The sequence below is a fragment of the Streptomyces sp. NPDC093071 genome, assembly GCF_044754545.1.
In the GTDB taxonomy this organism is placed as follows: domain Bacteria; phylum Actinomycetota; class Actinomycetes; order Streptomycetales; family Streptomycetaceae; genus Streptomyces.
Window position 1 is genome coordinate 114030 of record NZ_JBIVPH010000005.1, and the last position, 56111, is coordinate 170140.

The following is a 56111-nucleotide window of genomic DNA, read 5'->3' on the forward strand; positions in this document are numbered from 1 at the left end:
CTCCGCCGAGGGTCCCGAGCCGCTCGACGGTCCCGGCGGCGCGGTCGAGGTCGCCAACCGGCCCGCCCCGCGCCCCGTCGACGACGAGCTGCCCCCGGAGCCCCTGGACAACCCGCGTCGGCTGCTCGTCTGGCCCGCGCCCGACGTCTCCACGCAGCAGGCGCTGAGCGACCGCGGCTACCGGCCGGTGATCGTGCACTCCCGCGAGGAGGTCGACGCGCAGATCGCCGCCTTCCCGGCCGCGCTCTTCGTCGACCCGCTGACCGGCCCCATCACCCGGACCGCGCTCCAGTCGCTGCGCCAGGCGGCCGTCGCCGCCGAGGTGCCGGTACTGCTCGCGGCCGGGCTGGGGCAGGCGACCCGCGAGGCGGCGTACGGCGCCGATCCGGCCGTACTCCTCAAGGCGCTCGCGCCGCGCGACAGCGAGCAGCACCCGTCCCGGGTCCTGCTGATCGAGGAGAACGAGGACATCGCGGAGGCGCTCGCGGCCACCCTGGAGCGGCGCGGGATGCAGGTGGCGCGGGCGGCCACGGACTCCGAGGCGGTCACGCTCGCCACGCAGACGCAGCCGAACCTGGTGGTGATGGACCTGATGCAGGTGCGCCGCCGCCGGGCCGGGATCATCGACTGGCTGCGGGCGAACGGGCAGCTCAACCGCACCCCGCTCGTCGTCTACACCTCGGCCGACCTGGTCGAGGAGGAGCTGCCGAAGCTGTCCTCCGGCGAGACGGTCCTCTTCCTGGCCGAGCGCGCGAACAGCGCCGAGGTCCAGGCCCGGATCGTCGACCTGCTCGCGAAGATCGGCACCAACTAGTCGGCACCGACTAGGACAAGGGGGAGGGCCGTCGGCCCTCCCCCTCCTCCCCTCCCGGTGACTACAGCCGGGTCACGTCCAGCTCGCCCTCCGCGTACTGCTTGCGGATGACCTTCTTGTCGAACTTGCCGACGCTCGTCTTCGGCACCGTCGGCACGACCGCCCAGCGCTCCGGCAGCTGCCACTTGGCGATGCCGCCCTCCGTGGCGAGGAAGGCCTTCAGCGTCTCGTAGTCCGCCGTCGAACCCTCCTTGAGGACGACGGTCGCGAGCGGGCGCTCGCCCCACTTCTCGTCGGGCACGGCGACGACGGCGGCCTCGGCGACCTCCGGGTGCGCCATGAGGGCGTTCTCCAGCTCGACGCTGGAGATCCACTCGCCGCCGGACTTGATGACGTCCTTGGCGCGGTCGGTGAGGGTGAGGAAGCCGTCGGCGCTGATCACGCCCACGTCGCCGGTCTTGAGCCAGCCGTCCTCGCTGAACTTGTCCTCGGGGCGGAGCGGTTCGCCGTCGACGCCGTTGTAGTACGCGCCCGCGATCCAGGTGCCGCGCACCTCCAGCTCGCCGGCCGACTCGCCGTCCCAGGGCAGGTGCTCGCCGCCGGGGCCGACGAGCCGCGCCTCGACGCCGGCGGGGAAACGTCCCTGCGTGACGCGGTAGGGCCACTCCTCGTCGGCGGTGAGGCCGGCCGGCGGGTGGGCCATCGTGCCGAGCGGGGAGGTCTCGGTCATGCCCCAGGCGTGGCAGAGGCGGACGCCGAGCTTGTCGTACGCCTCCATGAGGGAGGGCGGACAGGCCGCGCCGCCGATGGTGACCTGGGCCATGGAGGAGAGGTCGCGCGGGTTGGCGGTGACCTCGGCGAGCAGGCCCTGCCAGATGGTGGGGACGGCGGCCGCGTGGGTCGGCTTCTCGCGCTCGATCATGTCGGCGAGCGGGGCCGGCTGGAGGAAACGGTCCGGCATGAGCATGTTGATGCCGGTCATGAAGGTGGCGTGCGGCAGCCCCCAGGCGTTCACGTGGAACTGCGGGACCACGACCAGGGTCGTGTCCTTGGCGGTGAGGCCCATCGACTCGGCCATGTTCACCTGCATCGAGTGCAGGTAGATCGACCGGTGGGAGTAGACGACGCCCTTCGGGTCGCCGGTGGTGCCGGAGGTGTAGCACATGGCCGCGGCCGAGCGCTCGTCCAGCTCCGGCCAGTCGTACGTGGTCGGGCGGCCGGCGATCAGCTCCTCGTAGTCGTGCACGCGCGGGGCCGCGCCGGCCAGGACCGAGCGGTCGCCGGGGCCCGAGACGACGACGTGCTCGATCGTCGGCAGGTGCGGGAGCAGCGGGGCGAGGAGGGGGAGCAGCGAGCCGTTGACGATCACGACCCGGTCGGCGGCGTGGTTGACGATCCACGCCAGCTGCTCGGGGGGAAGGCGGAGGTTGAGGGTGTGGAGGACGGCGCCCATGGAGGGGATCGCGAAGTACGCCTCGACGTGCTCCGCGTTGTTCCACATCAGGGTGGCGACCCGCTGGTCGCCGGTGACGCCGAGTTCGTCGCGCAGGGCGCCGGCCAGCTGGTGCGCGCGGGCCCCGGTCTCGGCGAACGTGCGGCGCTGCGGCTCGGGCTCACCCGTCCAGGTGGTGATGGTGGACTTCCCGTGGATCCTCATCCCGTGTTCGAGGATGCGGCTCACGGTCAGCTGTACGTCCTGCATGGTGCTGTACACGGGGCGTCCTCCCGGTGGGCGCTACGTGGCAGTAAGGGTGTGGAGATTCTGCGCACGTACCGCGCGGTATGTCACTACCTGGGAGTACGGAAATTGCCAGTGATTACTGGCGACGGGGAGACGGCGGGCGAGAGGCCGGGAGAAACGGGAGGGTCGAGGGCCAGGTCCGGGAGGGTCGAGGGCCAGGTCCAGGAGGGTCGAGGGGCCCGGTCCGGGAGGTTTCGCGGGCGGGGGCCCTCACCGCGCGAGGGTCAGCTCCGGGTCCTCGCGGAGCTTGCCGAGCGCCCGGGACACCGCGCTCTTGACCGTGCCGATCGACACCCCGAGCACCTCGGCGGTCTGGGCCTCGCTGAGGTCCTCGTAGTACCGCAGGACCACCATCTGGCGCTGCCGCTCGGGCAGCTTGAGCACCGCGCGCCACATGGCGTCGTGCAGCGCCTGCCGCTCGGCCGGGTCGGGCGACGGGAGGCCGACCGGCTCGGGCAGCTCCTCGCACACGAACTCGTCGACCTTGCGCTTGCGCCACTGCGACGTGCGGGTGTTCAGCAGCGCCCGCCGGACGTAGCCGTCCAGGGCGCGGTGGTCCTCGATGCGCTCCCAGGCCACGAAGGTCTTGGCGAGCGCGGTCTGGAGGAGGTCCTCCGCGTCCGAGGGGTTGGCGGTCAGGGAGCGGGCGGTGCGCAGGAGGACGGGCCCACGCGCCCGTACGTACGAGGAGAAGGTCGTGTACGACGCGTACTGCGAGGCACCGGCGCAGACGGGGCCAGAGGGTGGCGGAGTCATGACTCCACGCTAGGAGCGGCGGCGGTCCGGCGGATCGGCCCCAGGTCCCGAACCGCCGTCCGCCTCAGGTTGTAGGGGTGGGGACGGCCGGACCTCCTCTGGGTGGAGGCCCCCGATGCCCGGCTCAGGGTCGGGCCGGGTCCCGCGCCACCACGGGAGAGGAGGAGGGGACGGAGGCGTGGGAGGCGGTGCGGGAGGCGGAGGCGAAGCCCGTGCGTGCCGTGGTGAGGCGGGCGACCGGGGCGTCCACGGCGTTGCGGTCGATGACGAGGCGGTGGCCGCCGTACGACTCGGCGACGTTGCCCGCGTACTGGTGGATCCGGGCGTGCGGCGTCCAGGCCGCCGGGGCCAGCGCGGCCTCGGTGGCCAGTGCGGGCTTCCCCAGCCAGCGCGCGAACCACATCACGGCCGGCAGGTCCGCCGTGCCCGCCTTCCGCTGCGCCTCGATGTCCCGTACCCCCGTGTCCGCACTGCTGTAGAAGCCGGGGAGGTAGCCGAGGCGGCGCACCTCGCGGTTCCAGGCGCGGACGAAGGAGAGGGTGGTCGCGGCGCACGGCGCGTCCCCCCGCCGGTAGGACTCGATGTCGAGGTACAGCGGACTGCTCGTGTCCAGGCCCAGGGCCCGCGCCGCCCGCACCGCGTCGCCCGCCTCCCGGGTGCCCTGCCCCCAGGGGTCGGAGCCGATGGCGAAGGGCTTCTTGGCGGGGGCCTCGACGCACGGCGCCTGGGAGCCGACGAAGACGGGGAGCAGCCGCCAGCCCATGGCCTGCACCGAGGCGACCCAGCCGGGACCGAGCTCCCGCTGGCCGGGGCAGCCCCGGCCCCGCCCGGCGAAGTAGATCCCGACGGCCCCGTACGGCGAACCGCGCCAGGCCCTCATCGTCTCGACGGAGGGCGCCTCGCAGGTGTCGAAGGCCTTGCCGGTGAAGTGGACGGGGGTGGAGGCGGTCGAGACGGCGGAGGCGGGAGCCCCGGGGGCGGCGGGGGCCCCCGGAGCGGCGGCGGTCCTCACGGCTTCCGCTGCCGCCGCCGCTCTCGTGGTGGCCGGGGGCGGGGGCGGGACGGCGGTCGGTGCCGGGGCGTCGAGGAGGGCCGTCCCGGCCACCGCGGCCATCAGGGCGGCGGCCACGGCCCGCACCCCGGCGAAGGGGGACGCGGTCCGCGAACGTGCCGGGGCGGAAGTCGTGGTGGTCCGGGGCCGGGGCGGAGTGCTTGTGCTCATGACGCGAGTGAAGGGCCGCCCGCCGTGCCCGGCCACCGCTGGGGCCGCCTCCTCGGCCGTACGCACCGGGGAACGACCCGTACGTGGGAACCGCACCCCCGTGCCCGACCCCGCGTCCGCCCCCGCACCCGGACCCGATGACATGTCCGGCGATGCCTCCGGTGACGCCTCCGATGGTGCTCCCGATGTCGGGACGGCCCGCACGCCGGCATCGAAGTACCGCCGTGCGGGCCGTCGTTCGCACTGCCGTTTCGCCCCCCCCTTCGGGCCGGTCTCCGCTGTCCCCCGGTCACCCCCATGGCGGGAAGGTGAGCATCGGTCCGGACCGGGCGATGCGGGTGGAGCCGGTACCGCTCGCACCGACCGCGCCGTTCGGTCGGGGGACGGCGGTGGTGCGGGCGAGGCGGGCGGGGGGACTGCTTGTCATGGCTGTTTCCTCCGGGAACCGAGAACCAGGAGCTCCGGTGGGATCCGGTGAGCTCCGCCGAATACGTGAAGCGCGGGGCGGGACTGAAATGTGTGTGTTTCCGGGGCAGTTGGCCTTCCGTCCCGGTCGTTGTGCTCGACGTCGCGAATGCAGAGTTGCCCACGGAATCCCCGGCGAACCGTCTCGGAGCGGACGTTCCCCCTCAAGCGTGAGGACAGCCGGATAAACCCGGTCAGCGCGAGAAAAGAGGCGGCTCGCGGGGGACGGCGGAATTCGCCTTTCGCCCCGGGCGCACGGTTCCGGTGCCCCCGGGAACTAGGAAACGTCCCCCACGGCCTCCGCGAAGGCCTGGTACGCCGTCTCGCCGAAGAGCACGAAGCGCACCTCCTCGACCTCGGTGCGGGCCGCCCGCACCGTCGCGACGGCGATCCGGGCGCCGTCCGCCATCGGCCAGCCGTAGATCCCGGTGGAGACGGCCGGGAAGGCGACCGTGCGGGCCCCCAACTCGTCGGCCACCCGCAGGGATTCCCGGTAGCAGGAGGCCAGCAGCTCCGAGCGGTCCTCGTCCCGCGACCAGACCGGCCCCACCGTGTGGATCACATGCCGGGCGGGCAGCCGCCCCGCCGTGGTGGCCACGGCCCGCCCGGTCGCCAGTCCCTTGCCGTAGTGCGAGCGGCGCAGCTCCCGGCAGGCGGCGAGGATCTCCGGCCCGCCCTTCCGGTGGATCGCCCCGTCGACGCCGCCGCCCCCGAGCAGCGAGGAGTTCGCGGCGTTGACCACCGCGTCCACCGCCTCGGCGGTGATGTCGCCCCGGACGAGCACGATCCGCATCCCACGCTCCTGTCTCCCGGAGGACTCCGAAGGAGTCCCGAAGGCTTCCGGACCCTACGCCGCCCCGCACGGAACGGCACCGCCATTACCACCCCTCCGCGCCCGGCCCGCCTCCGAAAGGCGGCGAACGGCCCGATATGCGGAGCGATGCATACGTACGGGATGACACGGGCCGAAGCGACGTCACACGTACGGGTGGGCGTCGGAAGCCCCCGGAGCGGGTACGGGGCGGCCGTGACGACGAAGGCCACGAATCCGGGCGAGGTCGGTCACGGCGGGTGAAATAGCCGGTGGGAAAGGTGTTTCCGGCTCTCACGTATCCACGGCGTGCGCGTGTCTAACCCCAAGCAGACGCCTAAATTGTTCAGAATGTCACTTACTGCCCCAGTTGAAACTACGAAGTTTCGTTGCCGAGGAGCGTGTCATGCAGGTTCGCAGGTGGCTCCCTGACCAGCCCACCAGCATCGGCCGCCATGACTGGCCGGACGAGGGCGGCGAGGGAACTCATCTGCGACTGCGGGCCGGCTCCATCGTCGTACTCGACCGGCAGGCCTGGCGCGTCCTGGAGATCACCGGGTACCCCGGCGACCACTGGCCGGAGGCGTACGAGAAGGCCTGGCGCGACCACGTGGAGCTGTGGTGGCACGCCAACGAGCTGCGGCGGGCCAACAACCAGGCGGTCAAACCGGCCCCGGAGCGCGCGGAGTTCTACAAGCGTCCGGTGGTCCTCGTGCTGCGCAACGACAACCTGCCCCGGTCCGCGCCGAAGCACTGGTGCGCCCCCGCCAGCCAGGACTGGCAGGTGCTCCCCGAGCACTACGCGGTCTGCCGCGCCTGCGGCGAACTGCCGCCCTGCCACCACGGGGAGTACCCGCGCGAGGAGGGCCCGCGCAGGCCGGAGCAGAGCGGCGGCATCCCGTTCCTGGTGCCGAAGGGCTGCTGCATGGGGTGCGCCGAGCAGATCAAGCCCCGCATGAGGACGGTCCGTTTCCCCGGACCCAACCTCTGGTACCCGGACCTGGGCGAGGACACGGCGGTCTTCCACGCGCGTTCCTCCTGCGAGGACCAGGTGGAGTGCTACCGCGCGCAGTGGCAGCAGGAGTACGAGCCGCCGGCCGTACGCCCGGGCACGTCGGCGTTCCCGGGCTTCGACCACTTCGTCCTTCCCCGGGCCCGCCAGTCCCCGCCGCAGCCCCCGGAGGCGCCGCAGCCTCCGCAGTCCGTACAGGCGACACAGGCCGTACAGGCCGCACAGGCTCAAGTCCCGCACGCGCAGGCCCTTCAGGCGCCCCAGGGCCAGGTCCCGCAGGCCCCCCAGGCCCCGCTGCCGGCCTCGCACGCCCTCCTGCTGGCCACGGCCCCCCGCACCGGGGAGGAGGCGCACGGCGCCCTCACGGCGGGGACGACGGGCTCCGGCACCTTCTCGCCCTCCTTCGAGGGCTACCGCCCGGACCCGGAGCCCTACTCCGACCCGTACCCGGCGCCCGATCCGTACCCGACGCCCGACCAGTACGCGGCACCCGACCCGTACCCGGTGTCCGACCCCTACCCGGCCCCCGCCGCGGACCCCGGTCCCGCCGGGCACGCGGTCCGGGCCGCGGAGGAGCTGAGCCGGACCCTGACCGACCGCCCGGCCTTCCACAACGCGGAGCAGGCGGCCCGCGTCATCGAGGAACTCACGGCGGCCGTACGCAACATCGCGCTCTGCCTCAACAATCCCCCGGCCCGCAACCACTCCTGACGACGAAGGGGCGCCCCCGGCCGGGAGCGCCCCTTCTGATCAGCGCGTCGTCTGACCTGCTGCGGTGGGTGTGGGATTTGAACCCACGGTGACATCGCTGCCACGACGGTTTTCAAGACCTTTCGGCGATCACGGCCGCCGCACGCTCTGCCGCAGGTCAGGCGGGTGCGAGGACGCCAGCGGAGCCGTCGTCATCGTCATCGTGCCCCCTACGTGCCCCATCGGCATCTGCATGTCCTCCGAGCCAGGCATCAGACGCGGCAGCAACCTCAGCGTCTCGGCCGGCCACAGGCCGAGCGTAGTGCCGAGTGGTGACGCTCGCGTTGGAGTGCCCGAGCCGATGGGCGGCCGTCATCACCCCGTACCGATCAGCAACCCAGGTACCGTGCGACGCCCGAAGGTCGTGCGGGGTGACGTCCGAGAGACCAGCCGCAGCGACCGCCGGGTCGAAGTACGCCTTACGCCACTGGTTGTAACGCAGGGGGCGACCGAAGCTGTTCGTGAAGAGCAGCGCGTCGTCACCACCGGGCAGCGTGTCCAGGTAGGCACCGAGCCTCTTCACCAGCGACGGCGCCAGAGTCAGGACGCGCTTCTGATGGGACTTCGGAGTGTCGAAGACCAGGGCCCCGTTCGCCTCAGCGAGGTTCTCGTCCACCACAAGCAGACAGCCCGGGACGTCCACGTCCATACGCCTGAGGGCAAACGCCTCTCCGATTCGGAGGCCAGCGAAGGCAAGCAGTGCGATCAGCAGATCATGCGGCGTGCTAGCGCTCCGGACGATCCGGGACGCCTCCACCTGCGTCAGGATGTGCGGCTCGGTCTGCGGCATTCGAGGAAGGCGCACACCGCGACACGGGGTCTGGGCGATCAGCTCATTGTCGACGGCGGAGGCCATCACCTGGGACAGCACCCGGTAGGCCTGCCGGATACGCGAGGCGCTAAGTCCAGCCCCCTTCATGTCTCCGATCCACTCAGTCACGGTGATCGGCCGAAGGCTGGAGAGCTCTCGGTCGCCGAGCACGGGATTTATCCGCGACTCGATGAGCGACCGGTACGACGCCTGGGTCTTGTGCTTGAGCTGGGGAGCCACCGCAGCCAGCCAGCGGGCAGACCAGTCCCGGACTGTGGCTGCACCCTCAGCCGGATCAATCCACCTCCCGTCTTCGATCTCCACACGCTTCTTCGCCAACCACATGTCCGCGTCGGTCGACGTGGCAAAGGTCCGATCAGCGGGGCGAAGAACACCGTCCGGCCCCGGGTAGCGGGCCTGGAACCGACCCGAAGGCAGCTTGCGCACCCGGCCGAAGCTCCGGCGAGACTTCCGCTTGCGAGCCATCAGGCAGCCCTCCGTAGCATCGCCACCGAGCGGACGATGACCGGCTTCACGGTGTTGGCCGTGACAAAGGCGTTGACCGCGCTCTCAGGGATGCGGACGTGCCGGCCAACCTTCACGAAGGTGATCCGGCGCTCCTCGATGAGGCGCCGGGGGAAGCGAACAGTGGTCCCGAGGAGTTCGGCCACTTCGTTCACGCTCAGCAGTCGGTCCATGGTCACCACTCCCCCAGTTCGGTGGCTTCGAGTTCGGTACGGATCTCGCGGACGAGTTCGCGGTTGGTGCGGATGTCGCGGGCGATGCTGGCGGCGAGCCAGGACTCGCCGGGTGTGTGGCCGTGTCCGGCGTAGGTCCAGTGGGCAATCACGAGGGTGGAGCCCTCCGAGTCGTCCGGATCCGGCAGACCCCGTTCCCGACGTTCCTGGGCGGCGCGGTAGTCGGCGCGGGTCTGGCGCAGGGCGCCGAGGGTGGTGGAGTAGGCGCGGGATTTGGTGGAGAAGTGGCCGCGGAAGCCGAGCATGTGCGACCAGCGCGCCAGCATCCGGCCCGGATAGTCGCCGTCGAGGGTCCAGCAGGCTTCGATCAGGCGCCGGGTGTGCTCCGGGACATCGAGCTTGGCCAGCTCCGCCGATTCGCCGATGCGGCGGTCAACGGTGCCCGTGGTCTCGGCCGCCTTGGTGGCGTACTTGGCGACGTAGGAGGCCACGGCCTGTTCGGTCAGCTCCTCCTGGCCGAGCGCACCGATCGGCTGCACATCCACCTGCGTACCCCACCGCAGAGTCCGTTCGGGGTGGGTGCCGGCGGCCGGGACGGTGACCGCGACCCGGGCAGCAGCCGCGCGGATCGCATCGTCCAGCAGACCGACCGAGGCCCAGGCGGGCGGGGTGGTCTCGGGTCCGTCGGGGCCGTCGAGGCGAACCACGGCATGGAAGTGGATCGCGCCGCGTTTCTGGAACTCGGCGACCTTCCCGAAGGACACCCGGCACGACTCCTTCAACGCGGCCTGGGTGATCCCGGCGCGGGCGGCGATCTCACGGCGCAGGTAGATCGTGAAGCGCTGCCACAAGTGCCCGGCGTAGTTGTTCCACAGCACCGCACCCGCATAGTCGTACGAGGCGGGGTCGAGGGCGGTGCCCAGGAGAGGCGAGCCCTCCGGATGCTGGACGCCGCAGCGGCAGCGGCCGGAGCCGGGACGATTGTGGACCGGCCCGAAGGACGGAGCGGTCAGGGTGGCGAAGACCCTCGGGTGGTCCCGGACGGTGGCGGGGACGTTCTTCCGGTCGTCGCCGGTGATCCCGGCCCGGATCAGGTGATAGGTGTCCCCCGCATAGGTCCAGGCGCAGGAGGGGCAGCGCGAGGCCCGGCGGTTGCCGCAGGCGACCCGTAACCGGCCCCCCGGCTCATCGGCCGTCGAGTACGAGTACAGGACATCGCCGGTGGCCCGGTCGCGGGTGACGGTGGTGCCGGACAGGTGGATCGGGTCCGAGCAGCCCCCGGTACGCCGGACCTGCTCACGCCAGCGCTCGAAGCCCGGAGTGTTGGCGACCCGCAGGAGGTCGGCCAGGGCCAGGGGGTCGGTACCCAGGGAGGCCGCGACATGGGCCACGGCCTCCGGGGCGACGGGGAAGACCGTCACGCCGCCACCGTCCGCAAGGACTGCGAGGCGGCGCGGGCGGTGGTGTGGTGGTGCGGGCAGGGCCGGTAGACCGGGGCGTCGTGCGGGGCGTTGCGCAGTTCGGCGCGGGTCAGCTCGATCCAGCCGGTGAAGCCGTCGTTCAGCGGCCAGCCGGTCACCTCGCACGAGCAGCGCAGCCCGTCGAAGACGACGCAGCCGCAGGGAACCAGCTCCCCGGCGGTGCCGGTCATCGAGCCGTCGTCGGAGCCCAGAAGCGTCCCGTCGCAGTCCTTGCACACGTCCGGCACGGCCGAGATCACCGAGGCGGTACCGGAGCTGACCGGCTGGTAGCCGAGCGTCGGGTCCTTCGGGCAGATCACGTTCCCGTCGTGCGTCAGCACGCTCAGACCGTCCACGTAGGACCGCTGCCAGGCAGGCACCGTGACCCGGCACCCCGGGCACTGATTACGACGCGGTGCGTCCATCTCGGACCAGGACAGAAGCGCGGAGGAGGACAGAGCAGGCATGATGGAAGCTCCCTTCGAGGGACGGGAGCGGCGTATCTGCTTGGCGGTAGAGGGCGCCGCTCCCGATCAACCTTGTCTAACTTCTCTTGTGTTACCTAGATTAGTGAAGGTGTCGAAGAACGCAATCCCTCAGGGCAGACTTCTTTAGGTCACTTAGGTAACTTGAATCCGTGACCGTGAGCCCAGATGACCCTCGCAGCGCCTACGCGCAGGTAGCCGACGACCTCCGCAACCAGATCGCGCACGGCAGGTTGAAGGCCGGCCAGCGACTGGAGGGGAATGCCAAGCTGGCCGAGCGGTACGGCGTGGCAGCCATGACCGTTCGGCACGCGCTGGACATCCTCCGAGACGAGGGCTTGATCGTGAGCCAGCAGGGGCGCGGAACATTCGTCGCCAGTGATCCGCCGTCCGTCGAGGTCGACCAGGGTTCGACCATGGCCAGTGAACTCGCAGAGATCAAAGCTGCCCTGGAGCTCATCAACTCGCGGCTCGACCGGCTTGAAGGTCGTGTTGGCGACTTGCCGTAACGGTGGCAGACAGGCGATCAACCCGTTGAGCAGCCTCCGCCAGCTTCCTCCGGATCTCGTGCAGCTCCGCTAATAACCGCGCTCTCTCGGCAACCTTCACGGCAGTACTCCCCCGATAGACGTCGTGATCAACCCAGCTTCATGTGTCCCGCCAGACGTCGGACCTCTTCGGTACGTTCGTGCTTTCCCGTAGACCGCAGGTCGTCGACGAGGTTGCGAGCGATCGGCCGGTTACGAACGTGCTGCGGGGCAACGGAATCCGCTCGAAGGATCGCGTCGGCCGCCGGCGCAGCCTTTCCGTTCATCATGTGCCCCGCCGCTGTGCACACCCAGAAGTGGGACTGCCGCTCGCCGGACGCGATGCCCATCACATCCACAAGCTCCGCTCGCGAGGACACGTCTCGCGGATGCCCCAGTTCGAGGCTCACCTCGACGGCGTGGATCTCGGTATTCACTGCGTTGAACTGCGTCTGGAACACGTTGCCACCCATGGGAAGCTCGCCTGCCACGTTGCGAGCTGCGGCAAGGTGCGACTCTGCTTCTGCGCGGTCCCAGAGGCGCGACCACGCCACGGCAGCACGTAGGTGCATGGCTCCCCAGAGGGAGCGCACCGAAGCATCCCCCTCCGCCATATGCGGTTCGAGGTCATCCAGGGCACGGCGCGCCATGTCCTTAGCCGCAGCGAGTTCCCCCTCATGAAGCCAGACCCCGCACAAGTCCCAACGAGCCGCCGCTTGAAGGACCGGCGATTCGGCACGCTCGGCAGCTACGAGTTCCCGCTGAACGGCACTCCACCCGAGATCATGGTGGCCGAGCAGGTTGGAAGACACCCGAGCCATGTGGCTTGACCTGAGCATCAAGGCTTCCGCCTTCAGCACGTCCTCGCCCTGCGCAATGTCGCAGAGGACGACCAGCTCACGGAGGATCTGCGGCAGGACATCACCAAGCGCAGTGAACCGGGCATCCTGCCTGAGCTGTTCGGCTGCTTCGACCCTCGCAGTCAGGTCCGCCAGGGTGGGTATGTCGGTCATGGTGATGAGTGCGGCACCACCAGGCATCGTCGCCTGCTGGAGAGCGAGACGAAGCCCAGGGATGGCGGCATGCCCCGAGTCGAGATCCGACGTCTCGTGCCGGTAGGGCTGCCCCGTCAGCTCGATGACCTCGACGCCCAAGACTTCCGCGAGCTGCCCAAGCACACTCATCCGGTCGAGCGGAAGCCGTCCAGTTTCGATCTTCGAGACCCAACTCACGGAGCGATTGACCGCAGCAGCCAACCGGGCTTGATCCCATCCGGCCCGACGCCTTGCCCTCGCTACTCGCTGCCCCGTACTCAGCTCCGCCCCCATGATGGGCCTCCCTTCGATACTCCGAAGGTACCCACCACCGGGAAGCACGACTGTCAGGAAAAGTGACAGAGCCCGATCGAACCGCCATGAGGGCGGGACGAGTTACAGATTTCTCTACCTCATCAAGGCACCCGCCGCGCACGGCGCGGCGCGAGCGGCCCGGCGCCCGGGCCGCCGCTCTGTCTTCGCCAGCGGCGGCCCGGGCGCCGGGCCGCTCGCCTGACAGCTCGGGTTGATGGGTGACGAACCATGATGCGGCTGAGGTACTGCGCAAGTGCGGCTCAAGACGATGCCTCCGGCGGGGGCGCAACAAGCACCAGGATGGGCGGGGGCTCCGTGAGCGGGTGCCGGCCGGTGGGGTGTGGCGGTGGAGACTCCCATCCCGTCTGCCGTCGACCCAGGCAGAGCCGAGCAGACACGGCGCCGGGCGTCCAGGTCGTTCGTACAGTGGCGCGCTCCACCTGGACGCCCGGCACCGCGCCTGCTCCACGGTGTGTGGGTCGACGGCAGACGGGATGGGAGTTGAGGTGGCTGCTATGGCGAAGGTGCACGCTAAGGTGCCGCTGGGAGGTGGGATGGCAGACAAGAACGATTGGCGGAACCACCCGCATTGGCACCTCTTGATCCTGGTGCCGCTGCTGGTCTTTCTGGTCATCGAGGATGACGTAATCACCCGCAGTCTCCTGGCCGGGGGGCTCTTCTCGGGTGCGGTGCGCTACGGGCGCGACTGGGTAAAGCGTGGGGCCCGGAAGGCCATGGCTGACTGATCCGGCTAGAGCTACGGATCAGAAGACGCCGTGCCCCTCCCGTGCCCGATCGTGCGGGAAGCACCGGGGAACGAAGGGCAGCCACGGACAACGCACAGCGCGAAGGCCTCTGACCGATTTATCTGGTCAGAGGCCTTCGGCATGCTGCGGTGGGTGTGGGATTTGAACCCACGGTGACTCGCGCCACGACGGTTTTCAAGACCGTTCCCTTAGGCCGCTCGGGCAACCCACCTCCGCCCCGGACCCGCTTGGCCGGAGCGGCTACAGCGTACCGGCTGGAGGGGGTGGGCGGCGGCGGGTGGGTTGGCGTCGGAGGAGGCGTGGGCGTCGGGACCGGGCACGACGACCGCCACCCGTACGGGCGGCGGTAGAGCGGGGACGTACGGGTGCGGCCCGGGGCCACGAAGCCCCGGGCCGCACCCGTCGCACATCTCCCGTCACGCATCACCCGTCCACGCGCGCGTGCGCGTCAGCTGTCGCCGGTGCGCTCGCCCAGGACGACGGTGGTCGTGGCGGACTTGCCGTCGCGCTCGTAGGTGATCTCCACCGAGTCGCCCGGCTTGTGGGTCCAGATCTCGCTGATCAGGGTGGGGCCGCTGTCGATCTGGTGGCCGCCGAAGCCGGTGATCACGTCGCCCGGCTTCAGGCCCGCCTTCGCCGCGGGGCCGTTCGGGGTGACCGAGGGGGTGCCGCCGGTGCCCCGCGCGGCGATCTCGGCGCCCTCGCCCTTGTCGTTCATGTTCACGGTCGCGCCGATCACCGGGTAGACCGGCTTGCCCGACTTGATCAGCTGCTGGGCGACGTTCTTCGCCTGGTTGACCGGGATCGCGAAGCCGAGGCCGATCGAGCCCGCCTGGGACTGGCCGAAGCCGCCGCTGGTGGACTGGATGGCCGAGTTGATGCCGATCACCGCGCCGCTCGCGTCGAGCAGCGGGCCGCCGGAGTTGCCCGGGTTGATCGAGGCGTCCGTCTGCAGGGCGCTCATGTACGAGTTGCTGCCGCCGGAGCCGTCGCCCGAGGCGACCGGGCGGTTCTTGGCGCTGATGATGCCCGTCGTCACCGTGTTCGACAGGCCGAAGGGGGCTCCGATCGCGATCGTCGAGTCCCCGACCGCCACCTTGTCGGAGTCGCCCAGCGGAAGCGGCTTGAGGCCCTTCGGGGCGTTCGTGAGCTTCAGTACCGCCACGTCGTAGCCCTCGGCCCGGCCGACGACCTCCGCGTCGTACGACTTGCCGTCGGAGAAGGTCACGGAGAGCGTGCCGCCGTCCGCCGCCGACGCCACCACGTGGTTGTTGGTGACGATGTGGCCCTCCTGGTCGTACACGAAGCCCGTGCCCGTGCCGCCCTCGCCCTGGGAGCCGCCCGACTTCGCCTGGATGGTGCCCACGCTCGGCAGCGCCTTCGCCGCGACCGCCGCGACCGTCCCCGGGTCGCGCTTGAAGGAGGCCGGGGAGTCGCCCGAGGAGACGGTGGTCGAGCCGATGCCGTCGTCGCCCCGCTCGGCCGCCCAGTAGCCGATGCCGCCGCCGATGCCGCCCGCGACGAGCGCCGCCACCAGGACGGCCGCCACGAGGCCGCCGGTCCGCCGGCGCGGCGCGGCGGGAGCCGGGGGCACGGGCGCGTGCTGGGCGCCCCAGGAGGGGACGGTCGGCGGGGGCGGGGGCCAGCCGCCGGCCGCGTGGGCGGCCTGGGCCTCGGGAGCCGCATGGGCCGCGTGGGTCTCGGGGGCGGCCGGAGCCGCGTGGGTCGGCTGGACCGTCGGGATTTCCCGGGTCTCCGGGGCTTCCCGCCCGCTCGCGTCCGCCGGGTGCGCCGGATCCGCCGGGTGCGCCGCGGTCGGCTCGGGGGCCCGGGCCGGGGCCGGAGGGGCCGACGGGGGTACGGGAGGCGTCGGAGGGGCGGACGGAGCAGCCGGATCCCCCGGAACCGCCTTGCCCTCGTTCTCGGTGCTCACAGCTCGCTCTCCTCGTTCACTGCGTTGACTGGCGTTGACTTCTATGGACTGGTCGGACGTGTGGACCGGTCGGGCCGTACGGACGGCGTGACCGTACGGACGGCGTCGACCGTGCGGACGGCGTGGGCCGCTCCGGTCGTCTGCCCGCGTTCGGTCGCGCGTACCTGCGGGTACCCGACATTCGAACCACACGCGCGTGCGTGTGACTGTTCTCGACCGCGTGAGGTTGTGTTCGCTCCGGCTCCAGGGTGCTGCGACCAGCTTTTCCCACCGGACGTCAGGCCGCTGTAAGGCGGAGCTGTGCGTTCGCACTCCATCCTTTATAAAGGACAGAACGGACAGTCCCGGTGTGCTCGCCGCGCCCCGCCAATGGCACCATGACGCGGTGACTCACGCACGGCAGCAACCGAACCGCGCCCCCGTCCAGGTCGTCGCCCACCGCGGAGCGTCCGAGGACGTACCGGAACACACCCTGGCCGCCTATGTGAAGGCCATCGAGGACGGCGCCGACGCCCTGGAGTGCGACGTCCGGCTCACCGCCGACGGGCACCTGGTCTGCGTGCACGACCGGCGCGTCGACCGCACCTCCAACGGCCGCGGGGCCGTCTCCACCCTCGAACTCGCCGCCCTCGCCGAGCTCGACTTCGGCACCTGGAAGGGCCGGGGCGAGTCGGCGGAGAGCCCCGACCGGCGGGCCCCCGGCTCCACCTCCGTCCTCACCCTGGAACGCCTCCTGGAGCTGGTCTCCGACACCGGGCGCCGGGTCGAGCTGGCGATCGAGACCAAGCACCCCACGCGCTGGGCGGGCCAGGTCGAGGAGCGGCTGCTCCAGCTCCTGAAGAGGTTCGACCTCCACGCGCCCGCGTCCCCCGAGGACTCCCCCGTACGCGTCATGAGCTTCTCGGCCCGCTCCCTGCACCGGATCGCCGCCGCCGCGCCGACGCTGCCCACCGTCTCGCTCGCCCAGTTCGTCTCGCCCCGGCTGCGCGACGGACGGCTCCCCGCGGGCGCGCGCATCGCGGGCCCCTCCATCCGGATCGTCCGGCACCACCCCGCGGTGATCCTGCGGCTCCAGAAGGCCGGGCACCAGGTCCACGTCTGGACGGTGGACGAGCCGGAGGACGTCGAGCTCTGCGAGCGCCTTGGCGTGGACGCGATCATCACCAACCGCCCGAAGCAGGTGCTGGCCCAGCTGGGCCGGGACTGATCCCCTCCGTTTTCCCTCACTTCCGCCCCATCCGTCACAGGGGACAAAGGGAGCAACACGGGTTACAGGGAGTGCACCGGCGCGTTCCGTCCGTACGCGATCGTCACGAGTGCCTCATCCCACGCCGATTGGCCGGTTTCCGGTCCAGGTCATCGGGGCATTCACACCGTGGCGTGGGGCAAAGGAGGTCTCGGGGGTGGCGTTGGTGGTGGCACAGGAGGTGCCCACGTCGTCGAGCATGGCCGTACCCCATGGCCCTGCGGGCGTGGGTGAGGCGCGGCACCGGATGCGGGACGAGCTGTACCGCAGCGGGGTCGCGGAATCGGTCGTCGACGACGCGGTACTGATCCTTTCCGAGCTGCTCAGCAATGCCTGCCGGTACGGCAGGCCGCTGGGGCGGGCGGATCGTGGCGACGGGGACGTGCGGGCGGCCTGGCGGGTCGACCCGGCGGGCGGCCTGCGGGTCGAGGTCACCGACGGCGGAGGCCCGACGCGGCCCGTCCCGTCGACGCCCTCGGTCACCGCACGGGGCGGCCGCGGGCTGAACATCATCAGCGCGCTGGCCCAGGACTGGGGCGTGCGCGACAGCGCGACCGGCGAGGTCACCGTCTGGGTGGTCGTCACCGAGGGCCACCGCCGCGAGGACTTCGCGACACACGTCGGCGGCGGGGCGGGCTTCGACTTCCTGGACGCGTACGAGGACTTGGACTGATCCCGGGGCCGGCCCCCGGGCGCGCACCGGGACCCGCTCCCGCGCTCCGGGTCGGTCCCGTGGCGCGGCCCGCCTGAGGGGTGGTGGCGGTCGGGGCGGCTAGGCTCGCGCCCGAAACAGCACCGCAGACAAGCACCGCCGCGATCGGGAGAAAGCCACACCATGGCCAAGAAGCGCCCCCAGACGAAGGCCGGCAAGGCCGGCCAGGCACAGGTCACGAGCGGGGAGATCCCGGTCGTCGGCGCGCGCGAGCCGTGCCCGTGCGGTTCGGGCCGCCGCTACAAGGCGTGTCACGGCCGGGCCGCCGCGCACGCCGTGACCGAGCTCGTCCAGCGCCCCTTCGAGGGTCTGCCCGGCGAGTGCGACTGGGTCGCGCTGCGCGAGCTGGTGCCCGCCGCCACCGTGCCGCTCACCCTGAAGGGCGGGCTGCCCGAGGGCGTGCCGTCCGTGACCCTCGCGACCGTGCTGCCGATGGCGTGGCCGGCGCTCCGCCGCGACGACGGCTCCGTCCTGCTCGCCCTGCAGAACGACTCCACCTCCGGCGACCTGGCCCGCGACCTCGCCGACACCCTCCAGCGCGCCCTGGACTCCGAGCCGGGCACCCCCGTCCCCGCGCGCCGCGTGCCGGCCGAGGGCCCGCGCCTCCAGGACCTGCTGGACGCCGACGCCGCGTTCGCGCCCGAGGTCCACACGGGCTTCGAGTTCTGGATCCCGCAGTCCGCGGACGGCGCCGACCCGGAGGTCGCCGCCTCCCTGGAGCGGGCCAACGCGGCCGCGATCCCGACCGTCCGGCTGACGGGCGTCGACTCCGCCTACTGGTGCGAGACCCCCGACAAGAACCACCTGCGCTGGGTCATGCCGTACCCGGAGGAGAAGCTCCTCGACGCGCTCGCCCGGCTCCAGGCCGCCGGTACGACCTCCCTCGGCCCGGACACCCGGCTCGTCGGCTCCTTCCGCGCCCACGGCCTCGTGGTGCCGGTGTGGGACCTGCCGACGTCCATGACCGCCGAGGAGTGCGAGAAGCCGGCCGCCGAGTTCTTCGAGCGGCTGACCGGGGCGCTCGCCTCGGACGCTCCGCTCACGGCGGAGGAGCGGCGTGCGCGCGGCGGCCTCACGAACCGTCAGGTCACTCTCAGCTGATACCCCAGGTGGTATCGGTGACTGACAGACCGACCAGTCGGTGACTTCCACCACAACCCGGTCTTCGGACAGGTAAATCCCTGTCCGAATAACCGAGATCGAATTTGCGAACAGCAGATCTCTTGTTACCGTTCTGGAAGCCCGGTCGCTGGTGCATCCCCCGTCGCCAGCGACCGGGCCTTTCCATGTCCGCTTCCGGCCCGGCCGGGGCGTCCGACGTCAACTTCCTTCGCGGTCCGCCGTGTTGCTGCCCGCCCGCAGCAGCAGCGGAGTGCTGCCGCCCTCGCCCGCGCCGGCGAATTCCGCCACCGCCGTATACGCCGTGACCGGGCCCGCGCCGCGCTCCCGGGGCGTTTCGCAGGTGCCCGGTTCATCCTGCGCGGGAACTCCGCAGCGCACTTGTACGGTCCGGCCGCCGGGGGCCATGAGGGTCAGAAACGCGTCGAGTTCCCGCCTCGTGGCGTTGCGGTAGTACGTACGTGCCCAGACGTCGGCCCCCTCGTTCAAGACACACGTCTGCGCCTCCGCGCCTCCGGGAGAGGCGAGTTCCGGCCCACAGCGCGTGACCCGCTCGGGAGCCGTGGGGGCCGGCGGGGCGGAAGGAGGGGGAGGAGCGGGAGGGTCGGCGGGGGTCGCGGGGGCGGTCGATTCCGACGGCGTACGGGGTGCGGGGCCGAGGCCCTTCCACGGGCCCTCGGCCTCTCCGTAGCTCCCGGTCTCCCCGTCGTCTCCGGCCTTCCCGTCGCCCCCGCCGTGGACTTCGGCGGACCGTACGAGACCTCCCGCCCGGCCCGGCGGGTCCGCCGGGCCCGCCGTCGCGGCGAGCGGCAGCAGGACGGCGGCCGTGACGGCGGCGCCGAGTACGACCACGCGGAGGTTCACCGGAGTCATCGGGCCCACCTGCTCCTGCTCGGCTGGAGATCACGAACGGTGGGGCGAACATAGCGGCGGGCGGCGGGGCCTCGGACGGCCGCGCACCCGTTTCCCGTACACGTCGGCCCGGGACACACCCGTTCGGGTGAACGCCCGCCGCCTACCGCCCGTCGCCCACCGGTCGCCGCACGCCGTCCGCCGGTCGCCGCCTACCGCACGCCGTCCGCCGTCAGTACGCCAGCCGGCTGCCGCCGCCCGGCATGTTCGTGCTCGCCTCCACCAGGGCGTCCACCACCGCCTCGACGTCCGGCAGCCACGGCCGGGCCGAGCCGGCGAGGGGCGCCCGCTCCCAGCGGACCTGTCCGGAGCCCGCGATCGAGGGCGGCAGCAGTAGATAGCCACCCTCACTGTGGAACCGCAGCGAACTGGGCACGCTGTCCTTCGCGTACAGCAGATCGCCGAGCCGTTCCAGGTCGTACGGGGCGACGAGGATCGACCACCGGGTGGGGGTGGCGACCACCGGGCCGAGGCGCATCCCCGTGGCGTCGAGCGCGGCGAGGGCCCGGGCGCCCGCCACGGCGGGGAGGCTGACCGCGCAGGGCGCGCCGCCGCCCGTGGCGAGGACCACCGGGGCGTCCGGGCGCCGGGTCCACCACCAGCGGACCATGCGCTCGTCCGTGGTGGCCGCCAGCAGCCCAGGGTCGTAGGGGTGCGCGCCGGGCACCACGCAGTCGGGGTCGGGACAGGAGCAGGCGGGGCCCGCGTCCGTGCGGGCCGACTCCCCCGGGCCCGCGTCCGTACGGGCCGGTCCCGCCGGTCCCGTGACCGTGCGGGGCAGCATCCTCAGGCCTGCGGCCGTGCGGGACAGCACCCTGAGGCCCGTGGCCGTGCGGGTGGTCGTTCTCAGGCCCGCTCCCGGCACGACGGGCCAGTTCCATTCGACGGCGAAGGTGACCGCCGCGTCGAGCCGTGCGGTCCTCGCCTTGCGCCGGAACCGGAGCTTGCGTCGCCTTCCGAGGATCTCGCGCATGAGCGCTCGTTCCTTTCCGTTGAACGCCGAATTCCCATCACACCACGTGCAGATTCATTCACCGTGCGTATCAGAGCGCGTACCGGACCGGCAGGGGGCCGGTACCGCGTGGGGGCGGGGCCGGCCGGGCCGGAAGAACCGTGTACAACCCGGTGGAGCCAGGTGGAGCCAGGTCGGAGCCAGAGCGGTTCAGAACACGTTCCCCGCCAGTCGGTGGCGGGCCGCGGCCTGCGGCGTGAAAGACGCCGGGGTCCCGCATCACGTTCCGGGGCAGCTTCAACTGCCCCCGCCTGTCACCGTTTACGTACCCCGCACGCTCGGAATGACGCGCTTTCAAACGACGCCAGTCGACCGCAAAAGGTGCACACCGGGGGTAATTTTCGGCCAACTTCCCGGTTACTTCAACCCTCTCGCGCGACCTCACGGACACCACTTTTCCCGTGGGGACAATGCTGGACATCGCTCCTCTTGTGCGTGTACATGTGGGTACATCGAGCGGCGCAGGATGACATGGGGGTTTGCGATGCTATGGCGTCAAACGCACCGGTCGGAAAGCCGACCGACATGAGTGCCCCACGTCTGCCGAAAGTGGCTGGAATCGATTCAACGGTTCCCGCGCCACCGCACACTACGGCGCCCCTCCCCGGGGTCCCCCCGGCCGCGTCCCCCTCCGACGCGGCCCTCCCTCCCGGAGTCCTGATCCAGGACCGGCTCGCCTCCTGGGTCTCCGACCTCACCACCCTCCACGAACTCACCGAGCGCCTGATCAAGACCTCGTCCCTCGACGGGGCGCTCCGCGAGGTGCTCGGCGCCGGAGCCGCCCTCGTCGGCGCCCGCCGGGGCATGGCGGTCCTCGAACCCGCCGACGGCCTCGGCCCCACCAGCACCATCGGCCTCGGCCTCGCCCACGCTGACCTCGGCACCATCGAGACCGTCCCGCGCGGCTCGGGGAGTTGCGGCCGCCTCCTCGACGGACTGCCGGAGACCGACCCGACCGGAGCCGACCCGACCGGAGCCCGCCGCCCCGCGCGCGTGCCCGATCCGATCGCCATCCGGGACGTACGGACCGAGGAGGGCCTCGACCCGCGCCACCGCGAGGTCGCCGCCCGTCTCGGCTACGCCGCCAGCTACGCCCTGCCCCTCGCCACCGAGGAGGCCGGCCGGCTCGGCGCGGCCGTCTGGCTCTACGACGAGCCCGCCGAACCCGACGAGCGACGGCGCCACCTCATCGGGCTCTACGGCCGCTTCGCCACCGAACACCTCGCCCGCCTCCTCCAGGTCGAGCGCGCCCGCGTCCGGGTCGCCACCGTCGCCGAGGAGCTGCTCCCGAGCCGGCTCCCCCGCGTCCCCGGCGTCCGGCTCGCCGTCCGCCACCGGACCGGCCCGCAGGGCGGCGGCGACTGGTACGACGCGCTGCCGCTGCCCGAGGGCGCCCTCGGGCTCGCCGTCGGCTCCGTCTCCGGGACCGGCCCCAGCGCGCTCGCCGCCATGGGCCGGCTGCGCGCCTCCCTCCGGGCGTACGCGGTGATGGAGGGCGAGGACCCGGTCGCCGTCCTCTCCGACCTCGAACTGCTGCTGCGGCTCACCGAGCCCGCCCGCTCCGCGACCGCGCTCTTCGCGTACGCCGAGCCCGCGCAGCGCCGGATCGTCCTCGCCGGGGCCGGACATGCCCCGCCGCTGATCGTCGGCGACCACCGCACCGAGTTCGTCGAGACCTCGCTGTCGGCCCCGCTCGGCATGTTGACGTGCTGGGAGGCGCCGAGCGTGGAGCTGTCCCCCGCGCCGGGAGAAACGGTGCTGCTCTACACGGACGGGTTGCTGCGCCGTACCGGCGACACCACCGACCGGGCCTTCGCCCGGCTCCACGCGGCCGCCGCGAGCGTGCCGGGGGCGGACCGGTCCGACCCGGGCGCCGTCGCCGACCACGTCCTGCGGGCCCTGCTGCCCGAGGGCCTCGACCCGGCCGTGGAGGGCGAGGACGTGGTGCTGTTCGCGGCCCGCTTCGAGTGAGGATCCCGAGGGGGACGCGCCCGCGTGCCGGGGCCGCCGGGTAAGCGGACCGTGACGTTCCGGTCATGGGCCTTCCGGCCCTGGGCCCCTTTCCGTACGACCGTACGATGGTGGGGGTTCAGTGTCGTACCAGAGGAGGCAGACCCGTGGCCGAGGAGCTCACCCCGGAGACCCCGGAAGAGACCGAAGACCAGCCGATCAAGCAGCGCAAGAACGGCCTTTACCCGGGCGTGTCCGACGAGCTGGCCGAGAACATGAAGTCCGGCTGGGCCGACACCGAGCTGCACGGTCTGGAGCCGATCGCCCAGGCCGACCGCACCGCCGAGCGCCGCGCCGCGCTCTCCGCCCGCTTCCCGGGCGAGCGCCTGGTGATCCCCGCCGGGAACCTGAAGACCCGGTCGAACGACACCGAGTACGCCTTCCGCGCCTCCACCGAGTACGCGTACCTCACCGGCGACCAGACACAGGACGGCGTCCTCGTCCTGGAGCCGACCGAGGACGGCCACGAGGCCACGGTCTACCTGCTGCCGCGCTCCGACCGCGAGAACGGCGAGTTCTGGCTCGACGGCCAGGGCGAGCTGTGGGTCGGCCGCCGCCACTCCCTCACCGAGGCCGAGCAGCTCCTCGGCGTCCCGGCGAAGGACGTGCGCGAGCTCGCCGCCGCGCTCAAGGAGGCCACCGGCCCGGTCCGCGCCGTCCGCGGCCACGACGCCGGCATCGAGGCCGCGCTGACCGACAAGGTCACCGCCGAGCGCGACGAAGAGCTGCGCGTGTACCTCTCCGAGGCCCGCCTCATCAAGGACTCCTTCGAGGTCTCCGAGCTGGAGAAGGCCTGCGCCGCCACCGCCCGCGGCTTCGAGGACGTCGTCAAGGTCCTCGACAAGGCCGAGGCCACCAGCGAGCGCTACATCGAGGGCACGTTCTTCCTGCGCGCCCGCGTCGAGGGCAACGACATCGGCTACGGCTCCATCTGCGCCGCCGGCCCGCACGCGACCACCCTGCACTGGGTTCGCAACGACGGCGACGTGCGCTCCGGCGACCTGCTGCTGCTCGACGCCGGCGTGGAGACGAACGAGCTCTACACCGCCGACATCACCCGGACCCTGCCGATCAACGGCCGGTACACCGACCTCCAGCGCAAGATCTACGACGCCGTGTACGAGGCGCAGGAGGCCGGCATCGCCGCGGTGAAGCCCGGCGCCGCCTACCGCGACTTCCACGACGCCGCCCAGCGCGTCCTCGCCGAGAAGCTCGTCGAGTGGGGCCTGGTCGAGGGCCCGGTCGAGCGCGTCCTGGAGCTCGGCCTCCAGCGCCGCTGGACCCTGCACGGCACCGGTCACATGCTCGGCATGGACGTCCACGACTGCGCCGCCGCCCGCACCGAGGCCTACGTCGACACGACCCTCGCGCCGGGCATGTGCCTGACCGTCGAGCCGGGTCTGTACTTCCAGGCCGACGACCTGACCGTGCCGGAGGAGTACCGGGGCATCGGCGTCCGGATCGAGGACGACATCCTCGTCACCGAGGACGGCAACCGGAACCTGTCGGACGCGCTGCCGCGCCGCTCCGACGAGGTCGAGGCGTGGATGGCCTCGCTGAAGGGCTGACCTCCGCGTACGTTGGAACACGAAGGGCCTCCGCCGACCGACCGGCGGGGGCCCTTCTCCGTGTCCCGGGGGCTATGCCATGAGGAGGGACGGGGTGTCCTTCCACTTCAGGATCTTGTCGAAGCTGACCACCGCGCCGCCCCGGCCCGAGCGGTTGCCGAACTGCACGTGGTCGGCGAGCTCCTCGATCAGCCGCATCCCGCGCCCGTGCTCGGCGTCCGAGGGGGCCGCGGGAAGCTCCGCGTACGGGAAGCCCGGGCCCGAGTCGGCCACCTCGATGCGACAGGTCTCGCCGTCCAGGTACGCCGTCACCCGGTAGGCCCCCGAGAGCGCCCCGGGCGGTCCGCCCGGCCCCGCGTCGGGGTCCGCGCCCGCGCCGCCGTGCTCGACCGCGTTCGCACACGCCTCGGTCAGCGCCACCGACAGCTCGTACGACACGTCGGGATCGACCCCCGCCGTCTCCATCGTGCCCAGCAGTAGCCGGCGCGCGAGCGGCACGCTCGCGGCTTCGCGCCGCAGATGGAGTGACCACCAGATGCTCATGCTCCAGCCTCCCGGCATCGGCTCGGCGGACCAGTGGTCCAGCAGCACGACGTACCGATACCTATTGCCGTACGGGAGGCTCCGTAAGCGCCCCGGGGCGTCAAGAGCGCCCGTTCGGCGGATGCCGGGGGCCTGCGGGCCGGTGTATGTCGGTCCGTAGGGCAGGTGTATGTCGGCTCGCGGGCAGGTGCATGTCGGTCCGCGGGCAGGTGCATGTCGGTCCGCAGGCAGGTGTATGTCGGTCCGAAGAGGCCCAAGAACGACCTTCCGGACCTGCCGTATGGCGGTGGGGGGCGTGGTGCGATGATGGGGCCGCCATGTCTGCCCCCGCGCTCGCTCCACGGCTGCTGAGGGCCGCGGTGTTCACCGCGGTCTGCGTCGTGCTGTCCGCGCTCGGCCACGCCCTCGCGGCGTGCGCGGGCGTCGCCCCGTGGTCCCTGGTCGCCGGTTTCCTCGGCGTCTTCGGCTTCGCCGTCCTCTTCGGCGGGCGCGAGCGTTCCCTCGGCTCCGTCGTCGGCGCCCTCGCGGCCGGGCAGCTCGGCCTGCACGTCCTCTTCGGCCTCGGGCAGCACCGGCTCGCCCTGGGCGCCCAGGCCGACGACGCCCTCGTCCGGATGGCGGCGCGGCTGGTCTGCGGGGCCGGGGCCGCGGCCCTCACCCCCGCCGACGCCACCAGGATCCTCACCGACGCCGGGGTCGACCCGGCCGCCGCGCACGCCCACGCGGGGCACGGCGCGGCCGCCGCAGAGGCCGTCTCCGCCGACGGGCTGCTGCCCGGTCTGCCCATGCTCCTGGGGCACCTGCTCGCCGCCCTGGCCACGGGCTGGCTGCTGCGGCGCGGCGACCTCGCCCTCGGCCGGCTCGTCGCCCTCTCCGGGCAGGGCGCGACCGAGCTCGCGGAGCACGCCCGGGTCCACTCGCTGCGGGCCGCGCTCCGTCTCGTACGGGTCCTGCTCGCCGGGCTGCCCTCGGTGGCGCGCACCGCGCCCCGGCGGACCCTCCGCACGGCCTTCGACTCCTCGCCGCCGCCGGTGGCCGAGGCGCTCAGGGACACGGTGATCAGGCGCGGTCCGCCGGCCGCCGACTGCGTACTCGCAGCCTGACGCGGTCCGCTCGACAAGGAGCGGGGCCGCGTTCGTCCGCACGCCCGCCCGGATTCCGTTCCGGATCCGTCCCGGATCCGCTCTGGATTCCCGTTCCGGATCCGTCCTGGATTCCCGTTCCGGATCCGTTCTGGATTCCCGGCCCGGCGTGCCGGACCCTCTCGTCCTTCGCCGTCTCCTCTCCGAGCTGGAGTGTTCCGTCATGAGCGTTTCCCGCATCTCCACCCGCGCCGCCCTCGCCGGGGGCATCGCCCTCTCCTCCGTCGTGCTGCTCTCCGGCACCGCCTTCGCGCACGTCAGCGTGCAGCCGCAGGGCGAGGCCGCCAAGGGCGGCTACGCGACCGTCAACATCAAGGTGCCGAACGAGCGCGACAACGCCTCCACCGTGAAGCTGGAGGTCAGCTTCCCGCTCGACCACCCGCTCGCCTCCGTCATGCCGCAGCCCGTCCCCGGCTGGAAGGCCGAGGTGACGAAGAGCAAGCTCGACAAGCCGCTGGAGCTGCACGGCAGGAAGATCAACGAGGCCGTCTCCAAGGTCACCTGGACCGCCGACGGTTCGAAGATCGGCCCCGGCCAGTTCCAGCAGTTCCCGCTCTCCCTCGGGCAGCTGCCCGAGGACGTCGACCAGCTGGTCCTCAAGGCGGTGCAGACGTACGACAACAAGGAGGTCGTGCGCTGGATCGAGGAGCAGAAGGAGGGCGCGGAGGAGCCGCAGAACCCGGCTCCCGTCCTGAAGCTCTCCGCCGCGTCCGACGACCACCACGGCGGCGGCGCGGCGCCGTCCGCCACCGCGTCCGCCTCCGCTTCCACGGGCGAGAAGGACGGTCACGACGACAAGGCGGGCGACCACGAGGAGAAGGCCGCCGCGGAGTCTTCCGCCTCCTCTTCCTCCTCCGACACCACCGCCCGGGTCCTCGGCGTCGTCGGCATCCTGATCGGCGTGGCCGGTGTCGCCTTCGGCGTCCTCGCCGGCCGCCGCCGCTCGGCCTGACGGCCCCGCTTCCTCTCCGAGGACACGGAAAGAACTCCCGAAGGACACGGAAAGAAACAGCATGTCCGCACAGAAGACGAACACCCCCGAGTCCGAGGGCGGTCCGGCTCGTCCGGGCCGCCCGGGCCGGCGCACCCCGCTGTTCATCGCCGCGGCCGCGATCGTCGCGGCGATCGGCATCACCGCGGCCGTCGGCCTCGGCGACGACGGCAAGACCTCCGGCGCGGGCAAGGGCTCCGTCGCCGAGGTCTCCGGCGGCACCGACACCACCAAGGCCGCGACCGTCCTGGACCGGCCGTACGACAAGCCCGCCCTCGTCCTCACCGACACCAAGGGCCAGAAGTACGACCTGCGCGAGCGCACCAAGGGCAAGCCGACCCTGATCTACTTCGGCTACACGCACTGCCCCGACGTCTGCCCCATGACGATGAGCAACATCGCCATCGCCAAGAAGCAGCTCCCCCAGGCCGACCAGGACAAGCTCCAGGTCGTCTTCGTCACCACCGACCCCGAGCGGGACACCTCCGCCGAGCTCGCCAAGTGGCTGCCCGCCGCCGGCGACCCCTCCTTCACCGGTCTCACCGGCGAGTTCTCCGCCATCCAGGCGGGGGCCCGGCAGATCGGCATCGGCATCGACCCGCCGAAGAAGGAGAAGGACGGCAAGGTCGTCTCCATGCACGGGGCCCAGGTGATCGCCTTCTCGCCCACCACCGACCAGGGCTACGTCCTGTACGGCGAGGACACGACCGTCGAGGACTACGCCAAGGACCTGCCGAAGCTCGTCAAGGGGGAGAACCCGTGAACCGCCGCATCACCGCCCTGTCCGCCGCCATGGCACTCGCCGCCTCGCTCGCGCTGACCGGGTGCTCGTCCTCGTCCGACGCCGCGGGCGGGGACGGGAAGCCGGAACTGAAGGTCAGCGGCGCGTTCATGCCGCAGCCGGTGATGGACATGGCCGGCGGCTTCCTGACCATCACCAACGACGGCGACACGGCGGACAAGCTGACCTCCGTCACCAGCCCGATCTCGGACGACGTCACGATCCACGAGACGAAGAACCAGAAGATGCAGGAGGTGGAGTTCTTCGAGATCCCCGCGAACGGGAAGCTCGCCCTGGCACGCGGGGGCAACCACATCATGTTCATGTCGCTGAAGAAGAAGCCCCGGCAGGGCGACAAGGTCAGCGTCGAGCTCCACTTCGAGAAGTCCGACCCCATCAAGGTCGACCTTCCCGTCGAGGCCGCCAACCACAACCCGCAGCAGCACTGAACGCGTTGACGGAGTTCGCACAGGGCCGGTTCGCGCAGGACCGGCGCGTACAGGGCCGACACGCACAGGACCGGTTCGCACAGGACCGGCGCGTACAGGACCGGTTCGCACAGGACCGGCGCGTACAGGACCGGTTCGCACAGAACTGACCGACGGAGTGACCCAGAGATGACAACCACCGCCCCGCGCCTCGGTACCGCCCTGGCCCGGCTGCTGATCCTCGCGGCCGCGCTCCTCGGCACGCTGCTCGCCGGCGCCGCACCCGCCTCCGCGCACGCGGCGCTCACCGGCAGCGATCCGAAGGACGGGGCGGTGGTCGCCACCGCTCCCAAGGAGGTCAACCTCACCTTCTCCGAGCAGGTCGCCATGAGCGCCGACTCCATCCGGGTCCTCGACCCGGCGGGAAGGCGGGCCGACACCGGCGAGATACGCGACCTGTGCAGCGGCTCCATCGTCCGGTACGGGGTGGAGCTCCGCGCCGGACTTCCCGACGGCACGTACACCGTGGCCTGGCAGACCGTCTCGGCCGACAGCCACCCCATCGCCGGCGCCTTCACCTTCTCCATCGGCGCCCCCTCCGCCACCTCCGTCGCCCTGCCCGACCGGGAGCCCGGCGGCGGGCTCGTCGGCGCCCTCTACGGCATCGCGCGCTACCTCTCGTACGCCGGTTTCGCCGTCCTCGTCGGCGGCGGCGCCTTCGTCCTGGTCTGCTGGCCGCGCGGCGCGAGCGTCCGCCCGGTGCAGCGGACGGTGGTGCGGGCCTGGCTGACCCTCACCGGCGCCACCCTGGTGATGCTGCTCCTGCGCAACCCGTACACCGGCTCCGGGGAGCTCTCCGACGCCTTCGACCTGGCGGGCCTGAAGAGCGTCCTGGAGACGAAGACCGGGGCCGCGCTCACCTCCCGGCTGCTGCTGCTCGGCGCGGCCGCGCTCTTCGTGGCCGTCCTCTTCGGCTCCTACACCCGGCGCACCGACCCGAAGGAGAAGAAGGACCTCGTCTTCGGCCTCGGCATCGGCGGCGCCGTGGTGGCCACCGGGATCGCCGGGACCTGGGCCCTGGCCGAGCACGCCTCGACCGGGATCCAGCCGGGCATCGCGATGCCCGTGGACATCCTGCACCTCCTCGCCGTGGCCGCCTGGCTCGGCGGCCTCACCGTGCTGCTCGTCGCCCTCCACCGGGCGCCCTCCGTCGAACGCGCCGCGGTCGAGCGCTTCTCCAAGGTCGCCTTCGCCTCCGTGGCCGTCCTCGCGGCCACCGGGCTCTACCAGTCCTGGCGCCAGGTCGGCTCCTGGTCCGCCCTGACCGGTACCCGCTACGGCCAGCTCCTCCTCGTCAAGATCGGCCTGATGGCCGTCCTCGTCGGGATCGCCTGGATCTCCCGCCGGTGGACACGGCGACTCGCCGACCCGTCCCCGGTGGAGGGGGAAGAGCGGGGAGCGAAGGACGGCGAGGGTGCCGAGGATGCTGGGGGCGGCGAGGACGGCGAGGACAGCGAGGTCTCCGGGACCGACGAGGCTCCTGGGGCTTCCGGTACCGACGGGGTTTCCGGGGCTTCCAGGACCGACAAGGCCCCCGGGACCGGCGAGGCTCCTGAAGCCGACGAGGCTTCCGGTGCGGCCCCCGTCGTCGACCCCGAGCGGGCCGCTCAGCTCGCCCGGCAGCGGGCCGCCGTCGCCACCGCCCGGCGCAAGCGGGAGCGGGACGCCGACCCCGAGCGGTCCGGGCTGCGCCGCTCGGTGCTGACCGAGGCCGCCGTCGCCGTCGTCCTCCTCGTCGTGACCACCGTCCTCACCGCGACCGAGCCCGGCCGCACCGAGGAGGAGGCCGGACGGTCCACCGCCGCCTCCGGTCCGGCCGCCGTGCCCGACCGGCCCGTCGACATCCGGCTGCCCTTCGACACCGGCGGCGTCGACGGCAAGGGCGTCGTCCGGCTCAGCCTCGACCCCGGCCGCACCGGCGCCAACGGACTCCACCTCTATGTCGAGCGCCCCGACGGCAAGCCGCTGGACGTCCCCGAGATCAAGGTCGCCCTCACCCTGGAGGCGAAGGACGTGGGCCCGCTGCCCGTCGCCCCCGACCGCATCCAGGCCGGACACTGGAGCGCGAGCGGCGTCCAGATCCCGATGTCCGGCGAGTGGCGGATCCAGGTGACCGTCCGCACCTCCGACATCGACCAGACCACCATCGACAAGAACGTGAAGATCGGCTGACCTCCCGTGAGCGAGAGCGACAACATCGAGCGCGACAACCTTGAGATCTCCCGGCGGCGGCTGCTCGGCACCGTCGGAGCGGCGGGCGCGGCCGGCCTGGTCGCCGGTGCGGCCGGCGGCGCCGCGATCTCGGCGGCCGTGTCCGGCGACGGCGCCGCCTCCGCGAACGGCGCCGGCGGCCCGGCGGCCCTGACCAGCGTCGGCTCGACCCAGGTGATGTTTCACGGGAAACATCAGGCGGGCATCACCACGCCCCTCCAGTCGCGCGGCCATCTGATCGCCTTCGACCTCGCCCCGGGGGCCGGGCGCAAGGAGGCCGTCGCCCTGATGCGCCGCTGGTCGGCCACGGCGAAGGTCCTGATGGCGGGCAAGGCTCCGGCCGAGGACACCGGGGTCGCGCTCGACGCGGGCCCCTCCTCCCTCACGGTCACCTTCGGCTTCGGCCGTACCTTCTTCGACCGCACCGGCCTGACCGCCCGGCGCCCGGCCGAGCTGGATCCGCTGCCGGCCTTCTCCTCGGACGCCCTGGACCCCCGGCGTTCGGAGGGCGACCTGTGGGTGCAGATCGGTGCCGACGACGCCCTCGTCGCCTTCCACGCGCTGCGGGCCGTGCAGAAGGACGCGGGGGACGCGGCCCGGGTGCGCTGGCAGATGAACGGCTTCAACCGCTCGGCCGGTGCCACCGCGCGGCCGATGACCGCCCGCAACCTCATGGGCCAGGTCGACGGCACCCGCAACCCGAAGCCCACCGACGCCGACTTCGACCGGCGGATCTTCGTGCCGGCCGGGGTCACCGGAGCCGGGGAGTGGATGGCCGGCGGTTCGTACGCGGTGGTGCGCCGGATCCGGATGCTTCTGGACGACTGGGAGAAGCTGCCCCGGGACAAGCAGGAGAAGGTGATCGGGCGCCGGAAGTCCGACGGGGCCCCGCTCACCGGCGGCACCGAGACCACCGCACTCGACCTGGACAAGCGCGGGCCCGACGGCGGGACCGTGATCCCCGACAACGCCCACTCCCGGATCTCCGCCCCCGAACAGAACGGCGGGGCGGCGATGCTGCGCAGGCCGTTCTCCTTCCACGACGGCATCGCCGCGGACGGGACGCCCGACGCCGGGCTCCTCTTCATCTGCTGGCAGGCGAATCCGCTCCGGGGCTTCGTCCCGGTGCAGCGCAAGCTCGACCGGGGCGACGCGCTGTCCCCGTTCATCCGCCACGAGACGAGCGGTCTCTTCGCGGTGCCGGGCGGCCCCGCCGAGGGCGAGTACGTGGGCCAGCGCCTCCTGGAGGCGTGAGGCCGCCCGGGCGGCGATCGACACGAGACGCCCGGCCCGTGACGGGACGGACCGCCGACGCCCGGCCCCTGCCGGACGGAGGCGCCCGGAGGACGGCAGCGGGCGGCCCGCGAACGGCAGCCGGCCTCCGGCGGACGGCCGTCGGCGGCCTCCGGGGACCATTAGGGTGACGGTATGTCCGCCACCCGGTACACCTATCTCGGCCCCGAAGGCACCTTCACCGAAGCGGCGCTGCGCACGCTGCCCGAGGCCGCGACACGGGAACTCGTCCCCATGGTCTCGGTCCCGGCCGCCCTCGACGCCGTACGGAACGGGGAGGCCGCCGCCGCGCTCGTCCCGATCGAGAACTCGGTCGAGGGCGGGGTGACCGCGACCCTGGACGAACTGGCCTCCGGCGAGCCGCTGGTGATCTACCGCGAGGTGCTCCTCCCGATCGCCTTCGCGCTCCTCGTCCGGCCCGGGACCGAGCTCTCGGAGATCAAGACGGTCACGGGCCACCCGGTGGCGCAGCCGCAGGTCCGAAACTGGCTGCGGAAGCACCTGCCCGACGCGGTGTGGGAGTCGGCCGCGTCGAACGCGGACGGCGCCCGGCTGGTGCGGGAGGGCCGCTTCGACGCCGCCTTCGCGGGGGAGTTCGCGGCGGCGACGTACGGGCTCGAAGCACTCGTCACCGAGATCCACGACGCGGAGAACGCCGAGACCCGGTTCGTGCTGGTGGGACGGCCGGCCCGGCCCGCGGCCCCGACGGGCGCGGACAAGACCTCGGTGGTGCTGTGGCTGGGTGACGATCATCCGGGTGCCCTCCTCGAACTGCTCCAGGAATTCGCGGTGCGCGGGGTGAACCTGATGCTGATTCAGTCCCGCCCCACGGGAGCGGGGATCGGGAACTACTGCTTCGCCGTGGACGCCGAGGGCCATATCGCGGACCGGCGGGTGGGCGAGGCGCTGATGGGGCTCAAGCGGATCTGCCCCAAAGTGCGGTTCCTCGGCTCGTATCCGCGGGCGGGCGTCGCGGTCGAGGACGTGCGGGCGCTGCGGCGCGGCACTTCGGACGGGGAGTTCATGGCGGCCTCCGACTGGCTGGCGAGGGCCCAAGACGGTCGGGCCTGACCCGAGAATGGCGGATCGCTCCCCGGAGCGTGCGCGGTCGTCCACAGGTACGAACCACTAGTCCTACCTGCATATTTTTCAGTTACCCACAGAGGTTATCCACAGGTATTCCGTCCAGCCTGGGGACAAGTCGACACCACACTCCGGCAAGGTCGACAAATCGCCCTAGCCACTCCCGCCCACCGGGGTTGTCATCCACAGCGCTGCACCCGCCCCTCCGTCAGCATCCCCCGGCAGACCCACTCTTCGGAGTGAGGGATTCCCACCCGAATGAGCGTCTCGATGCTGTTTGATCACGGATTTCCCAGGCGCGGGACGGGAAAAGTCTGCGACCCTTTCCGTAGTCCACAGTTTTTCCGCACAGGCTGTGGATAACTAATCGCGTCCACCCCGTCCGCCACACCGCCCACCCGTCCGCGACATTTCCGAGCGCGGCAATTCGGGCGAAACCGCACACGCCCTCTTATCCGGTGGGGTCGTGCGAACGCACACCGGTAGCCTGGTGGGGTGATTGACCTTCGCCTGCTCCGTGAGGACCCCGACCGTGTTCGCGCCTCCCAGCGCGCCCGTGGAGAGGACGTCTCCCTCGTCGACGCCCTGCTCTCCGCCGATGAGCGGCGCAGGTCGTCCGGCGTCCGCTTCGACGAGCTCCGATCCGAGCAGAAGGCGCTCGGCAAGCTGATCCCCAGGGCCACCCCGGAGGAGCGCGCCGAGCTCCTGAAGAGGGCCGAGCAGCTCAAGACCGACGTCAAGGCCGCCGAGGCCGAGCAGAACGAGGCCGACGAGACGGCCAAGCGCCTGCTGCTCCAGCTCGGGAACATCGTCCACACGGACGTCCCGGTCGGCGGCGAGGAGGACTTCGTCGTCCTGGAGACGCACGGCACCATCCGCGACTTCGCGGCCGAGGGCTTCGAGCCCAAGGACCACCTGGAGCTGGGCGAGGCGCTCGGCGCCATCGACGTGGAGCGGGGCGCCAAGGTCTCCGGTTCGCGCTTCTACTACCTGACCGGCGTCGGCGCCCTCCTGGAGCTGGCCCTGGTCAACGCGGCGATCGCCCAGGCCACCGAGGCCGGCTTCATCCCCATGCTGACGCCCGCGCTCGTCCGCCCGCGCGCCATGGAGGGCACCGGCTTCCTCGGCCAGGCCGCGGAGAACGTGTACCACCTGGAGAAGGACGACTACTACCTCGTCGGCACCTCCGAGGTCCCCCTCGCCGCGTACCACATGGACGAGATCATCGACGCCGACAAGCTGCCGCTGCGGTACGCGGGCTTCTCGCCCTGCTTCCGCCGCGAGGCCGGCACGTACGGCAAGGACACCCGGGGCATCTTCCGCGTCCACCAGTTCGACAAGGTCGAGATGTTCTCGTACGTCGCGCCCGAGGACGCGGAGAACGAGCACAAGCGCCTCCTGGACTGGGAGAAGCAGTGGCTGACCGGTCTGGAGCTGCCGTTCCAGGTCATCGACGTCGCCACCGGTGACCTCGGCGCCTCCGCCTCCCGCAAGTTCGACTGCGAGGCGTGGATCCCGACGCAGGGCAAGTACCGCGAGCTGACCTCGGCGTCGAACTGCGACAGCTTCCAGGCCCGCCGCCTCTCCGTCCGGATGCGCGACGAGCAGGGCGGCAAGAAGACGGTCCAGCCGCTGGCCACCCTGAACGGCACGCTGTGCGCCGTACCGCGCACGATCGTGGCGATCCTGGAGAACCACCAGCTGGCCGACGGTTCGGTGCGGGTGCCCGAGGTGCTCCGGCCGTACCTCGGCGGCCGTGAGGTCCTGGAGCCGATCGCCAAGTGAGCCCCTTCCCCTACCGCCTGGTCGCGACGGACCTCGACGGGACGCTGCTGCGGTCCGACGAGTCCGTCTCGGACCGTACGCGGGACGCGCTCGCCGCCGCGACGGCGGCGGGCGCCGCCCACATCGTGGTCACCGGCCGGGCGGTGCCCTGGACCCGGCACATCCTCGACGACCTCGGCTACGAGGGGATCGCGGTGTGCGGGCAGGGCGCGCAGGTCTACCACGCCGGTGAGCACCGGCTGCTGACCTCGCTGACCCTGGACCGGCAGCTCGCCGGGCTCGCCCTGTCCAAGATCGAGGCCGAGGTGGGCCCGCTGGCCCTCGCCGCGAGCCGCGACGGCCTGGAGGGCGAGGTCCTGATGGGCCCCGGCTACCGGGTCCACGAGGGTCCGCTGCCGTACGTGCCGTACGAGGACCCCTCCGAGCTGTGGTCGGCGCCGCTGACCAAGCTGTACATCCAGCACCCGACGCTGACCGACGACGAGCTGACCCGGGCCGCCCGCGCCACCGTCGGCGGGCTCGTGGACATCGTCATGGCGGGGCCCGGCATCGTGGAGATCCTGCCGCTCGGCCTCAGCAAGGCGACGGGCCTCTCGCTCGCCGCGCGCCGGCTGGGCGTGAAGGCGGCGGAGACGATCGCCTTCGGCGACATGCCCAACGACATCCCGATGTTCGGCTGGGCGGCCCGCGGCGTGGCCATGGGCAACGCCCACGCGGAACTGCGGTCGGTGGCCGACGAGGTGACCGCCTCGAACGAGGAGGACGGCATCGCCGTCGTCCTGGAGCGCCTGCTGGCCGGCTGAACCCGAAAGCCTGCTGGCCGGCGCCGGCTGGACTCGGAAGCGTGCTGGCCGGCTGGACTCGAAAAGGAGGGGCGGCCCGCGCGGACCGCGGTCCGCGCGCTCGAAGCGGCCGCCCCTCTCCTCGGGAGATCCCCCGTGTCCCCCGTACGTCTAGTGTGCGCCGGGTCGCCGTTCGTGTGCGACCGGTTTTCCGCGCGTCAGCGGGTAGCAGGCGAGGCCGACCGTCAGGGCGATCGTGTGCCCCAGATCGGTGTACGTGCGGTCGGTGACGAGCGGGACGGCGAAGAACGCGACCAGGCCCGCCAGATAGAGCCAGCGCCAGGGGCGGGGGAGCCGGTAGGTGAGGACGCCCGCCGAGGCCGCGAGCCCGTAGCTGACCCCGATGTCGACGACGTGCGCCATGCTGCGCGGCACGTCGTGGAGGCGGATGGCCGCCAGGACCACCTGCTGGCTGACGAGCGTCGCCGTGATGTGCGCGGTGGCGACGACGACGAGCCACTTCGCGGTGCCGAGCCAGCGCTCCACAGGCGCGTGCAGGAGCTCGAAGAGCGCCGCGTACAGAACGATGCCGGCCGGGTCCTCGATCCAGAACGCGCTGCCGAGCAGGGCCCGCACCGGATGGTGGGCGAGCTGGTGGAGGTTGCTGCTGTTGCGGTGGAGGAAGTAGTCCTCCACGCCGGGCGGGGCGAGCGCGATGACGAGGCTGGTGAGTGCGATGACCGCCAGCCACGCGTGCGTACCGGGTGACGAACGCACCCACGACCTGATCGGCCGGGACGGTTCGCCACCCGGAGAGGTTCTGCTCGGCACCTTTCAGTGCCTATCACCCGGACCTGCGGGGTCGCGCCCGGACCTGCCGGGTCGCGGGAGGAACCTCAGAAATTGATCATGTGTCCGGCGATCCCGTGGATCGCCTCCTTCACGGCCTCGCCCAGGGTCGGGTGGGCGTGGACGTTCCGGGCGACCTCGTGGACCGTGAGGTCCCACTGCTGGGCCAGGGTCAGCTCGGGCAGCAGCTCGGTGACGTCGGGGCCGATCAGATGGGCGCCGATGATCTCGCCGTACTTCGCGTCCGCGACGATCTTGACGAAGCCGGTGGCGTCGCCGAGGCCGTGGGCCTTGCCGTTCGCGGTGAAGGGGAACTTCGCGACCTTGACGTCGAAGCCCTTCTCGCGCGCCTGCTTCTCGGTCCAGCCGAAGCTGGCGATCTGCGGCTGGCAGTAGGTGGCGCGCGGGATCATCGGGTAGTCGAGCTCCATCGTCTCGGCGTCTGCGATGGTCTCGGAGGCGATGACGCCCATGGCCTCGGCGGTGTGCGCGAGCATCAGCTTCGCGGTGACGTCGCCGATGGCGTAGATGTGCGGCACGGAGGTGCGGCAGCGGCCGTCGACGTCGATCGCGCCGCGCTCGGTCAGGGCGACGCCGGTGTTCTCCAGACCGTAGCCGGTGACGTTCGGGGCGAAGCCGATCGCCTGGAGGACCTTGTCGGCCTCCAGGACCTTCTGGGCGCCATCCTTGCCGGTGACGGTGACGCGGACCTGCGGGCCGGACTCGTCGATGGTCTCGACGCGGGTCGAGGTCAGGACGTCGATGCCGAGCTTGCGGTACTGCTTCGCCAGCTCCTTGGAGACGTCCTCGTCCTCCAGCGGGGCGATGCGGTCGAGGAACTCGACGATCGTGACCTTGGTGCCGTAGTTGTTCAGGACGTACGCGAACTCGATGCCGATCGCGCCGGCGCCGGCGATGACGATCGACTTCGGGGCGTCCTCGGCGAGGATCTGCTCCTCGTACGTCACCACGCGGTCGGTGCGGGAGGTGCCCGGCAGCAGGCGCGGGGTGGCGCCGGTGGCGATGACGCAGTTGTCGAAGGCGATCGTCTGCGTGGTGCCGTCGGACTTCGCCACCTGGAGGGTGTTCGCGTCGAGGAAGGTGCCCCGGCCGTCGAACTCGGTGATCCCGTTCTTCTTCATCAGGTAGTGGACGCCCTTGACGCGGCCGTCCGCGACCGTACGGCTGCGGCGGAACGCCTCCGTGTAGTCGAAGGAGACGGTGCCGTCGACCTTGATGCCGAAGGTCTTCGCCTCGTGGTTGAAGATGTGGGCGAGTTCGGCGTTGCGCAGCAGCGCCTTGGTGGGGATGCAGCCGACGTTCAGGCAGACACCGCCCCAGTACTTCTCCTCGACGACCGCGACCCGCTTGCCCAGCTGGGCGGCGCGGATGGCGGCGACGTAGCCGCCGGGGCCAGCTCCGAGTACGACGACGTCGAAGCGGTCTGACATGACTGACTCCCGAGGGTGATGAGGGTGTTCCGTCCGCGTACGGCCCCACAGTAGTCCCGTGTCCCCGGGGCGGTGAGTTGTAGGATGACTGGGCAACCGGGCGAATCGAGAGGTCGGGACGGCATGGCACTCAGGGCGGCGGGGCGGACCTCGCTGGTGGACTCCGCGGTGGAGCAGCTCCGCGGTCAGCTCGCGGACGGGGAGTGGGCGGTCGGCGACCGCATCCCCACCGAGCACGAGCTCGCGCAGCAGCTCGGGGTGGGCCGCAACACCGTCCGCGAGGCCGTCCGGGTCCTCGTCCACGCCGGGCTCCTGGAGTCCCGCCAGGGCAACGGCACCTTCGTCAGGTCCACCGCCGACCCGGCGGCCGTCCTGCGCGGGGTCCGGCACGCGGGCGCGGCCGACGTGCTCGAACTGCGGGTCGCCCTGGAGGCCGAGGCGGCCCGGCTCGCCGCCGCCCGGCGCGACACCCACGACCTGCTGCGGCTGCGGGCAGCCCTGGCCACCCTGCGGGAGGAGGGCGACCGGAACGCCGACGCGGACCTCGCCTTCCACCTGGCGGTCGTCGGCGCGACCCACAACGCGGCCTTCGTGGAGGTGTACCGCTTCTTCTCCGCCCAAGTCCACGAGGTCCTGGTGGAGGCCCTGGGCGACCGGGAGATGCCGCCGGTCGACATCGACGCCCACGAGGCCCTGGTGGCCGCGGTCGAGGCGGGCGATCCGGAGGCGGCGGAGCGACAGGCCCGCGAGCTGCTGCGGGTGCCGATGGAGACGGTGGCGGCGCTGACGGAGCGGTCCCGATGAGCGCCGGAGCGGGTACGTCCGGTGCGCGTACGTCCGGAGCACGTACGTCCGGTACGGAGGCGGGGGCGACCACGACGGCGGCCGTGCCCGGCTCCGGGGCGGCTTCCGCTTCCGAGCCCGCTGTTGGGCCCGCGCCCGTGCTCGTCGACGCCGAGGCCGGGGTCCGGGCCTCGGCGGCCGGGGCGGCGGCCCGGCGCGCCCTGCTCGCGCATCCGGCGCTGCTCCTCGTCGGGATCGTGCTGGCCTCGCTGAACATGCGGGCGGCCCTGGCGAGCGTGGCTCCCCTGGTCGGCGAGATATCCGCCGCCTTCGGGCTCTCCGCGACGGCGAGTTCGCTGGTCACCTCGGTGCCGGTGCTCTTCCTGGGCGCGGGCGCGGCGGTGGCGCCGTGGCTGGGGCGCCGGTTCGGCGCCGAGCGCGTGCTGTTCGCGGCGCTCCTGCTGCTCGGCGCCGGCGTCCTCGCGCGCGTGCTGCCGTCCGTGTACGCGCTGTACGGCGGCGGGATCCTCGTCGGAACGGCGATCGCCCTGCTCAACGTGCTGATGCCGGGTCTGATCAAGCGTGACTTCCCGGACCGGGCCGCGGCGATGACCTCGGTGTACACGGGCGCGATGATCGCGGGCGCCACGGTGGCCGCGGCGGCGGCCGTCCCCCTGGAGAAGGCCCTGGGCGGCGGCTGGGAGGCCTCCCTCGGCTTCTGGTCGCTGCTCGCCGCGGTGGCGGCGGTCGCCTGGCTGCCCCAGGTGCTGATCGCCCGCGGCCGTACGGGCCACGCGGTACGGGCCGTCCCGGCCGGGGGCGCCCGCCCGGTGAACGTCTGGCGCTCGGCGCTCGCCTGGCAGGTCACGCTCTTCATGGGCCTGCAGTCGCTCTGGACGTACGTGCTGATCGCCTGGATGCCGACGATCTTCATCGACCACGGGATGGACCGCTCCACCGCCGGCGTGGTCTTCGCCTTCAACAACCTGGTGCAGGTGGCGGGCGCCTTCGTGGTGCCGCTGCTCGCCGGCCGGATGCGGAGCCAGCGCCCGCTGATCGTGCTCGTCACCACGCTGGTCGCGGCCGGTTACGCCGGTCTGCTGGTGGCGCCGGTGGAGGGCGCCTGGCTCTGGTCGGCGCTCCTCGGTGTCGGCCAGGGCGGTGCGGTCGGGCTCGCCCTGACCCTGATCGTGCTGCGCTCCGGGGACGCGGTGACCGCGGCCGGGCTCTCGGGGATGGCCCAGACGGTCGGCTATCTGCTCGCCGCCGCGGGCCCGCTGGCGGCCGGCTCCCTGCACCAGGCCACCGGCTCCTGGACCCCGCCGATCTGCGTGGTCCTCGGCGTCTGCGCCACGGCCCTGGCCGTGGGGCTCCTCGCGGCCCGGAACCGTACGGTCTGAGGTCACGGGCCGGGGTGGCGGGACGGCTCCGGGAGGGCCTCCTGGAGCCGGGGGCGACGCCCCTCGGAGCCGTACCGCTTGCTTTTCCGTCTTCCGGGAGGCCGCCTTCCGGGTCCGGTTTCCGGGATGCTTTTTCGGGTCTACTCCTCGCCCGCCAGGGTCAGGCGGCGGAGCTTCTGGCCGGCGAACCAGGTCGCCGCGACCGTGACCACCACCAGGAGGACCACCGCCGTGGGGAGTCCGACCTCGGAGGTGACCAGGCCGTCGCCGGTGACCTTCTCCGCGAGGGCGAGCGCCCACTGCTGGACGCTCAGGGTGCGGGCGCCCGCGATCAGGGAGCCGAAGAGGGCCTCCCACACCAGGGCGTAGACCAGGCCGATCACCACGGCGTGCCGGCTGACCGTGCCGAGCAGCAGGAACAGGGCGCTGTACGCGATGGAGGCCACGAGCGCCGCCACCGTGTACGCCACGGCCACCTGCTGGCCGTTGCCGTTGAGGATGAATCCGGCGATCAGCGTCGGCACCGCCGAGAAGACCATCGTCACCGCGATCGCGACGATCAGCTTCGTGAAGATGATCGTGGGCCGCTTCACCGGCTTGGACAGCAGGTAGACGATCGAGCCGTCGTCGATCTCGGGGCCGATCGCGCCCGTGCCGGCGATGACACCGATCAGCGGCACCATCGTGGCCAGGGCGAAGCCGCCGAGGACATCGGCCGCGACCTGGTCGTCCGCGCCGTTGAACATCCGGACCGCCGCCGAGATGACCAGCAGCATGGCGGGCAGCAGGAAGAGGATCAGGGCCCTGCGGCGGCCGAGGAGGGCCCGGTAGGTGAGCCGGGCGACTGTGGGGTTGTACATCGGTCAGGCTCCTTTCAGGCCGCTACGAGGTACGAGAAGACCGATTCGAGGGACTCGTCCGAGGGCGAGACCGTCAGGAGACGGATCCCCCGCTCGCGCGCGACCTTCGGCAGCAGTTCCGTGAACCGCCCGAAGTCGACCGCCTGGATGCGCAGTCCGCCGTCCGCGTGGTCGACCTCGATGCCGGCCGTGGACGGGTCGGCGATCAGCGCGGCCGCGAGGGCCCGGTCGTCGCTGGAGCGGACCAGATAGCGGTGCGGCCGGTCCGTCATCAGGCGGCGGATCTTGCGGAAGTCGCCGGAGGCCGCGTGCCGTCCGGCCACGATCACCTCGATGTGGGAGGCGAGCTGCTCGACCTCCTCCAGGATGTGCGAGGAGAAGAGCACCGTGCGGCCGTCCGCGCCCATCCGCCGCAGCAGGTCCATCAGCTGCATCCGCTGGCGCGGGTCCATGCCGTTGAACGGCTCGTCGAGCAGGAGCACGGACGGGTCGTGGACGAGGGCCGAGGCCATCTTCACGCGCTGCCTCATGCCCTTGCTGTACGTGGAGACCTTGCGGTCCTGCGCGTACTCCATCTCGACCGTGGACAGGGCCCGCTGGGCCTCCTTGGCGCCGAGGCCCTGGAGCTCGGCGTTGGCCAGGACGAACTCGCGGCCGGTGAGGAAGTCGTACATCGCCTCCCGCTCGGGCACGACGCCGATGTCGCGGTAGACCGACTCGTTCCCCCAGATCGTCCGCCCGTCGAGGGTGACGGTGCCGGTGGAAGGGTCGAGGAAGCCGCCCATCATGTTGATCAGGGTGGACTTCCCGGCGCCGTTGGGGCCGAGGAGACCGGTGACGCCGGGACCCACCGCCATCGTGACGTCGTTCACGGCCACGACGTTTCCGAACCAGCGGGAGACGTGGTCGATGTGGAGCGTGGTCACAGTCCGACCTTTCGGTAGCGGCGCATGAGGATGCCGTACGAGCCGGCGATCAGCGCGAGGACGACCAGCAGGTAGACCACGCCGATCCCGGCGCCCGGGCCTCCGAGCTCGGGGAACATGGGCGGTGCGCCCAGGAAGGCGGTCTGCACGCCGTCGATGAGGGTGATCGGCGAGAACAGGCCGAGCCAGTCGATGGCGCCCGGGTTCTCCGTGGCGTAGGCGATGCCCATGAGCGTCGAGACCGCGCCGTACGAGATGGTCAGGACGCCGATGACGGCGGCGACGCCGAAGCCCCGGCGCGGGGTGAGGGCCGCCATGACGAGGCCGATGCCGCCGAAGAGCAGCGAGAGCAGCGCCACCGAGACGATCCCCTGGCCGAACATCTTGGCCTGCTCGGCGAAGTCCATCTTGGCGAGCATCGAACCGATCCACATGATCAGCAGCGGGACGGCCGTGAGGATGAAGAGCGCCGACGCCATCGCGCCGAACTTGGCGAGCACGTAGTCCGCGCGCTCGATCGGGCGGGAGAAGTACAGCGGCACGGTCCTGAACCGAAGGTCCCGGGAGACCGACTGGGGCGCCTGGGAGGCCAGGTAGATGCCGATGACGACCTGAAGGAAGATCGCGTACTGCGTGTACTCGATCGAGAGCTTGGTCTGCTTGGTGGCGACCGCGACGGCGACGATGATCAGCGCCGGAACGCACATCACGCCGGCCAGCAGCATCGGCAGCACCTTGGACTTGGCGCTGCGGCCCAGTCCGTACGCGCCGCGCAGGGACTGCGAGAACAGCGACCGGCGCGCGTACGCCCGGCCGAGGCGCGGGCCGTCGTAGGACCGGTACCCGATGTTGTGGATGCGGGTCGTGTCGGGAGCGGCCTGGGAGGGCTGGGGGATCTGGGTGCTCATCGGGCCGGCACCTCCTCGTGCGGCGTGGACGCCTCGGCGGCCTCCGGGCGGAAGACCTCGGCGATGTGGTGACGGCGCTGCTCCATGCGGACGAGCCCGAGGCCGAGCCCGGCGACGGTGTCGCGCACCAGGTCGTACGTCTCCTCGCCCGCCGCCTCCAGGAGCAGGATGTGGCCGGCGCCGGGCAGGCCCTCCTCCACGCCCGGGTGGAGGGTGACCCCGGCGGTCGCGAGGGCCGTGCGGAGGGCCGCCGTGCCGTCGGGGTGCTCGTCGGAGTCGGTGACCTCGACCGCGAGGGTCGTGGTGATCCGGGTGAAGTCGCTGGTGGAGCTGGAGCGCAGGAGGCGTCCGCCGTCGATGACGACGACGTGGTCGCAGGTGCGCTCCAGCTCGCCGAGGAGGTGGGAGGTGACGAGGACGGAGATGCCGAAGTCGGTCCAGACCCGGCGGATCAGTCCGAGCATCTCGTCCCGGCCGACCGGGTCGAGGCCGTTGGTCGGCTCGTCGAGGAGGACCAGCTTCGGGTCGTGGACCAGCGCCTGGGCGAGCTTCACCCGCTGCTTCATGCCGGTCGAGTACCCGCCGATGGGGCGGTAGCGCTCCTCGTACAGGCCGACGTGGCGCAGGGTGTCGGCCGTCCGCTCGCGGGCGGCGGTCGGGGGCAGCCCGGACATCCGCGCCATGTGGACGACGAACTCGGTGGCCGAGACGTCCGGAGGGAGGCAGTCGTGCTCGGGCATGTATCCCACGCGCTCACGGATCTGGGGGCCGGAGGTCCGGACGTCGAGGCCCAGGACCTCCGCGTGGCCCTCCGTGGCGGGGGAGAGTCCGAGCAGGATCTTGATCATCGTGGACTTGCCGGCTCCGTTGGCACCCACCAGTCCGGTCACACCGGGCCCGATGTCCAGGGAGAGCCGGTCGAGAGCGGTCACCCGGGGGAACCGCTTGCTGAGGCTTTCGGTCGCGATCACAGTCACGCTTCGAAGGTAGTGGTGTGCGCCACACGCGTCGTCAGACCAACGGCTCGATCTCTGTCCGACTACAGGAGTACAAGCCCGCGGGGACGGAACGACGAAAGTTGTCTCCTCCGGGCCGGCGGCCCGTCGTCCCCGGGGCTCCCTCCCCTTGATTCCACGGGGTCGTCCGCCGCGCTCTCGGGAAATCTCCGGGTGTCCTTCCGGCGGAGTTTTCCACAGGCCGTCGTCCGACCCCTTGACTCAGCCGCCGGGCATTGTCACATTCATCGATGTCAAGTTACGAACGCGTAGCGCAGCCGGGCGCTCACAGGGGACGGCGGGTGGCATGGCAACGGCAGTGGCAGGTGAACTCTCCGCGGAGCTGCGGGGATTCAGGGAGGTGCAGCGGCTCGCCTATGCGTGCGCGGAAGCCGTCGCGGCGCAGCTGAGGCCGGGCGTGACCGAGCGCGAGGCCGCCCGGATGCAGCGGGAGTGGCTGTACGAGCGGGGCGTCCGGGACTGGTTCCACCGGCCGTTCGCCTGGTTCGGGGACCGCACGGCCTTCGTGGACTTCAAGATCCCGCTCCAGTTCTTCCCGACGAACCGGCGCCTGGAGCCGGGGATGCCGTTCATCCTCGACATGGCCCCGGTCCACCGGGGATACACGGCCGACATCGGCTACAGCGGCTGCCTCGGCCTCGACCCCCTGCACGACAGGCTGCTCGCCGACCTCGCGGCCCACCGCGAGCTGATCCTGCGCGAGGTGCGCGAGCGCCGCACGCTGCGCGAGATATACGAGGACGTGGACCGGCTCATGGTCCGCCAGGGGTACGCGAACCGGCATCGGGCCTATCCCTTCGGCGTCATCGCCCACAAGATCGACCGGGTGAAGGAGCGCCGCCCGGCGCCGACGCTCTTCGGCTTCGGCACCCAGGCGCTCAAGGGCCTGGCGAGCGACGCCCTGCACGGGCACCGGGACGGCTGGTCGCCGCTCTGGTCGCCGTACAAGTTCTCCGACCACCCGCCCACACCCGGGCTGTGGGCGGTCGAACCGCACCTCGGATTCCGGGGTACGGGCGCGAAGTTCGAGGAGATCCTGGTCGTCACCGACTCCAGGGACCCCGAGCAGAGCGCGTTCTGGCTGGACGACGATCTGCCGCACGTGCGGCGCTGGAACGAGGGAGCGGTCTGATGACGGAGCTCAAGGGAGCCCGGGAGCGCCGGGTCCGTACGGGCGGGATCGAGCTGTGCGTCGCCGAGCTCGGCGAGGCGGGCCGGCCCACCGTCCTGCTCGTGCACGGCTATCCGGACTCCAAGGAGGTGTGGTCGGAGGTCGCGGTCCGGCTGGCCGAGGAGTTCCACGTGGTGCTGTACGACGTCCGGGGCCACGGCCGGTCGACGGCACCGGCCCCGCTGCGCGGCGGCTTCACCCTGGAGAAGCTGACGGACGACTTCCTCGCGGTCGCCGACGCCGTCAGCCCGGACCGGCCGGTCCACCTCGTCGGCCACGACTGGGGCTCGGTGCAGGGGTGGGAGTTCGCCACCGTGCCGCGCACCGCGGGGCGGATCGCCTCCTTCACCTCGATGTCCGGGCCCTCCCTCGACCACTTCGGGCACTGGATCAAGCGGCGGATGGCCCGGCCCACCCCGCGCCGGATCGGGCAGCTCCTCGGCCAGGGCGCCAAGTCCTGGTACGTGTACATGTTGCACACCCCCGTGCTGCCGGAGCTGGCCTGGCGCGGGCCGCTCGGGAAGCGCTGGCCGGGAATCCTGGAGCGGGTGGAGAAGGTCCCGGCCGGCGACTACCCGACGTCCTCGCTGCCGAACGACGCGGCGCACGGGGCCTGGCTCTACCGGGACAACGTCCGGGCCCGGCTCTCCCGGCCTCGCCCCGACGCGTACGCGCACGTGCCCGTGCAGCTGATCGTGCCGACCGGTGACGCCTTCCTCTCCGACCGGCTCTACGACGACCTGGGCACCTGGGTGCCGGAGCTGACCCGGCGCACCCTGCCCGCCAAGCACTGGGTGCCGCGGACCCGGCCGGACCAGCTGTCCTCCTGGATCGCCGAGTTCGTCAGGACCCACGAGGAGTCGGCGGCCGGGGCGTCGACGCCGGTCGCGGCGAAGCCGGTGAAGAGCGGGGTGCGGCCGGAGTACACGGAGCGGTTCGGCGGCCAGCTCGTCCTGGTGACCGGGGCGGCCAGCGGCATCGGACGGGCCACCGCCTTCGCGTTCGCGGAGGCCGGCGCCCGGGTCGTGGCCGTGGACCGGGACGCCGACGGGGCGGCCCGCACGGCGGAGATGGCGCGGCTGATCGGGGCCCCGGAGGCATGGGGCGAGGCCGTCGACGTCTCCGACGAGCAGGCGATGGAGAAGCTGGCCGCCAAGGTGGAGGACGAGTACGGGGTCGTCGACGTCCTGGTCAACAACGCGGGCATCGGGCTCGCCGGTTCCTTCTTCGAGACGTCGAGCGAGGAGTGGGGGCGGGTCCTGGACGTCAACCTGTGGGGCGTGATCCACGGGTGCCGGCACTTCGGGGCGCGGATGGTCGCGCGGGGCCAGGGCGGCCACATCGTGAACACCGCGTCCGCCGCGGCCTTCCAGCCCTCGCGGGCCCTGCCCGCGTACAGCACGTCGAAGGCGGCGGTGCTGATGCTCAGCGAGTGCCTGCGGGCCGAGCTGGCCGACCAGGGCATCGGGGTGTCCGCGATATGCCCCGGCATCGTCAACACCAACATCACGGCGACCACGCGGTTCGCCGGGGTGTCGGACGAGGCGGAGGAGAAGCGGCGGCAGAAGAAGGCGTCCCGGCTGTACGGGCTGCGGAACTACCCGCCGGAGAAGGTCGCGGACGCGATCCTGGGGGCCGTCTTGCACGACCGGGCCGTCGTGCCGGTGACTCCGGAGGCCCGGGGCGCCCGCTTCCTGTCCCGGCTGAGCCCGGGCGCGCTGCGCACCCTCGCGCGCTGGCAGCCGCCGGCGTAGGGGGCGGGGCCACCTGACGGAGGGGATGCCTGACGGGGGGGATGCCTGACGGGGGGGGGGATGCCTGACGGGGGGATGAAAGAGAACAGGAGCGGGGACGGAGGCGGGCAGGAGGCGAGGGTGGCGGTCGTACGATCCCTCGCAGGACGGCCCCGCGGCGGCGGGGTGGTGGAAGCGGTCGGTGGGAGCGGGTTTGTCCGAGCAGTCAGCACAGCCGGAGTACCGGATCGAGGATCTCGCCCGTCTCAGCGGGGCCACGGTCCGGACGATCCGCGCCTACCAGGACCGCGGTCTGCTGCCCCGTCCGGAGCGGCGGGGCAGGGCGAACGTCTACGGGGACGCGCACCTCGCGCGGCTCCGGAGGATCGCCGACCTCCTCGACCGGGGCTACACCCTGGCCTCGATCAAGGAGCTCATGGAGGCGTGGGACACCGGCCGGGGGCTCGGCGGGGTGCTCGGCCTGGTCGCGGAGGTCCACGGACCGTGGACGGACGAGGAGGCGGCCCGGATATCGCGCGCGGAGCTGGACGCGCGCTTCGGCGGCACGCCGGACGAGGAGGCCATCCGGGAGGCCGTGGAGCTGGGCGTGCTGGAGCGGATCCCGGACCGGGAGACGGAGGAGTACCTCGTACCGAGCCCCCAGGAGCTGGCGGTGGCGGCCGAGCTGTACGCGGCCGGGGTGCCGCTGACGGCGATCACCGGGCATCTGAAGGAGCTGCGGGGGCAGGTCGAGCACATCGCCTCCCGTTTCCTGGAGTTCACGACCGAGTACGTCTTCGCCCGCTATCTGGGACACCGGCCGCCGACGGACGCGGACGCGGCCGACGCGGCGGCGATGGTGCGACGGCTCAGACCGCTCGCCCAGCAGACGGTGGACGCCGAACTGGCGCGTGCCATGCGCCTGTTCGCCACCCGGCACCTCCAGGTCCACCTGTCGCCGGACGCGCCGCCCGCGCAGGACGACGAGCCGCGCCCGGTGGTCCTCCCCGCCGGGACGGTCCGGGCCGTACAGGGCCTGGTCGGGGCGGAGGGGGTCGCGGCCTTCGTCACGGCGGCCACGGAACGAGAGGTCCACAAGAGGACATTGGACGCACTCACCTCAAGTCACCCCATACAAGGTGAAGTTGGTCAATTGCCCTGAGAGAACAGTCTTGTTGTCCACAGAAAGGCGTCCGATCCTGTGGATAACTCACCCCGGCTGTGGATCAAACCTGTCCACCGGAAATCGTCGGAAATCATTGGCCGGGGCGATCCCGGCTCCGGCATCCTGACCGGATGACCCCACGACCACCCTTGGACGAACGCCGCACGGTGAAGGTCTCCAAGTACCTCTCCAAGCATCTGCGGCACCAGCCCGAGCGCATCGGGCTCGTCCTCGACGCACAGGGCTGGACCGAGATCGACGCACTGCTCCGGGCCGCCGCCGAGCACGGCTTCCCGATCACCCGCGAGGAGCTCGACCACGTCGTCGAGACCAACGACAAGAAGCGCTTCGCCGTCGAGGGAACCCGCATCCGCGCCAGCCAGGGCCACACGGTCCGGGTGGACCTGGACCTGCCCGCCGCCGAACCGCCCGCGTACCTCTACCACGGCACGGTCGCGGACCGGCTCCCCTCGATCCGGGCGGAGGGACTGCGTCCCATGGCCCGCCACCACGTGCACCTCTCCCCCGACCGGGAGACCGCGACGCGGGTCGGCGCCCGTCGGGGCCGACCGGTCGTCCTGAGCGTCGACGCCGGCGCCATGCACCGGGGCGGGCACGTCTTCCACGTCAGCGCCAACGGGGTGTGGCTGACCGACACGGTCCCGCCGGAGTTCCTCCGCCTCCCGTCCTGACCCCCGCCGCCGGAAAGGGGCGCGAGCCGTGAGGCATGATCGTTCGCATGGCCCACCCCCACCTTCCCAGCACCGAGGCGACCGTCACCGCGATCCGTGAGGTCGCCCGGGAGTTCGGCCTGGAGGTGACGGTCACCGACGACATCGGCGCGGACCGGACCTCCCGGCGCACCGCGTCGGACGCGTTCGCCGTCCTCGACCCGGACGGCTCCCTGCCGCACGAGGCCTTCGTCGAACTGGGCGGATCCCCCGTCGTCACCGTCCAGGTCTTCCCCGAGGACGACACCCGGATCACCGTGGAGGGCATCGAGTTCGCGGACGTCCCCCGCGACGCCGTCCCGGCCTTCCTGCGGTCCGTCCACGGCGGCCTCGCCCATGTGAAGGGCCGGTTCTTCCCGCCCGGCTGGTGGCTGGTCGTCCCGCTGCCCGGCGACGAGACGTACAGGGAACTCGTCCCCGGCGCCTCGCTCACGGCGTGGATGAACCGGAACGTTCGCTGACGCCACCGGCCCCGATGCCGTAGAGGGCCGGGGAAGGTCGCAAAGGGCCGGGGAAGGCCGGTGGAGGCCGGCGAGGGCCGCCGGGAACCCCCGCGTGCCGGGCGAATCCGCCGCCGTTCCCGGGGAACACTGGCCGGATGGGAGAGATCCGGGTCGGCACCTGCTCGTGGACGGACAAGGCGCTGGTGTCCAGCGGCTGGTACCCGACGGGACAACGGGACGCGGAGGGCAGGCTCCGGCACTACGCCACGCGGTTCCCGGTGGTGGAGGTGGACTCCACGTACTACGGGCTGCCCAGCACCCGCAACAGCCACCTGTGGGCCGAGCGCACCCCCGAGGGCTTCCGCTTCGACGTGAAGGCGTTCTCGCTGTTCACCGGGCACCCGACCCGGCCGGAGGCGCTGCCCGCCGACCTCCGCCCGGCCTTCCTCCGGCAGCGAAGGGGCCCGGGCGCCGGCATCGGCCCCGGAGAACCCGGAGACCCCGGGCTGCTCGACGAGGTGTGGGAGCGGTACGGCGCGGCCCTCGAACCGCTGCGCGAGGCCGGCCGCCTGGGGACGCTGGTCTTCCAGTTCCCGCACCGGCTCGTACCGGGCAGGCCCGCGGCGGAGTTCCTGCGCCGGTGCCGCGAGCGCGCCGCCGGATGGCCGGTGGCCGTGGAGTTCCGGAACCCCGGCTGGTGGCGCGAGGAGCACGCCGACGCGACGGCCGCCCTCCTCACGGAGCTGGACGCGGCCACCGTGGCCGTGGACATGACGCAGACGCTGCCCACGTCCGTACCGCCGGTCGTCCGGGTCACCTCCCCGGGCCTCGCCCTGGTGCGCTTCCACGGCCGCAACACCGCCTGGGGCACCGGCACCAAGGAGGAGAGGTTCCGCCACGACTACACCCCCGCGGAACTCGCGGAGTGGACGCCGCGCATCCGCGAGCTGGCCGAGCGGGCGCGGGAGGTGCACGTCCTCTTCAACAACTGCTGCGGGGACGCCGCCGTCCGCGCCGCCGAGTCGATGCGGGGGCTGCTCGGCCTCTCGTAGGGTCGTCCCATGCGACTGAGCACTGTGATCCTGCCGATCGACCGCTGGCACGAGGAGGGCCGCCGGAAGTGGCGGCACGCCGAGGAGCTCGGCTTCCACGCCGCGTACACCTACGACCACCTGTCCTGGCGCGCCTTCCGGGACGGTCCGTGGTTCGGCGCGGTGCCCACGCTCACCGCCGCCGCCGCGGTCACCGAGCGGCTCCGCCTCGGCACGCTCGTGACCTCGCCGAACTTCCGGCACCCGGTGACGCTCGCCAAGGACCTGATCACACTGGACGACGTCTCCGGCGGGCGGATCACGCTCGGCATCGGCGCGGGCGGCAACGGCTTCGACGCCACCGCGCTCGGCCAGGAGGCCTGGACGCCCAGGGAGCGGGCGGACCGGTTCGGGGAGTTCGTGCCGCTGCTCGACCGGCTGCTGACCGAGGACGCGGTGACGGAGCGGGGCACGTTCTACGCGGCGGACGAGGCCCGGAACATCCCCGGCTGCGTCCAGCGCCCCCGGCTGCCGTTCGCGGTGGCGGCGACCGGCCCGCGCGGGATGCGGCTGGCCGCCCGGTACGGGCAGGGGTGGGTGACGACCGGCGACCCGAAGCTGTACGAGGACGGGACCCCCGAGCAGTCGGTGGAGGCGCTGCGCGGCCAGATCGAGAAGCTCGGCAAGGCCTGCGTCGAGGCCGGCCGGGACGTGGCTGACCTGGACAAGATCCTGCTCACCGGCTTCACCCCGGACCGGAACCGGCCGCTGGAGTCCGTGGACGCCTTCGTGGACTTCGCCGGGCGCCACCGCGAGCTGGGCTTCACCGAGATCGTGGTCCACTGGCCGATCCCGGACTCCGACTTCGCGGCCGACCAGGCCGTCTTCGAGTCCATCGCCACGGAGGCGCTCGCCCGGCTGGGCTGACGCGCGGGATGCCGCGCCCGGCAGGCCCGCCCGGTCAGGCGCCCCGTCGGACGCGTCTTCGCTCCTGGGTGGGGATCGCCGGGGCGAGGACGGCCGGGGCACCGTCCGGGGCCAGGGCTCCGGCCAGACCGGCCAGGACGTCGCCCACCAGGACCGGGTCGCGCGCGGGCTGGTCCGTCCCGGCCCGCTCGCAGTCCGAGCAGAGGGCCATGCCCAGGCTCGCGACCCACGCCCCGTACGGGGCACCGCAGAAATCGCACTCCGCACTCCGCCGGCCCGCGCCCATGCCCGCCCCCTCCGAGACGCCGTCAGCTCCCTGGAACCTTCCCCGCCATCCGGGAAAACGAACGGATGTTTACGGCCATGTCCGAACGAGCCGGATACGGGCGGTGGTGGCCGACAGCTCCCCTCGGGAACGCCGACAGCTCCCCTCGGGAACCCGGACCAGCCCCTGCGCCCCCCGCCACATCCTCCACGCGCCCCCTGCGCCCCTGTGCTCCCTCCGCCCCCTCCCAAGCCACTCATATGTGCGACTCCCCGCACGCCCGTGCGCGAGGTGCGGAAGAATGGTGCGGTGACCTCTCCCCGTTCTCCGCGACCCCCGCGGTCCCCGCGCCACTCCGCCCCGGCGCCCCGGCTGATCGCCACCGACCTCGACGGCACGCTGCTCCGCGACGACAAGACGGTCTCCGAGCGCACGGTCGCCGCCCTGGCCGCGGCCGAGCGGGCCGGGATCGAGGTCTTCTTCGTCACCGGCCGGCCCGCCCGCTGGATGGACGTCGTCAGCGCGCACGTCCACGGGCACGGCATGGCGATCTGCGCCAACGGCGCCGCCGTCGTCGACCTCCACTCCGGAGGCACCTTCCTGGAGGTCCGCCCGCTGGAGCGGCCGGTCGCCCTCGACGTCGTCGAGGCCCTGCGCGCCGCCGCGCCCGGGACCTCCTTCGCCGTGGAGCTCACCACCGGCATCCACTACGAGCCGCACTACCCGCCCTTCTTCCTCGACCCCGGGGCCACCGTCGCCACCGCCGAGAAGCTCCTCTTCGAGGAGGAGTCCGGAGCGGCGGCCCCCGTGCTCAAGCTGCTCGCCCAGCACCCGGACCTCGACCCCGACGCGTTCCTCGCGTTGGCCAGGGCGGCCGCGGGCGACCGGGCCGCCTTCACCCGGTCCAGCCCCACCGCCCTCGTCGAGATCAGCGGGCTCGGCGTCTCCAAGGCCTCCACCCTCGCCCTGTGCTGCGCCGAGCGCGGCATCACGGCCGAGGAGGTCGTCGCCTTCGGGGACATGCCGAACGACATCGAGATGCTCACCTGGGCGGGCCGCTCGTACGCGATGGGCAACGCCCACCCGGACGTGTTCGCCGCCGCCTCCGGCCGTACGGCCGGAAACAACGAGGACGGCGTGGCCGTCGTCATCGAGCAGCTCGTCGCCGAGGCCCTCGCCGGAACCACGGGCCCGCGCTAGTGCCGCATCAAGCAACGTTCGCCCGGTTGAGCCGCGGGGTGAGGTGGGTTAGCGCCGTTCTGTAGTGCGTAGTCTCGCGATATGCATTCACATCTGCGCTTCGAGAACCCTTCCGCTTTGCCGCATGACGTGGTGGCCGAAACGTTGGAGCGGGCGCTCGGGGACCGGGCGCATGAGTTCGAGGCTGCGACCGTCTTGGTCGGGAGTGCGTTGAACGACGACGATCGAGAGTTCGTGGAGCGCTGGTGCGTGGAGGTCGGGACGCGGGCCGTGTCGGGCAGCCCCCTGCTCGGGCTGGCCGGCCTGTGCTTGGGACATACCGCTCGACGGTTCGGACATCTCAGCGATGAGGCCCTTGCGCTGACGAAGTCGCTGGCGGCGCGTGCTGAAGTGGATCCGACCGACGTGGACGGGCGGGCACTCGACGGCCTTGACGACATCCAGAGCTTCCTGCACCTCTGATGAGGCCGACACGAGAGGGCAAACGTTGCCTGATGCGGCACTAGTCGCGACGGACACCCCCTAGAGCGGCGCCTCCCACACCACCGTCGTCCCTCCGCCGCCGTCCCCGAGCCCCGGCCCGCACCAGCTGGCGCCGCCCAGGGACTCCGCCCGGCGCGCCAGGTTGCGCAGACCGCTGCGCCGCCCGCCCGCCGGGATGCCGACGCCGTCGTCGGCGACCGACAGGCGCACCCCTGCGGAGCCGTCGGGCAGGGTGACGCCCGCGTCGACGACCACCTCGATCCGGCTCGCGTCGGCGTGCCGGAACGCGTTGGAGAGCGCCTCGCGCAGCGCGGCGACGAGGTTCTTGCCGGTCAGCTCGCCGACCGTCGAGTCGATCGCGCCGAGGAAGCGGTGCGCGGGCTTGAAGCCGAGCGGCACGGCCGCCATGTTGATCTCCCGCAGGACCCGGGTGCGCAGTCCCGACGGGGCCTCCGCGGGTCCCTGCTGGAGCGCGAAGATCGCCGTACGGATCTCCTGGATGGTCACGTCCAGCTCGTCCACGGCCTTGCCCACGCCCTCGCGCACGGCCGGCACGATCGACCTGCGCTGGGCGCTCTCCAGCATCATGCCGGCGGCGAAGAGCCGCTGGATGACCAGATCGTGCAGGTCACGGGCGATCCGGTCGCGGTCCTCGTACACGGCGAGGCGCTCCCGGTCGCGCTGCGCGTCGGCCATCATCAGGGCGAGCGCCGCCTGCGAGGCGAACTGGGTGGCGAGCGTCCGCTCCGTCTCCGTGAACGGGCGGCCGTCCCGTACGCGCGGCATGGCGAGCGCCCCGAGGACCCGCCCGCCGCTCTGCAGCGGAAGGATCATGCTCGGCCCGTACATCGAGGTCATCGGGCTGGTCATGCGCGGGTCCGAGGAGGCGTCCTGGACGAAGACCGCCTCGCCCTCGAACAGCTGCTCCACCACGTCGCTCTCGGGCGGGACCACCACGCCCAGCCACTTCGTGGACCGGGGCGAGGAGACCGCGACGACCTCCAGGCCGCCCTCCTCGGCGGGGAGCAGCACGATGCCCGCGTCCGCGTCGGCGAGCCGGCGGGCCTGCTCGGCGACGACCGTGAGGGCGTCGTCGGCGTCGCCGCCGGAGAGCAGGGCGGTGGTGACGGCGACCGAGCCGTCGATCCACCGTTCGCGCTGCCGGGCGGCCTCGTACAGGCGGGCGTTGCCGATGGCGATGCCCGCCTCGGTGGCGAGCACCCGGACCATGTGCACGTCGTAGTCGTTGAAGTCGTCCGCGCCGCGCTTCTCCGCGAGGTACAGGTTTCCGAAGATCTCGCCCTGGACCCGGATGGGGACGCCCAGGAAGGACCGCATCGGCGGGTGCCCGGGCGGGAAGCCCGCCGCGCGTGGGTCCTTCGAGAGGTCGGCGAGACGAATGGTCTGCGGGTCGCGGATCAGCGCACCGAGCAGCCCCGCGTGGCCGTCGGGACGGCGTCCGATCCGGCGGGCCGTGTCCTCGTCGACGCCGAAGGTGACGAAGTCGGAGAGGCCGTCGCCCTCGTCGTCGACGACGCCGATCGCCGCGTACCGGGCGCCGGCGAGTTCGGCGGCGGTCTCGCAGATGCGGTCGAGGGTGGAGTGGAGTTCGAGCCCGGTGCCGACCGAGCGCATGGCCTCCAGGAGCTGCGGTACGCGGGCGGTGAGCTCCGTGGAGAGCCCCTGGAGGCTGCGGGTGGCCCGGGTGGCGGCTTCCAGGGGGTCCGGGGCGTCGGACTCGGCGGCGGTCATGGCTTGAGCCTAGTAAGTCCTATTTAGCGAGAAAAGTCAGCTGCTCCGGTCGTCGTGGTGACGGCGAGCGGATCGGTCGCCCTCTCCTGCTCCAGCATCCGGCGCAGCGGTCCGTCCTCCGCCGCGAGCTCGGCGTACGGGCCGCGCTGCACGGTCCGGCCCGCGTCCAGGACGAGCACCTCGTCGACGGCGTCGAGGCCGTGCAGCCGGTGGGTGATGAGGACGGTGGTGCGGCCCTCGGTGGCCCGCAGCAGGTCGTCGGTGAGCGCGTCGGCGGTGGCGAGGTCCAGGTGCTCGGCCGGCTCGTCGAGGACGAGGACCGGGAAATCGGCCAGGAGGGCCCGCGCGAGCGCGAGCCGCTGGCGCTGGCCTCCGGAGAGCCGCGCGCCGTGTTCGCCCACGAGGGTGTCGAGCCCGTCGGGCAGCCCGTCGACCCAGTCGAGCAGCCGGGCCCGGCGCAGCGCCTCGCGCAGCTCCCCGTCGTCCGCGCCGACCTTGGCGAGCCGCAGGTTCTCGCGGACGGAGCTGTCGAAGAGGTGCGCGTCCTGGGCGCACAGGCCGACCAGGCGCCGGACCGCGTCCCCGTCCAGTTCCCAGGCGGGGACGCCGCCGAGCCGGTACGTGCCGTGCTCCACGTCCAGGAACCGCAGCAGCACCTGGGCGAGCGTCGTCTTGCCGGAGCCGGAGGCGCCGACGACGGCGACCCGCCGCCCGGCCTCCAGGGTGAGCCCGAAGCCGGTGAGCGCCGGACGCTCCTGCCCGGCGTACCGGGCGGAGAGCCCGGACAGTTCGAGGGGGAACGGACCCACCGGGGGAGCGGCGGGCGTCCTCGGCTCCCGTACGGGCACGGGGGCGTCGAGCACCTCGAAGACCCGCTCGGCGCTGTGCTTGACGCGCTGCCGGTACTGGACGGCGAGCGGAAGCCCGGTCACGGCCTCGAAGGCGGCCAGCGGGGTCAGGACGATCACGGCGAGCGACACCCCGTCGAGCCGCCCCTCCCGTACGGCCTGGACGCCGACGAGCGCGGCGGCCGCGACCGTCAGGCCGCAGACCAGGGCGGAGAGCCCGGCCCCGAGGGCGGTGGCGGCGGCCTGCCGGGAGGCGATGCCGGTGAGGGCGCCGTCGGCCTCCCGCGCCCTTTCGGTACGGCTCCGCAGCGCACCGGCCACCGTCAGCTCGGCGCAGCCGCGCAGCAGGTCGGCCACGGCGGTCGCCAGGGCGCCGCGCGCGGGGGCGAGCCGCCGTTCGGCCCGGCGGGCGAGGGCCCCGCCGACCGCCGGTACGGCGATTCCCGCGACCAGCAGGCCCACGGCGAGGACGGCACCGGCCTCGGGGAGCAGCCAGGCGGTGAACCCGGCGGCCCCGACGCCCACGACGAGCGCGGCGCCCACCGGGAGCAGCGAGCGCAGCCAGTAGTCCTGGAGCGCGTCGACGTCCTGGACGAGCCGGGAGAGCAGGTCGCCGCGCCGGGTGCGGCCGAGGCCGGCCGGGGCGATCCGCTCCAGCCGCCGGTAGACGGAGACCCGCAGGTCGGCGAGCATCCGCAGGACGGCGTCGTGGGAGACGAGCCGCTCGGCGTACCGGAAGACGGCCCGGCCGATGCCGAAGGCGCGCGTGGCGGTGACCGCCATCATCAGGTGGAGGACGGGGGGCTGTTCGGAGGCCCGGGAGATGAGCCAGCCGGAGACGGCCATGAGCCCGACGGCGGAGCCGAGGGCGAGGCTTCCGAGCAGCAGCG

The 56111-nt window shown here is 72.2% G+C and carries 52 protein-coding genes and 1 tRNA gene (2 of these 53 cut by a window edge); 29 read left to right on the forward strand and 24 right to left on the reverse strand.

The annotated features are described in order from the left end of the window. Positions 1-814, forward strand: partial view of a PAS domain-containing protein gene (locus ACIQD7_RS21310; protein ID WP_402443426.1) — the final stretch only. The gene continues 3020 nt to the left of window position 1, outside the view; 814 of the gene's 3834 nt are visible here — the last part of the coding sequence; its start codon lies beyond the left edge, outside the window; its stop codon occupies positions 812-814. 61 nt (positions 815-875) lie between these two features. Here ACIQD7_RS21310 and ACIQD7_RS21315 read toward each other — a convergent pair whose 3' ends face one another. From ACIQD7_RS21315 to ACIQD7_RS21335, 5 genes are all read right to left on the reverse strand, one after another. Then, positions 876-2528 (reverse strand): long-chain fatty acid--CoA ligase, encoded by a 1653-nt coding sequence (locus tag ACIQD7_RS21315; RefSeq protein WP_121833641.1) that lies wholly within the window; start codon positions 2526-2528, stop codon positions 876-878. A gap of 237 nt (positions 2529-2765) precedes the next feature. Continuing rightward, on the reverse strand, positions 2766-3311 hold the full coding sequence (locus ACIQD7_RS21320; protein WP_121833640.1) for a SigE family RNA polymerase sigma factor: 546 nt from the start codon (positions 3309-3311) through the stop codon (positions 2766-2768). A gap of 124 nt (positions 3312-3435) precedes the next feature. Further along, positions 3436-4533: a DUF1906 domain-containing protein gene (locus ACIQD7_RS21325; protein ID WP_402443429.1), complete on the reverse strand. Its 1098-nt coding sequence runs from the start codon at positions 4531-4533 to the stop codon at positions 3436-3438. Between the two features lie 289 nt (positions 4534-4822). Further along, complete coding sequence (locus ACIQD7_RS21330) at positions 4823-4960, reverse strand: hypothetical protein (RefSeq protein WP_402443431.1); 138 nt, start codon at positions 4958-4960, stop codon at positions 4823-4825. Between the two features lie 315 nt (positions 4961-5275). Then, a complete protein-coding gene (locus tag ACIQD7_RS21335; protein WP_402443433.1) occupies positions 5276-5791 on the reverse strand; it encodes an O-acetyl-ADP-ribose deacetylase in 516 nt (171 codons plus the stop codon). A gap of 424 nt (positions 5792-6215) precedes the next feature. On the opposite strand from ACIQD7_RS21335, the gene ACIQD7_RS21340 reads away from it, so the two are divergent. Then, positions 6216-7532: a hypothetical protein gene (locus tag ACIQD7_RS21340; RefSeq protein ID WP_402443435.1), complete on the forward strand. Its 1317-nt coding sequence runs from the start codon at positions 6216-6218 to the stop codon at positions 7530-7532. A gap of 157 nt (positions 7533-7689) precedes the next feature. Here ACIQD7_RS21340 and ACIQD7_RS21345 read toward each other — a convergent pair whose 3' ends face one another. The 4 genes from ACIQD7_RS21345 to ACIQD7_RS21360 are packed head-to-tail and all read right to left on the reverse strand — an operon-like array spanning position 7690 to position 10881. After that, complete coding sequence (locus ACIQD7_RS21345; RefSeq protein ID WP_402443437.1) at positions 7690-8868, reverse strand: tyrosine-type recombinase/integrase; 1179 nt, start codon at positions 8866-8868, stop codon at positions 7690-7692. Further along, complete coding sequence (locus tag ACIQD7_RS21350; RefSeq protein WP_402443439.1) at positions 8868-9080, reverse strand: helix-turn-helix domain-containing protein; 213 nt, start codon at positions 9078-9080, stop codon at positions 8868-8870. Before ACIQD7_RS21350 ends, ACIQD7_RS21345 begins: the two co-directional genes overlap by 1 nt. 2 nt (positions 9081-9082) lie before the next feature. Beyond that, on the reverse strand, positions 9083-10501 hold the full coding sequence (gene repSA, locus ACIQD7_RS21355; protein ID WP_402443441.1) for a replication initiator protein RepSA: 1419 nt from the start codon (positions 10499-10501) through the stop codon (positions 9083-9085). Continuing rightward, a complete protein-coding gene (locus ACIQD7_RS21360) occupies positions 10498-10881 on the reverse strand; it encodes a hypothetical protein (protein ID WP_402443443.1) in 384 nt (127 codons plus the stop codon). Before ACIQD7_RS21360 ends, repSA begins: the two co-directional genes overlap by 4 nt. 296 nt (positions 10882-11177) lie before the next feature. Here ACIQD7_RS21360 and ACIQD7_RS21365 point away from each other — a divergent pair, with 296 nt between their 5' ends. Next, positions 11178-11534, forward strand: coding sequence for a GntR family transcriptional regulator (locus tag ACIQD7_RS21365; RefSeq protein WP_402443445.1), 357 nt, complete (start codon positions 11178-11180; stop codon positions 11532-11534). A 128-nt stretch (positions 11535-11662) separates the two neighbouring features. Here ACIQD7_RS21365 and ACIQD7_RS21370 read toward each other — a convergent pair whose 3' ends face one another. Beyond that, complete coding sequence (locus ACIQD7_RS21370) at positions 11663-12880, reverse strand: multiprotein-bridging factor 1 family protein (protein WP_402443446.1); 1218 nt, start codon at positions 12878-12880, stop codon at positions 11663-11665. A 575-nt stretch (positions 12881-13455) separates the two neighbouring features. Here ACIQD7_RS21370 and ACIQD7_RS21375 point away from each other — a divergent pair. Further along, positions 13456-13647: a hypothetical protein gene (locus ACIQD7_RS21375; RefSeq protein WP_402443448.1), complete on the forward strand. Its 192-nt coding sequence runs from the start codon at positions 13456-13458 to the stop codon at positions 13645-13647. A 147-nt stretch (positions 13648-13794) separates the two neighbouring features. Here the strand turns inward: ACIQD7_RS21375 and ACIQD7_RS21380 are convergent. Both ACIQD7_RS21380 and ACIQD7_RS21385 read right to left on the reverse strand, forming a co-directional pair. Continuing rightward, a tRNA-Ser gene (locus ACIQD7_RS21380) sits at positions 13795-13879 on the reverse strand. Positions 13880-14116: 237 nt separating this feature from the next. Continuing rightward, positions 14117-15601, reverse strand: a complete 1485-nt coding sequence (locus ACIQD7_RS21385; RefSeq protein WP_402443449.1) for a S1C family serine protease — start codon at positions 15599-15601, stop codon at positions 14117-14119. A 385-nt stretch (positions 15602-15986) separates the two neighbouring features. Here ACIQD7_RS21385 and ACIQD7_RS21390 point away from each other — a divergent pair, with 385 nt between their 5' ends. From ACIQD7_RS21390 to ACIQD7_RS21400, 3 genes are all read left to right on the forward strand, one after another. Then, a complete protein-coding gene (locus ACIQD7_RS21390; protein WP_121833416.1) occupies positions 15987-16808 on the forward strand; it encodes a glycerophosphodiester phosphodiesterase in 822 nt (273 codons plus the stop codon). Between the two features lie 109 nt (positions 16809-16917). Then, positions 16918-17520 carry an ATP-binding protein gene (locus ACIQD7_RS21395; RefSeq protein WP_121833417.1) on the forward strand — a complete coding sequence of 201 codons (603 nt, stop codon included), beginning with the start codon at positions 16918-16920 and terminating at the stop codon, positions 17518-17520. Between the two features lie 162 nt (positions 17521-17682). Then, positions 17683-18660, forward strand: a complete 978-nt coding sequence (locus ACIQD7_RS21400; protein WP_121833418.1) for a DUF5926 family protein — start codon at positions 17683-17685, stop codon at positions 18658-18660. A 219-nt stretch (positions 18661-18879) separates the two neighbouring features. Here ACIQD7_RS21400 and ACIQD7_RS21405 read toward each other — a convergent pair whose 3' ends face one another. Continuing rightward, entirely contained in the window at positions 18880-19551 is a 672-nt protein-coding gene (locus ACIQD7_RS21405; RefSeq protein WP_402443452.1) for a hypothetical protein, read from the reverse strand. A gap of 211 nt (positions 19552-19762) precedes the next feature. Next, positions 19763-20563 (reverse strand): bifunctional DNA primase/polymerase, encoded by an 801-nt coding sequence (locus tag ACIQD7_RS21410; protein ID WP_402443454.1) that lies wholly within the window; start codon positions 20561-20563, stop codon positions 19763-19765. A gap of 528 nt (positions 20564-21091) precedes the next feature. Here ACIQD7_RS21410 and ACIQD7_RS21415 point away from each other — a divergent pair. Together ACIQD7_RS21415 and ACIQD7_RS21420 are read left to right on the forward strand one after the other, a co-directional pair. Next, positions 21092-22573 carry a PP2C family protein-serine/threonine phosphatase gene (locus tag ACIQD7_RS21415; RefSeq protein ID WP_402443456.1) on the forward strand — a complete coding sequence of 494 codons (1482 nt, stop codon included), beginning with the start codon at positions 21092-21094 and terminating at the stop codon, positions 22571-22573. Between the two features lie 146 nt (positions 22574-22719). Beyond that, positions 22720-24180 (forward strand): aminopeptidase P family protein, encoded by a 1461-nt coding sequence (locus ACIQD7_RS21420; RefSeq protein ID WP_121833422.1) that lies wholly within the window; start codon positions 22720-22722, stop codon positions 24178-24180. Positions 24181-24252: 72 nt separating this feature from the next. Here the strand turns inward: ACIQD7_RS21420 and ACIQD7_RS21425 are convergent, their stop codons facing one another. Beyond that, positions 24253-24723, reverse strand: coding sequence for an ATP-binding protein (locus tag ACIQD7_RS21425; RefSeq protein WP_121833423.1), 471 nt, complete (start codon positions 24721-24723; stop codon positions 24253-24255). 317 nt (positions 24724-25040) lie between these two features. On the opposite strand from ACIQD7_RS21425, the gene ACIQD7_RS21430 reads away from it, so the two are divergent. The 9 genes from ACIQD7_RS21430 (at position 25041) to ACIQD7_RS21470 (ending at position 35300) form a co-directional block, all read left to right on the forward strand. Next, the gene (locus ACIQD7_RS21430) at positions 25041-25826 is read left to right on the forward strand and encodes a hypothetical protein (RefSeq protein ID WP_402443457.1); all 786 of its coding nucleotides are present in this window, start codon (positions 25041-25043) and stop codon (positions 25824-25826) included. 202 nt (positions 25827-26028) lie between these two features. Then, on the forward strand, positions 26029-26817 hold the full coding sequence (locus ACIQD7_RS21435) for a YcnI family protein (protein WP_121828876.1): 789 nt from the start codon (positions 26029-26031) through the stop codon (positions 26815-26817). A gap of 61 nt (positions 26818-26878) precedes the next feature. Beyond that, complete coding sequence (locus ACIQD7_RS21440; RefSeq protein ID WP_402443459.1) at positions 26879-27619, forward strand: SCO family protein; 741 nt, start codon at positions 26879-26881, stop codon at positions 27617-27619. Next, positions 27616-28086, forward strand: coding sequence for a copper chaperone PCu(A)C (locus tag ACIQD7_RS21445; RefSeq protein ID WP_402443461.1), 471 nt, complete (start codon positions 27616-27618; stop codon positions 28084-28086). Before ACIQD7_RS21440 ends, ACIQD7_RS21445 begins: the two co-directional genes overlap by 4 nt. 168 nt (positions 28087-28254) lie before the next feature. Next, entirely contained in the window at positions 28255-30297 is a 2043-nt protein-coding gene (locus ACIQD7_RS21450) for a copper resistance CopC/CopD family protein (protein ID WP_402443463.1), read from the forward strand. A 6-nt stretch (positions 30298-30303) separates the two neighbouring features. Next, positions 30304-31590, forward strand: a complete 1287-nt coding sequence (efeB, locus tag ACIQD7_RS21455; RefSeq protein WP_402443465.1) for an iron uptake transporter deferrochelatase/peroxidase subunit — start codon at positions 30304-30306, stop codon at positions 31588-31590. A gap of 174 nt (positions 31591-31764) precedes the next feature. Continuing rightward, complete coding sequence (gene pheA / locus ACIQD7_RS21460) at positions 31765-32700, forward strand: prephenate dehydratase (protein ID WP_121828880.1); 936 nt, start codon at positions 31765-31767, stop codon at positions 32698-32700. A gap of 507 nt (positions 32701-33207) precedes the next feature. Next, complete coding sequence (gene serS, locus ACIQD7_RS21465) at positions 33208-34497, forward strand: serine--tRNA ligase (RefSeq protein ID WP_402443467.1); 1290 nt, start codon at positions 33208-33210, stop codon at positions 34495-34497. Then, on the forward strand, positions 34494-35300 hold the full coding sequence (locus ACIQD7_RS21470) for an HAD family hydrolase (protein ID WP_402443469.1): 807 nt from the start codon (positions 34494-34496) through the stop codon (positions 35298-35300). The genes serS and ACIQD7_RS21470 overlap by 4 nt, the downstream gene beginning before the upstream one ends. 150 nt (positions 35301-35450) lie before the next feature. Here the strand turns inward: ACIQD7_RS21470 and ACIQD7_RS21475 are convergent, their stop codons facing one another. Both ACIQD7_RS21475 and lpdA read right to left on the reverse strand, forming a co-directional pair. Further along, on the reverse strand, positions 35451-36110 hold the full coding sequence (locus tag ACIQD7_RS21475; protein ID WP_402443471.1) for a rhomboid-like protein: 660 nt from the start codon (positions 36108-36110) through the stop codon (positions 35451-35453). A gap of 65 nt (positions 36111-36175) precedes the next feature. Then, positions 36176-37579 (reverse strand): dihydrolipoyl dehydrogenase, encoded by a 1404-nt coding sequence (lpdA, locus tag ACIQD7_RS21480; RefSeq protein ID WP_383404212.1) that lies wholly within the window; start codon positions 37577-37579, stop codon positions 36176-36178. A gap of 123 nt (positions 37580-37702) precedes the next feature. On the opposite strand from lpdA, the gene ACIQD7_RS21485 reads away from it, so the two are divergent. Together ACIQD7_RS21485 and ACIQD7_RS21490 are read left to right on the forward strand one after the other, a co-directional pair. After that, the gene (locus ACIQD7_RS21485) at positions 37703-38383 is read left to right on the forward strand and encodes a FadR/GntR family transcriptional regulator (RefSeq protein WP_383404210.1); all 681 of its coding nucleotides are present in this window, start codon (positions 37703-37705) and stop codon (positions 38381-38383) included. Next, the gene (locus ACIQD7_RS21490; RefSeq protein ID WP_402443474.1) at positions 38380-39762 is read left to right on the forward strand and encodes a CynX/NimT family MFS transporter; all 1383 of its coding nucleotides are present in this window, start codon (positions 38380-38382) and stop codon (positions 39760-39762) included. Before ACIQD7_RS21485 ends, ACIQD7_RS21490 begins: the two co-directional genes overlap by 4 nt. A 140-nt stretch (positions 39763-39902) precedes the next feature. On the opposite strand, the gene ACIQD7_RS21495 is transcribed toward ACIQD7_RS21490, so the two are convergent. Genes ACIQD7_RS21495 through ACIQD7_RS21510 form a run of 4 tightly spaced genes read right to left on the reverse strand, consistent with a single transcriptional unit; the run spans position 39903 to position 43427 of the window. Further along, the gene (locus ACIQD7_RS21495; RefSeq protein WP_121828887.1) at positions 39903-40622 is read right to left on the reverse strand and encodes an ABC transporter permease; all 720 of its coding nucleotides are present in this window, start codon (positions 40620-40622) and stop codon (positions 39903-39905) included. A gap of 14 nt (positions 40623-40636) precedes the next feature. Then, positions 40637-41548 carry an ABC transporter ATP-binding protein gene (locus ACIQD7_RS21500; protein WP_121828888.1) on the reverse strand — a complete coding sequence of 304 codons (912 nt, stop codon included), beginning with the start codon at positions 41546-41548 and terminating at the stop codon, positions 40637-40639. After that, positions 41545-42456 carry an ABC transporter permease gene (locus tag ACIQD7_RS21505; protein ID WP_121828889.1) on the reverse strand — a complete coding sequence of 304 codons (912 nt, stop codon included), beginning with the start codon at positions 42454-42456 and terminating at the stop codon, positions 41545-41547. Before ACIQD7_RS21505 ends, ACIQD7_RS21500 begins: the two co-directional genes overlap by 4 nt. Then, positions 42453-43427 carry an ABC transporter ATP-binding protein gene (locus tag ACIQD7_RS21510; protein WP_121828890.1) on the reverse strand — a complete coding sequence of 325 codons (975 nt, stop codon included), beginning with the start codon at positions 43425-43427 and terminating at the stop codon, positions 42453-42455. The genes ACIQD7_RS21505 and ACIQD7_RS21510 overlap by 4 nt, the downstream gene beginning before the upstream one ends. A 331-nt stretch (positions 43428-43758) precedes the next feature. Between ACIQD7_RS21510 and ACIQD7_RS21515 the strand changes: the two genes are divergently transcribed. The 7 genes from ACIQD7_RS21515 to ACIQD7_RS21545 all read left to right on the forward strand — a co-directional run bounded on the left by ACIQD7_RS21515 (position 43759) and on the right by ACIQD7_RS21545 (position 50673). Further along, positions 43759-44604 (forward strand): M24 family metallopeptidase, encoded by an 846-nt coding sequence (locus ACIQD7_RS21515; RefSeq protein WP_161374022.1) that lies wholly within the window; start codon positions 43759-43761, stop codon positions 44602-44604. After that, positions 44604-46397: an SDR family oxidoreductase gene (locus ACIQD7_RS21520; RefSeq protein WP_402443477.1), complete on the forward strand. Its 1794-nt coding sequence runs from the start codon at positions 44604-44606 to the stop codon at positions 46395-46397. The genes ACIQD7_RS21515 and ACIQD7_RS21520 overlap by 1 nt, the downstream gene beginning before the upstream one ends. 193 nt (positions 46398-46590) lie before the next feature. Continuing rightward, on the forward strand, positions 46591-47538 hold the full coding sequence (locus ACIQD7_RS21525) for a MerR family transcriptional regulator (protein ID WP_402443478.1): 948 nt from the start codon (positions 46591-46593) through the stop codon (positions 47536-47538). Positions 47539-47690: 152 nt separating this feature from the next. Beyond that, complete coding sequence (locus tag ACIQD7_RS21530; protein WP_402443790.1) at positions 47691-48233, forward strand: RNA 2'-phosphotransferase; 543 nt, start codon at positions 47691-47693, stop codon at positions 48231-48233. A gap of 47 nt (positions 48234-48280) precedes the next feature. After that, the gene (locus ACIQD7_RS21535) at positions 48281-48733 is read left to right on the forward strand and encodes a hypothetical protein (RefSeq protein WP_402443480.1); all 453 of its coding nucleotides are present in this window, start codon (positions 48281-48283) and stop codon (positions 48731-48733) included. Positions 48734-48870: 137 nt separating this feature from the next. Then, positions 48871-49767: a DUF72 domain-containing protein gene (locus ACIQD7_RS21540; protein ID WP_402443482.1), complete on the forward strand. Its 897-nt coding sequence runs from the start codon at positions 48871-48873 to the stop codon at positions 49765-49767. Between the two features lie 9 nt (positions 49768-49776). Continuing rightward, a complete protein-coding gene (locus ACIQD7_RS21545) occupies positions 49777-50673 on the forward strand; it encodes an LLM class flavin-dependent oxidoreductase (protein WP_402443484.1) in 897 nt (298 codons plus the stop codon). 34 nt (positions 50674-50707) lie between these two features. On the opposite strand, the gene ACIQD7_RS21550 is transcribed toward ACIQD7_RS21545, so the two are convergent. Then, complete coding sequence (locus ACIQD7_RS21550) at positions 50708-50884, reverse strand: hypothetical protein (RefSeq protein ID WP_402443486.1); 177 nt, start codon at positions 50882-50884, stop codon at positions 50708-50710. A 363-nt stretch (positions 50885-51247) separates the two neighbouring features. Here ACIQD7_RS21550 and ACIQD7_RS21555 point away from each other — a divergent pair, with 363 nt between their 5' ends. Together ACIQD7_RS21555 and ACIQD7_RS21560 are read left to right on the forward strand one after the other, a co-directional pair. Then, positions 51248-52138, forward strand: a complete 891-nt coding sequence (locus tag ACIQD7_RS21555) for an HAD family hydrolase (protein ID WP_402443488.1) — start codon at positions 51248-51250, stop codon at positions 52136-52138. A gap of 81 nt (positions 52139-52219) precedes the next feature. Then, positions 52220-52600, forward strand: coding sequence for a hypothetical protein (locus ACIQD7_RS21560; protein ID WP_402443490.1), 381 nt, complete (start codon positions 52220-52222; stop codon positions 52598-52600). Positions 52601-52660: 60 nt separating this feature from the next. Here the strand turns inward: ACIQD7_RS21560 and ACIQD7_RS21565 are convergent, their stop codons facing one another. Both ACIQD7_RS21565 and cydD read right to left on the reverse strand, forming a co-directional pair. After that, complete coding sequence (locus tag ACIQD7_RS21565; protein ID WP_402443492.1) at positions 52661-54373, reverse strand: GAF domain-containing sensor histidine kinase; 1713 nt, start codon at positions 54371-54373, stop codon at positions 52661-52663. A gap of 23 nt (positions 54374-54396) precedes the next feature. Next, positions 54397-56111 carry the 3' portion of a thiol reductant ABC exporter subunit CydD gene (gene cydD / locus ACIQD7_RS21570; protein ID WP_402443494.1) on the reverse strand. The gene runs 2077 nt beyond the window's last position, so 1715 of the gene's 3792 nt are visible here — the last part of the coding sequence; the start codon falls outside the window, past its right edge; the stop codon is at positions 54397-54399.

Bases quoted from the DNA above. Each gene is read 5' to 3' on its own strand.
- ACIQD7_RS21320 (WP_121833640.1), bottom strand. From the start codon at position 3,311: ATGACTCCGCCACCCTCTGGCCCCGTCTGCGCCGGTGCCTCGCAGTAC.
- ACIQD7_RS21325 (WP_402443429.1), bottom strand. From the start codon at position 4,533: ATGAGCACAAGCACTCCGCCCCGGCCCCGGACCACCACGACTTCCGCC.
- ACIQD7_RS21330 (WP_402443431.1), bottom strand. From the start codon at position 4,960: ATGACAAGCAGTCCCCCCGCCCGCCTCGCCCGCACCACCGCCGTCCCC.
- ACIQD7_RS21335 (WP_402443433.1), bottom strand. From the start codon at position 5,791: ATGCGGATCGTGCTCGTCCGGGGCGACATCACCGCCGAGGCGGTGGAC.
- ACIQD7_RS21340 (WP_402443435.1), top strand. From the start codon at position 6,216: ATGCAGGTTCGCAGGTGGCTCCCTGACCAGCCCACCAGCATCGGCCGC.
- ACIQD7_RS21345 (WP_402443437.1), bottom strand. From the start codon at position 8,868: ATGGCTCGCAAGCGGAAGTCTCGCCGGAGCTTCGGCCGGGTGCGCAAG.
- ACIQD7_RS21350 (WP_402443439.1), bottom strand. From the start codon at position 9,080: ATGGACCGACTGCTGAGCGTGAACGAAGTGGCCGAACTCCTCGGGACC.
- ACIQD7_RS21370 (WP_402443446.1), bottom strand. From the start codon at position 12,880: ATGGGGGCGGAGCTGAGTACGGGGCAGCGAGTAGCGAGGGCAAGGCGT.
- ACIQD7_RS21375 (WP_402443448.1), top strand. From the start codon at position 13,456: ATGGCAGACAAGAACGATTGGCGGAACCACCCGCATTGGCACCTCTTG.
- ACIQD7_RS21400 (WP_121833418.1), top strand. From the start codon at position 17,683: ATGGCCAAGAAGCGCCCCCAGACGAAGGCCGGCAAGGCCGGCCAGGCA.
- ACIQD7_RS21405 (WP_402443452.1), bottom strand. From the start codon at position 19,551: ATGACTCCGGTGAACCTCCGCGTGGTCGTACTCGGCGCCGCCGTCACG.
- ACIQD7_RS21410 (WP_402443454.1), bottom strand. From the start codon at position 20,563: ATGCGCGAGATCCTCGGAAGGCGACGCAAGCTCCGGTTCCGGCGCAAG.
- ACIQD7_RS21415 (WP_402443456.1), top strand. From the start codon at position 21,092: ATGGCGTCAAACGCACCGGTCGGAAAGCCGACCGACATGAGTGCCCCA.
- ACIQD7_RS21425 (WP_121833423.1), bottom strand. From the start codon at position 24,723: ATGAGCATCTGGTGGTCACTCCATCTGCGGCGCGAAGCCGCGAGCGTG.
- ACIQD7_RS21430 (WP_402443457.1), top strand. From the start codon at position 25,041: ATGTCTGCCCCCGCGCTCGCTCCACGGCTGCTGAGGGCCGCGGTGTTC.
- ACIQD7_RS21435 (WP_121828876.1), top strand. From the start codon at position 26,029: ATGAGCGTTTCCCGCATCTCCACCCGCGCCGCCCTCGCCGGGGGCATC.
- ACIQD7_RS21440 (WP_402443459.1), top strand. From the start codon at position 26,879: ATGTCCGCACAGAAGACGAACACCCCCGAGTCCGAGGGCGGTCCGGCT.
- ACIQD7_RS21450 (WP_402443463.1), top strand. From the start codon at position 28,255: ATGACAACCACCGCCCCGCGCCTCGGTACCGCCCTGGCCCGGCTGCTG.
- pheA (WP_121828880.1), top strand. From the start codon at position 31,765: ATGTCCGCCACCCGGTACACCTATCTCGGCCCCGAAGGCACCTTCACC.
- lpdA (WP_383404212.1), bottom strand. From the start codon at position 37,579: ATGTCAGACCGCTTCGACGTCGTCGTACTCGGAGCTGGCCCCGGCGGC.
- ACIQD7_RS21485 (WP_383404210.1), top strand. From the start codon at position 37,703: ATGGCACTCAGGGCGGCGGGGCGGACCTCGCTGGTGGACTCCGCGGTG.
- ACIQD7_RS21490 (WP_402443474.1), top strand. From the start codon at position 38,380: ATGAGCGCCGGAGCGGGTACGTCCGGTGCGCGTACGTCCGGAGCACGT.
- ACIQD7_RS21495 (WP_121828887.1), bottom strand. From the start codon at position 40,622: ATGTACAACCCCACAGTCGCCCGGCTCACCTACCGGGCCCTCCTCGGC.
- ACIQD7_RS21505 (WP_121828889.1), bottom strand. From the start codon at position 42,456: ATGAGCACCCAGATCCCCCAGCCCTCCCAGGCCGCTCCCGACACGACC.
- ACIQD7_RS21515 (WP_161374022.1), top strand. From the start codon at position 43,759: ATGGCAACGGCAGTGGCAGGTGAACTCTCCGCGGAGCTGCGGGGATTC.
- ACIQD7_RS21520 (WP_402443477.1), top strand. From the start codon at position 44,604: ATGACGGAGCTCAAGGGAGCCCGGGAGCGCCGGGTCCGTACGGGCGGG.
- ACIQD7_RS21535 (WP_402443480.1), top strand. From the start codon at position 48,281: ATGGCCCACCCCCACCTTCCCAGCACCGAGGCGACCGTCACCGCGATC.
- ACIQD7_RS21540 (WP_402443482.1), top strand. From the start codon at position 48,871: ATGGGAGAGATCCGGGTCGGCACCTGCTCGTGGACGGACAAGGCGCTG.
- ACIQD7_RS21545 (WP_402443484.1), top strand. From the start codon at position 49,777: ATGCGACTGAGCACTGTGATCCTGCCGATCGACCGCTGGCACGAGGAG.
- ACIQD7_RS21550 (WP_402443486.1), bottom strand. From the start codon at position 50,884: ATGGCCCTCTGCTCGGACTGCGAGCGGGCCGGGACGGACCAGCCCGCG.
- ACIQD7_RS21560 (WP_402443490.1), top strand. From the start codon at position 52,220: ATGCATTCACATCTGCGCTTCGAGAACCCTTCCGCTTTGCCGCATGAC.
- ACIQD7_RS21565 (WP_402443492.1), bottom strand. From the start codon at position 54,373: ATGACCGCCGCCGAGTCCGACGCCCCGGACCCCCTGGAAGCCGCCACC.